The 57513-nt window shown below is 66.0% G+C and carries 46 protein-coding genes and 2 tRNA genes (1 of these 48 only partly in view); 26 read left to right on the top strand and 22 right to left on the bottom strand.

Annotation, left to right across the window (positions count from 1 at the left end; translation table 11 throughout):
• The 6 genes from clpX to ACWCIA_RS15670 form a co-directional block, all read left to right on the top strand.
• On the top strand, window positions 1-1219 hold the 3' portion of the coding sequence (gene clpX, locus ACWCIA_RS15695) for an ATP-dependent Clp protease ATP-binding subunit ClpX (RefSeq protein ID WP_454164762.1). Its footprint begins 50 nt before the window's first position; only the last 1219 of its 1269 coding nucleotides appear in the window; the start codon falls outside the window, past its left edge; the stop codon is at window positions 1217-1219.
• A gap of 269 nt (window positions 1220-1488) precedes the next feature.
• Complete coding sequence (gene lon / locus ACWCIA_RS15690; RefSeq protein ID WP_454164761.1) at window positions 1489-3894, top strand: endopeptidase La; 2406 nt, start codon at window positions 1489-1491, stop codon at window positions 3892-3894.
• Between the two features lie 363 nt (window positions 3895-4257).
• On the top strand, window positions 4258-4530 hold the full coding sequence (locus tag ACWCIA_RS15685) for an HU family DNA-binding protein (RefSeq protein WP_435756335.1): 273 nt from the start codon (window positions 4258-4260) through the stop codon (window positions 4528-4530).
• A 101-nt stretch (window positions 4531-4631) separates the two neighbouring features.
• A tRNA-Asp gene (locus tag ACWCIA_RS15680) sits at window positions 4632-4708 on the top strand.
• An 18-nt stretch (window positions 4709-4726) separates the two neighbouring features.
• Window positions 4727-4803, top strand: a tRNA-Asp gene (locus tag ACWCIA_RS15675).
• Window positions 4804-4918: 115 nt separating this feature from the next.
• Entirely contained in the window at window positions 4919-6832 is a 1914-nt protein-coding gene (locus tag ACWCIA_RS15670; protein WP_454164760.1) for a SurA N-terminal domain-containing protein, read from the top strand.
• Between the two features lie 122 nt (window positions 6833-6954).
• Here the strand turns inward: ACWCIA_RS15670 and mnmH are convergent, their stop codons facing one another.
• Together mnmH and ACWCIA_RS15660 are read right to left on the bottom strand one after the other, a co-directional pair.
• Window positions 6955-8010, bottom strand: a complete 1056-nt coding sequence (mnmH, locus tag ACWCIA_RS15665; RefSeq protein WP_454164759.1) for a tRNA 2-selenouridine(34) synthase MnmH — start codon at window positions 8008-8010, stop codon at window positions 6955-6957.
• Entirely contained in the window at window positions 8007-8633 is a 627-nt protein-coding gene (locus tag ACWCIA_RS15660) for an arylesterase (protein ID WP_454164758.1), read from the bottom strand. Before ACWCIA_RS15660 ends, mnmH begins: the two co-directional genes overlap by 4 nt.
• Here ACWCIA_RS15660 and ACWCIA_RS15655 point away from each other — a divergent pair.
• Window positions 8632-9348, top strand: coding sequence for an ABC transporter ATP-binding protein (locus tag ACWCIA_RS15655; RefSeq protein ID WP_454164757.1), 717 nt, complete (start codon window positions 8632-8634; stop codon window positions 9346-9348). The genes ACWCIA_RS15660 and ACWCIA_RS15655 overlap by 2 nt on opposite strands.
• Before the next feature lie 123 nt (window positions 9349-9471).
• On the opposite strand, the gene ACWCIA_RS15650 is transcribed toward ACWCIA_RS15655, so the two are convergent.
• The gene (locus ACWCIA_RS15650) at window positions 9472-11007 is read right to left on the bottom strand and encodes an NAD(P)H-hydrate dehydratase (protein WP_454164756.1); all 1536 of its coding nucleotides are present in this window, start codon (window positions 11005-11007) and stop codon (window positions 9472-9474) included.
• A gap of 113 nt (window positions 11008-11120) precedes the next feature.
• Between ACWCIA_RS15650 and ACWCIA_RS15645 the strand changes: the two genes are divergently transcribed.
• Entirely contained in the window at window positions 11121-14720 is a 3600-nt protein-coding gene (locus tag ACWCIA_RS15645) for a hydantoinase B/oxoprolinase family protein (protein WP_454164755.1), read from the top strand.
• Between the two features lie 91 nt (window positions 14721-14811).
• On the opposite strand, the gene ACWCIA_RS15640 is transcribed toward ACWCIA_RS15645, so the two are convergent.
• Complete coding sequence (locus ACWCIA_RS15640; RefSeq protein WP_454164754.1) at window positions 14812-16452, bottom strand: tetratricopeptide repeat protein; 1641 nt, start codon at window positions 16450-16452, stop codon at window positions 14812-14814.
• A 194-nt stretch (window positions 16453-16646) separates the two neighbouring features.
• On the opposite strand from ACWCIA_RS15640, the gene purL reads away from it, so the two are divergent.
• Both purL and ACWCIA_RS15630 read left to right on the top strand, forming a co-directional pair.
• Window positions 16647-20672, top strand: coding sequence for a phosphoribosylformylglycinamidine synthase (gene purL, locus ACWCIA_RS15635; RefSeq protein ID WP_454164753.1), 4026 nt, complete (start codon window positions 16647-16649; stop codon window positions 20670-20672).
• Between the two features lie 184 nt (window positions 20673-20856).
• Complete coding sequence (locus ACWCIA_RS15630) at window positions 20857-21717, top strand: hypothetical protein (protein ID WP_454164752.1); 861 nt, start codon at window positions 20857-20859, stop codon at window positions 21715-21717.
• Between the two features lie 506 nt (window positions 21718-22223).
• On the opposite strand, the gene ACWCIA_RS15625 is transcribed toward ACWCIA_RS15630, so the two are convergent.
• The 6 genes from ACWCIA_RS15625 to ACWCIA_RS15600 all read right to left on the bottom strand — a co-directional run bounded on the left by ACWCIA_RS15625 (window position 22224) and on the right by ACWCIA_RS15600 (window position 26880).
• On the bottom strand, window positions 22224-23003 hold the full coding sequence (locus ACWCIA_RS15625) for a peptidylprolyl isomerase (RefSeq protein ID WP_454164751.1): 780 nt from the start codon (window positions 23001-23003) through the stop codon (window positions 22224-22226).
• A gap of 81 nt (window positions 23004-23084) precedes the next feature.
• On the bottom strand, window positions 23085-23867 hold the full coding sequence (locus ACWCIA_RS15620) for a peptidylprolyl isomerase (RefSeq protein WP_454164750.1): 783 nt from the start codon (window positions 23865-23867) through the stop codon (window positions 23085-23087).
• A 151-nt stretch (window positions 23868-24018) separates the two neighbouring features.
• On the bottom strand, window positions 24019-24321 hold the full coding sequence (locus ACWCIA_RS15615; RefSeq protein ID WP_454164749.1) for a BolA family protein: 303 nt from the start codon (window positions 24319-24321) through the stop codon (window positions 24019-24021).
• A complete protein-coding gene (locus ACWCIA_RS15610) occupies window positions 24318-24950 on the bottom strand; it encodes a septation protein A (protein WP_454164748.1) in 633 nt (210 codons plus the stop codon). The genes ACWCIA_RS15615 and ACWCIA_RS15610 overlap by 4 nt, the downstream gene beginning before the upstream one ends.
• A gap of 21 nt (window positions 24951-24971) precedes the next feature.
• Complete coding sequence (gene msrB / locus ACWCIA_RS15605) at window positions 24972-25367, bottom strand: peptide-methionine (R)-S-oxide reductase MsrB (RefSeq protein WP_454164747.1); 396 nt, start codon at window positions 25365-25367, stop codon at window positions 24972-24974.
• 22 nt (window positions 25368-25389) lie between these two features.
• Window positions 25390-26880: a protein adenylyltransferase SelO gene (locus ACWCIA_RS15600; protein ID WP_454164870.1), complete on the bottom strand. Its 1491-nt coding sequence runs from the start codon at window positions 26878-26880 to the stop codon at window positions 25390-25392.
• 223 nt (window positions 26881-27103) lie between these two features.
• Between ACWCIA_RS15600 and ACWCIA_RS15595 the strand changes: the two genes are divergently transcribed.
• The gene (locus ACWCIA_RS15595; protein WP_454164746.1) at window positions 27104-28756 is read left to right on the top strand and encodes a 3-(methylthio)propionyl-CoA ligase; all 1653 of its coding nucleotides are present in this window, start codon (window positions 27104-27106) and stop codon (window positions 28754-28756) included.
• Window positions 28757-28786: 30 nt separating this feature from the next.
• Here the strand turns inward: ACWCIA_RS15595 and ACWCIA_RS15590 are convergent, their stop codons facing one another.
• From ACWCIA_RS15590 to ACWCIA_RS15575, 4 genes are all read right to left on the bottom strand, one after another.
• Complete coding sequence (locus ACWCIA_RS15590; RefSeq protein ID WP_454164745.1) at window positions 28787-30622, bottom strand: putative bifunctional diguanylate cyclase/phosphodiesterase; 1836 nt, start codon at window positions 30620-30622, stop codon at window positions 28787-28789.
• Window positions 30623-30627: 5 nt separating this feature from the next.
• Window positions 30628-31227 (bottom strand): MEDS domain-containing protein, encoded by a 600-nt coding sequence (locus ACWCIA_RS15585; protein ID WP_454164744.1) that lies wholly within the window; start codon window positions 31225-31227, stop codon window positions 30628-30630.
• A gap of 229 nt (window positions 31228-31456) precedes the next feature.
• Window positions 31457-32197 carry a hypothetical protein gene (locus ACWCIA_RS15580; RefSeq protein ID WP_454164743.1) on the bottom strand — a complete coding sequence of 247 codons (741 nt, stop codon included), beginning with the start codon at window positions 32195-32197 and terminating at the stop codon, window positions 31457-31459.
• A gap of 112 nt (window positions 32198-32309) precedes the next feature.
• The gene (locus ACWCIA_RS15575; RefSeq protein ID WP_454164742.1) at window positions 32310-33536 is read right to left on the bottom strand and encodes a hypothetical protein; all 1227 of its coding nucleotides are present in this window, start codon (window positions 33534-33536) and stop codon (window positions 32310-32312) included.
• A gap of 304 nt (window positions 33537-33840) precedes the next feature.
• On the opposite strand from ACWCIA_RS15575, the gene ACWCIA_RS15570 reads away from it, so the two are divergent.
• A complete protein-coding gene (locus tag ACWCIA_RS15570; RefSeq protein WP_454164741.1) occupies window positions 33841-35928 on the top strand; it encodes a 3-hydroxyacyl-CoA dehydrogenase NAD-binding domain-containing protein in 2088 nt (695 codons plus the stop codon).
• Between the two features lies 1 nt (window position 35929).
• Here the strand turns inward: ACWCIA_RS15570 and ACWCIA_RS15565 are convergent, their stop codons facing one another.
• From ACWCIA_RS15565 to ACWCIA_RS15555, 3 genes are all read right to left on the bottom strand, one after another.
• A complete protein-coding gene (locus ACWCIA_RS15565) occupies window positions 35930-37582 on the bottom strand; it encodes an ATP-binding response regulator (RefSeq protein ID WP_454164740.1) in 1653 nt (550 codons plus the stop codon).
• On the bottom strand, window positions 37579-40035 hold the full coding sequence (locus ACWCIA_RS15560; RefSeq protein WP_454164739.1) for a PAS domain-containing protein: 2457 nt from the start codon (window positions 40033-40035) through the stop codon (window positions 37579-37581). The genes ACWCIA_RS15565 and ACWCIA_RS15560 overlap by 4 nt, the downstream gene beginning before the upstream one ends.
• Before the next feature lie 90 nt (window positions 40036-40125).
• Window positions 40126-40506 (bottom strand): response regulator, encoded by a 381-nt coding sequence (locus ACWCIA_RS15555; protein WP_454164738.1) that lies wholly within the window; start codon window positions 40504-40506, stop codon window positions 40126-40128.
• Window positions 40507-40965: 459 nt separating this feature from the next.
• Here ACWCIA_RS15555 and ACWCIA_RS15550 point away from each other — a divergent pair, with 459 nt between their 5' ends.
• From ACWCIA_RS15550 to ACWCIA_RS15535, 4 genes are all read left to right on the top strand, one after another.
• The gene (locus tag ACWCIA_RS15550; RefSeq protein ID WP_454164737.1) at window positions 40966-41598 is read left to right on the top strand and encodes a response regulator; all 633 of its coding nucleotides are present in this window, start codon (window positions 40966-40968) and stop codon (window positions 41596-41598) included.
• A gap of 163 nt (window positions 41599-41761) precedes the next feature.
• Window positions 41762-43378, top strand: a complete 1617-nt coding sequence (locus ACWCIA_RS15545) for a response regulator (protein WP_454164736.1) — start codon at window positions 41762-41764, stop codon at window positions 43376-43378.
• Between the two features lie 111 nt (window positions 43379-43489).
• Complete coding sequence (locus ACWCIA_RS15540) at window positions 43490-44716, top strand: MFS transporter (protein WP_454164734.1); 1227 nt, start codon at window positions 43490-43492, stop codon at window positions 44714-44716.
• On the top strand, window positions 44713-45336 hold the full coding sequence (locus ACWCIA_RS15535) for a helix-turn-helix transcriptional regulator (RefSeq protein ID WP_454164733.1): 624 nt from the start codon (window positions 44713-44715) through the stop codon (window positions 45334-45336). Before ACWCIA_RS15540 ends, ACWCIA_RS15535 begins: the two co-directional genes overlap by 4 nt.
• Window positions 45337-45438: 102 nt before the next feature.
• Here the strand turns inward: ACWCIA_RS15535 and ACWCIA_RS15530 are convergent, their stop codons facing one another.
• Window positions 45439-47139 (bottom strand): MFS transporter, encoded by a 1701-nt coding sequence (locus tag ACWCIA_RS15530; protein WP_454164731.1) that lies wholly within the window; start codon window positions 47137-47139, stop codon window positions 45439-45441.
• Between the two features lie 408 nt (window positions 47140-47547).
• On the opposite strand from ACWCIA_RS15530, the gene ACWCIA_RS15525 reads away from it, so the two are divergent.
• From ACWCIA_RS15525 to ACWCIA_RS15515, 3 genes are read left to right on the top strand one after another with little or no spacing between them, the layout of a single operon-like run.
• Window positions 47548-47850 (top strand): Dabb family protein, encoded by a 303-nt coding sequence (locus tag ACWCIA_RS15525; protein ID WP_454164729.1) that lies wholly within the window; start codon window positions 47548-47550, stop codon window positions 47848-47850.
• A gap of 27 nt (window positions 47851-47877) precedes the next feature.
• Window positions 47878-48660 (top strand): SDR family oxidoreductase, encoded by a 783-nt coding sequence (locus ACWCIA_RS15520; protein WP_454164727.1) that lies wholly within the window; start codon window positions 47878-47880, stop codon window positions 48658-48660.
• A gap of 12 nt (window positions 48661-48672) precedes the next feature.
• Window positions 48673-49569 (top strand): SDR family oxidoreductase, encoded by an 897-nt coding sequence (locus tag ACWCIA_RS15515; protein WP_454164725.1) that lies wholly within the window; start codon window positions 48673-48675, stop codon window positions 49567-49569.
• 25 nt (window positions 49570-49594) lie between these two features.
• Here ACWCIA_RS15515 and ACWCIA_RS15510 read toward each other — a convergent pair whose 3' ends face one another.
• The 4 genes from ACWCIA_RS15510 to ygfZ all read right to left on the bottom strand — a co-directional run bounded on the left by ACWCIA_RS15510 (window position 49595) and on the right by ygfZ (window position 51934).
• A complete protein-coding gene (locus tag ACWCIA_RS15510; protein WP_454164723.1) occupies window positions 49595-49753 on the bottom strand; it encodes a hypothetical protein in 159 nt (52 codons plus the stop codon).
• A 102-nt stretch (window positions 49754-49855) separates the two neighbouring features.
• Window positions 49856-50599 (bottom strand): NRDE family protein, encoded by a 744-nt coding sequence (locus tag ACWCIA_RS15505; protein ID WP_454164721.1) that lies wholly within the window; start codon window positions 50597-50599, stop codon window positions 49856-49858.
• The gene (locus ACWCIA_RS15500; protein WP_454164719.1) at window positions 50590-50871 is read right to left on the bottom strand and encodes a DUF4936 family protein; all 282 of its coding nucleotides are present in this window, start codon (window positions 50869-50871) and stop codon (window positions 50590-50592) included. The genes ACWCIA_RS15505 and ACWCIA_RS15500 overlap by 10 nt, the downstream gene beginning before the upstream one ends.
• Window position 50872: 1 nt before the next feature.
• Window positions 50873-51934 carry a CAF17-like 4Fe-4S cluster assembly/insertion protein YgfZ gene (gene ygfZ / locus ACWCIA_RS15495; protein ID WP_454164718.1) on the bottom strand — a complete coding sequence of 354 codons (1062 nt, stop codon included), beginning with the start codon at window positions 51932-51934 and terminating at the stop codon, window positions 50873-50875.
• A gap of 213 nt (window positions 51935-52147) precedes the next feature.
• Between ygfZ and mltG the strand changes: the two genes are divergently transcribed.
• The 7 genes from mltG to ACWCIA_RS15460 all read left to right on the top strand — a co-directional run bounded on the left by mltG (window position 52148) and on the right by ACWCIA_RS15460 (window position 57282).
• Window positions 52148-53164, top strand: a complete 1017-nt coding sequence (gene mltG / locus ACWCIA_RS15490; RefSeq protein WP_454164716.1) for an endolytic transglycosylase MltG — start codon at window positions 52148-52150, stop codon at window positions 53162-53164.
• Entirely contained in the window at window positions 53161-53787 is a 627-nt protein-coding gene (tmk, locus tag ACWCIA_RS15485; RefSeq protein WP_454164714.1) for a dTMP kinase, read from the top strand. Before mltG ends, tmk begins: the two co-directional genes overlap by 4 nt.
• Window positions 53784-54821, top strand: a complete 1038-nt coding sequence (locus tag ACWCIA_RS15480; RefSeq protein ID WP_454164712.1) for a DNA polymerase III subunit delta' — start codon at window positions 53784-53786, stop codon at window positions 54819-54821. Before tmk ends, ACWCIA_RS15480 begins: the two co-directional genes overlap by 4 nt.
• 10 nt (window positions 54822-54831) lie before the next feature.
• Window positions 54832-55209: a PilZ domain-containing protein gene (locus tag ACWCIA_RS15475; protein WP_454164710.1), complete on the top strand. Its 378-nt coding sequence runs from the start codon at window positions 54832-54834 to the stop codon at window positions 55207-55209.
• Window positions 55210-55227: 18 nt separating this feature from the next.
• Entirely contained in the window at window positions 55228-55746 is a 519-nt protein-coding gene (locus ACWCIA_RS15470) for an N-acetyltransferase family protein (protein WP_454164708.1), read from the top strand.
• Window positions 55747-55820: 74 nt separating this feature from the next.
• A complete protein-coding gene (locus ACWCIA_RS15465; protein WP_454164706.1) occupies window positions 55821-56603 on the top strand; it encodes a TatD family hydrolase in 783 nt (260 codons plus the stop codon).
• 1 nt (window position 56604) lies between these two features.
• Window positions 56605-57282, top strand: coding sequence for an ankyrin repeat domain-containing protein (locus ACWCIA_RS15460; RefSeq protein ID WP_454164704.1), 678 nt, complete (start codon window positions 56605-56607; stop codon window positions 57280-57282).
• Window positions 57283-57513: the final 231 nt, after the last annotated feature.

Here is a 57513-nt window from a genome sequence, read left to right as displayed (position 1 = left end):
CTGCGGCAAGAGCCAGCACGAGGTCAAAAAGCTCATCGCGGGACCATCGGTCTTCATCTGCGACGAGTGCATCGACCTGTGTAACGACATCATCCGCGACGAGACCTCGAACGTCGAATCGGTGGCGGGCGCCAAGTCCGACCTGCCGACGCCGCACGAGATCGCGGAACTGCTCGACCAGTACGTCATCGGCCAGCAAACAGCGAAGCGCATCCTGTCCGTCGCTGTTTACAATCATTACAAGCGCCTGAAGCACCTCGGCAAGAAGGACGACGTCGAGCTGGCCAAGAGCAACATCCTGCTCGTCGGCCCGACCGGCTCGGGCAAGACGCTGCTGGCCCAGACCCTGGCGCGCATGCTCAACGTTCCCTTCGTGATCGCCGACGCGACCACGCTGACCGAAGCCGGCTATGTCGGCGAGGACGTCGAGAACATCATCCAGAAGCTGCTGCAGAGCTGCAACTACGAAGTCGAGAAAGCCCAGCGCGGCATCGTCTACATCGACGAGATCGACAAGATTTCGCGCAAGTCCGACAATCCGTCGATCACGCGCGACGTTTCCGGCGAAGGCGTGCAGCAAGCCCTGCTGAAGCTGATCGAAGGCACGATGGCCTCGGTGCCGCCGCAAGGCGGGCGCAAGCACCCGAACCAGGACTTCGTCCAGATCGACACGACCAACATCATGTTCATCTGCGGCGGCGCCTTCGACGGCCTGGCCAAGATCGTCCAGAACCGCTCGGAAAAGGGCGGCATCGGCTTCGCGGCGAGCGTCAAGAGCAGCACCCAGCGCTCGAACAGCGAAATCATGATGGAAGCCGAGCCGGAAGACCTGATCAAATTCGGCCTCATCCCGGAACTTGTTGGCCGTTTGCCTGTCGTAGCTACGTTGAACGAGCTGACGGAAGAGGCGCTGATCCAGATCCTGATCGAGCCGAAGAATGCGCTGATCAAGCAGTATTCGAAACTGCTGGAAATGGAAGGCGCGGAACTGGAAATTCGTCCAGCCGCTTTGCACGCAATTGCCAGGAAAGCATTGGCACGCAAGACCGGTGCCCGTGGCCTGCGTTCGATCCTGGAACACGCGCTGCTCGACGTGATGTACGAATTGCCGAATCAGCAAAACGTGGTGAAAGTCGTTATTGATGAAAATACGATCACGAATGGCGCCAAACCTTTGCTGATTTACAGCGAAAGCGCAAAAGCGAGCGGGGAAAATTAAAAAATATCCGCCCGGAAACCACAAAAGCACTTGTGCGCTGGAGGCTTGGAGGTACAATTTACCTCAATAAAAGCATCCGGCTTCAATCGAAAAGCCACTCGCGACTGCGGTCGCGTGGTGGCTTTTTTATTTCAGACAGGGGTTTTATTGGAACGGCCAGATTGCAATAAGCGAATATCTTTTTTACTCGTAGAAAATATTCGTTGGCCGGTCTTGAGTTTTAACCGTGTTCGCCCAACATCGGTAACACGCTTTTTATAAGGTATACCATGACAACTTCGAAATTAACCGAGCAAACGACGCTGCCCCTCCTGCCGTTGCGCGACGTGGTCGTGTTTCCCCATATGGTGATACCACTGTTCGTCGGCCGCCCGAAATCGATCAAGGCCCTGGAAGCCGCGATGGAGCAGGGCAAGAGCATCATGCTCGCCGCCCAAAAGGCTGCCGCCAAAGACGAACCTTCCGCCGCAGACATCTACGAGATCGGCTGCGTCGCGAACATCCTGCAAATGCTGAAGCTGCCCGACGGTACCGTGAAGGTGCTGGTGGAAGGCGCCCAGCGCGCCCGCATCGATCACATCAGCGACGGCGCTACCCACTTCATCGCCGAGCTGACCCCGCTGCGTTCGGAAATCGGCGACGATTCCGAAGTGGAGGCGATGCGCCGCGCCATCGTCCAGCAGTTCGACCAGTACGTTAAACTCAACAAGAAAATCCCGCCGGAGATCCTCGCTTCGCTGGCAGGCATCGACGACGCCGGCCGCCTGGCCGACACCGTCGCCGCCCACCTGCCGCTGAAGCTCGAGCAGAAGCAAGTCATCCTGGAAATCTTCAACGTCGCCAAGCGCCTCGAGCACCTGCTCGGCCAGCTGGAAGGCGAACTCGACATCCTGCAGGTCGAAAAGCGCATTCGCGGCCGCGTGAAGCGCCAGATGGAAAAGTCGCAGCGCGAGTACTACCTGAACGAACAGGTCAAGGCCATTCAGAAGGAACTGGGCGAAGGCGAAGACGGCGCCGACATCGACGAGCTCGAGAAGAAGGTGATCGCCGCCAAGATGCCGAAGGAAGCCCTCGACAAGGCCACGGCCGAGATCAAGAAGCTCAAGCTGATGTCCCCGATGTCGGCCGAGGCCACCGTCGTGCGCAACTACATCGACACCCTGGTGTCGCTGCCGTGGAAGAAGAAGTCGAAGGTCACCAACGATCTCTCCAACGCCGAGAAGGTGCTGGAAGCCGAGCACTACGGCCTCGAAAAGATCAAGGAACGTATTCTCGAGTATCTTGCAGTCCAACAACGCGTCGACAAGCTGAAGGCCCCGATCCTGTGCTTCGTGGGTCCTCCGGGCGTGGGTAAGACCTCGCTGGGCCAGTCGATCGCCCGCGCCACGAACCGCAAGTTCGTGCGCATGGCGCTTGGCGGCGTGCGCGACGAAGCCGAGATCCGCGGCCACCGCCGTACCTATATCGGCTCGATGCCGGGCAAGGTGCTGCAGTCGCTGGCGAAAGTCGGCGTGCGCAACCCGCTGTTCCTGCTCGACGAGATCGACAAGATGGGCGCGGACTTCCGCGGCGACCCGTCGTCGGCCCTGCTCGAGGTGCTGGACCCGGAACAGAACCACACGTTCTCGGACCACTACCTGGAAGTGGACTTCGACCTGTCGGACGTGATGTTCGTGGCCACCTCGAACTCCTTCAACATCCCGCCGGCACTGCTGGACCGGATGGAAGTCATCCGCCTGTCGGGCTACACCGAAGACGAGAAGACCAACATCGCCCAGCGCTACCTGCTGCCGAAGCAGGTCAAGGCGAACGGTCTGAAGGACGGCGAGATCAAGGTCGAAGAGTCGGCGATCCGCGACATCATCCGTTACTACACCCGGGAAGCCGGCGTGCGTTCGCTCGAGCGCGAAATCTCGAAGATCTGCCGCAAGGTCGTCAAGATGCTGCTGCTGAAGAAGAGCGACAAGGTCGTCGTCGTCAACGGCAAGAACCTGGACAAGTTCCTGGGCGTGCGCCGCTATGACTTCGGCGTGGCCGAGAAGGAAAACCAGGTCGGCCAGGTGGTCGGCCTGGCCTGGACCGAAGTCGGCGGCGACCTGCTGACAATCGAAGCCGTGAACGTGCCGGGCAAGGGCGCCATCATCCGCACCGGTACCCTGGGCGACGTGATGAAGGAGTCGATCGAGGCCGCGCGTACGGTTGTCCGCAGCCGCGCGCAGCGACTGGGCATCAAGAACGAGGTGTTCGAGAAGAGCGACATCCACATCCACGTGCCGGAAGGCGCGACGCCGAAGGACGGTCCGTCCGCCGGTATCGCGATGACGACGGCCCTGGTGTCGATCTTCACCGGCATCCCGGTCCGTGCCGACGTGGCGATGACGGGCGAGATCACGCTGCGCGGCGAAGTGCTGCCGATCGGCGGCCTGAAGGAGAAGCTGCTGGCGGCGCATCGCGGTGGCATCAAGACGGTGCTGATCCCCGAGCAGAACGTGAAGGACCTGGCCGAGATTCCGGACAACGTCAAGAACAAGCTCGAGATCGTGCCGGTGCGCTGGATCGAGAAAGTGCTCGAGATCGCGCTGGAACGCCAGCCGGAAGCCCTGGTGGAGGTGCCGGCGGTGTCGGTGACGCCGGCGCCGAGTGCCGAAGGGCAGGGCGACGTGGTCAAGCACTGATCGCTGAAGCGGTAAGTTAAAAGAGGCGCCCGCGGGCGCCTCTTTTTTTGTTTGGCGTAGGGTGGACACTTGTGTCCACGCGGTCACGGCCGCGGCGAGTCGAGACGAGTCCAAGAGCGCGGCGGCCGCGTCAGTGGCATGTATTGCCGTGTGCAAGCGTTCCAAACGCGTGGACACAGGGGGCCACCCTACAATCGCGGCTGTTCACCCGATAACATGCTTCGCAAGCCAATAAATCACCACACCGAGCGCTTCCTCGACGAATGTTGCTTGACAGAAGCAAATCACCCCGGTTTAATACGCGCTTGCACTTTTGCAGGAAGGCGCAGCGCCGCCGCGTCATGAACGACCAAGAGGATACGAGTGAACAAGACTGAACTGATCGAAGAAATCGCGAAATCCGCGGACATTACCAAGGCCTCGGCCACCCGTGCGCTGGATGCGATGATCGAAGCGGTGACGAACACCCTGAAGAAGAACGACAGCGTGACCCTGGTCGGCTTCGGCACCTTCACCGTCGGCGACCGCGCTGCCCGTACCGGACGCGATCCGCGCACCAAGGAGCCTATCAAGATCAAAGCTGCAAAGGTTCCGAAATTTAAGGCTGGTAAAGCGCTAAAAGATGCTGTAAACTAATGCCTTCTCTGCAGTGACATGCAGAGAAAACATCCTTCAAGCAGTAGGGGCCCACGCCTCAGCTTCTACAGTAAGGATGACGCAGTACCCAGTATTTATGTGGAGCGGTAGTTCAGTTGGTTAGAATACCGGCCTGTCACGCCGGGGGTCGCGGGTTCGAGCCCCGTCCGCTCCGCCACTTAAATACAACGAATTTGGAGCGGTAGTTCAGTTGGTTAGAATACCGGCCTGTCACGCCGGGGGTCGCGGGTTCGAGCCCCGTCCGCTCCGCCAGATTTCAGCAGTATCTGAGGTGTTGGTAACCCAGCATTTCAATGAGAAGAGGCGAACGCGAGTTCGCCTTTTTTTTTAACTCGAGCTTTGTAGCCTCACTAGCGATTGGTGGACCATGTTTGATTTTGTACGTAATAACAAACGCGTCATGTACGGCATCCTGGGCCTGTTGATTGTGCCTTCGTTCGTGCTGGTCGGCGTCGAAAGCTACCAGGACCGCGGCGACAGCGCTGTCGGCGTGGCCGAAGTGGACGGCCGCAACATCACGCAACAAGAATGGGAAGAAGCCCAGCGTCGCCAGATCGACCAGGCCCGCCAGCAGATGGGCCCGCAATTCGACCAGAAGCTCTTCGAGACCCCCGAGGCGAAGCGCGAAGTGCTCGAGAACCTGGTTGCCGAGCGCGCCGTGAATGCGGAAATCGCCCGCAGCAAGCTGACCGTCAGCGACCAGAGCATCTACAAAGCCATCAACGCGATCGAAGCATTCAAGAAGCCGGACGGCAGCTTCGACATGGACGCCTACCGCGCCGCGCTGTCGGCCCAGGGCCTGACCCCGGAAGGCTTCGATGCCCGCATGCGCCGCGACATGGCCATCCAGCAGCTGGCCGGCTCGGTCGGCGCCACCGCCTTCGTGCCGCGTTCGGTCGCCGAGCGCATCTCGAGCATCAACGACCAGCAGCGCGAAGTCCAGGAACTGGTGTTCCCGGTCGCGAACTACCTGCCGCAAGTCAAAGTCACCGACGAGATGGTCAAGGCCTTCTACGACAAGAACGCCGACCTGTTCCTGATTCCCGAGCAGGTGAAGGCCGAGTACGTCGTGCTCGACAGCGCCGCCGTCGAAAGCCAGGTCACCGTGAGCGACGCCGAAGTGGCCCAGTTCTACAATGCCAACCAGAAGCGCTTCACGACGCCTGAACAGCGCACTGCCAGCCACATCCTGATCACCAGCCCGGCCAGCGCCAAGCCGGCCGAAGCGGCCGCCGCCAAGGCGAAAGCCGAAGCCGTGCTGGCCGAGGTGCGCAAGAACCCGGCCGGCTTCGCGGCCATCGCCAAGACCCAGTCGCAAGACCCGGCTTCGGCAGCCAACGGCGGCGACCTCGGTCCGATCGAGCGCGGCAGCCTGGGCAAGGCGCTGGAAGACGCCATCTATGGCCTCAAAGAGGGCGAAGTCAGCGGCATCGTCCAGTCCGAGTTCGGCTTCCACATCGTCAAGGTCACCGGCGTGACCCCGAGCACGCAGAAGCCGCTCGAGGCGGCGAAGGCCGAGATCGCGGCCGAACTGGCCAAGGCCAAGCAGTCGAAAAAGTATTCGGAGATGGCCGAGCAGTTCAATGACATCGTTTACGAGCAAGCCGACAGCCTCAAGCCTGCCGCCGACAAGCTGGGCCTGAAGATCCAGACCGCCGATGGCCTGACCCGCAAGCCGAATCCGGCCTTGGGCGACGCGCCATTCAACAACGCGAAGTTCCTGACCGCGCTGTACTCGACCGACTCGATCAAGAACAAGCGCAACACCGAAGCCGTCGAAGTCGCGCCTGCCGTCCTGATCGCCGGCCGCGTGCTGGAATTCAAGCCGGCCACCAAGCGTCCGCTGGCCGAAGTCGAAACCCAGATCCGCGCCCGCGTCACCCAGGAAGAAGCCATGCGCCTGGCGCGCCAGGCCGGCGAAGCCAAGCTGGCCGCCGCCAAGGCCTCGGGCGACGCCAGCGGTTTCGGCGACGTCAAGATCGTCTCGCGTACCCAGGAACCGACCATCAACCCGGCCGGCGCATTGGCCGCGCTGAAGGCGGATGCGACCAAGCTGCCAGCCTACGTCGGCGTCGAGCTGCCGGGCGTCGGCTACGGCGTCTACCGCATCGACAAGGTCTCGCAGCCGGCCCAGGTGGACCAGGCGCGCCGTGCGCAGGAAGCCCAGCAGATCTCGAACCTGGTCGGCCAGTCCGAGCTCTACAACTTCGTGGAAGCGATCAAGGCCAAGGCGAAGGTGAAAATCAACGCCAAGGCGGCGGCGCCGGCGGCGTCGGAATAAACGCTTCGCGTTCGTCAGTAAAGAAAAACCCGGCTGTTTGCGCAGCCGGGTTTTTTTACGTCATGAATTTGGGAACGCGGAGCGCAGGGATGTAGTCGCCGTTCTAGAGGCTTGCGGCCGTCTCAGGCTGCGTGCAGCGCCCGCGCCGCACTTGCGAAATCATCCGGGCCGATGTCCGCCAGCTCCAGCACCTGCGCCTGGCCATACTGGACGAAGTTGCGGTCGATCGAGCGCAGGTAGGCCGGGTCGTAGTGCTCGACCAGCAGCTGGTCGACCAGCTCCGGCATCGCGCCGCTGTTGGCCAAGGCGTGCCAGGCGTCGATCTTCTCGCGGCCGTGCAGTTGCACCAGGTGTTCGAGCTGGCCGTTGAGCGCCTGCGGATCGCCGGCGAAATGGCTGTAGTCCTCCATCAGCAGGCGCACGCGGTTGGCGCGCGACAGGCCGAGGGCGATGCAGGGCGAGGCGCGCATGCGCTCCATCACGGCGTCGGGCACGCGCAGGTTGCCGACCTTCTTGCTTTCCGATTCGACGAACACCGGTCGGCTGGCATCGAAGTGGCGCAGCTTGTCCCAGATGCGCGACTCGAACATCTTTTGCGTGGGCTGGGGCTCGTTCGGCAGGTGGCCGAGTACCGAGCCGCGGTGAGCCGCCAGGCGTTCCAGGTCGAGCACCTGTGCGCCGATCGCATCGAGGGTTTCCAGCAGCCGGCTCTTGCCGCTGCCCGTGGTGCCGCAAATGACGCGGAACTCCACTTCAGGCGGCTGCTCCAGCGCGCCGCTGACGTGGGCGCGATACGCCTTGTAGCCGCCATCGAGCTGGACCACCGGCCAGCCGATCTTGGCCAGGATGTGGGCCAGCGAGCCGCTGCGGTTGCCGCCGCGCCAGCAGTAGACCAGGGGCTTCCAGTCGCGCGGCTTGTCGGCGAAATGGGTGTCGATGTGGGTCGCGATATTGCGCGCGACCAGCGCGGCGCCGAGCTTCTTCGCCTCGAAGGCGCCGACCTGCTTGTAGAGCGTGCCGACGCGCACCCGCTCCTCGTCGTTCAGCACCGGGCAGTTGATGGCGCCCGGCAGGTGGTCGAGGGCAAATTCGCCCTCGCTGCGGGCGTCGATGATGGTGTCAACACTGTCCAGTTCGGGAAGGATGTCGGCGAAGCTCAGTACGGCAGGGTATTTCATCGGGAGGTGATCAGGTTGGAGAAAGTCGGCCAGATATTATTCAGGATGATCGGATGCGCCTGGGCGTTCGGATGCAGGCGGTCGGCCTGGAACAGTGCCGGCTTGTCGGCCACGCCTTCGAGCATGAAGGGCACCAGCGGCGCCTTGTGTTCTTTCGACAGGGTATTGAACATGCCGAAGAATTTTTCAGTGTATGCGCGGCCATAGTTCGGCGGCATGCGCATGCCGACCAGCATGACCTTCGCGCCCTGTTGCTGCGACATCGTGATCATCTGGCGCAGGTTGCTTTCGGCAGCGGGCACCGGCAGGCCGCGCAGGCCGTCGTTGGCGCCCAGTTCGATCACGACCACCTGGGGTTTGTGCTGCTTCAACAAGGCCGGCAGGCGCGCGCGGCCGCCGCTCGTGGTTTCGCCGCTGATGCTGGCGTTGACGATGTTGGCGTCGATCTTGTTCGCCTTGAGCTTTTGTTCGAGCAGGGCGACCCAACCTGCGCCGCGCGTCAAGCCGTATTCGGCGGAGAGGCTGTCACCCACCACGAGCACGGTTTTTGGTGCAGAATAGGCGCTCGCCGACGCCGCCACCATGGCCGCACCGACAGTTAATTTCTTGAGAAAAGCAAGCATGCGTGATAACCCCGAGGGTGTAAAAAGAGAGCTGGATGCCATGTTGGAGCGGCCGGCCGCGATTCAAGTCGCAGGCCTGTCGAAACGCGTGGCGGACGCCAGCGGCGAACTCACCATCCTGCACAGCATCGATTTTACCGTGCAACCGGCCGAGACGCTTGCCATCGTCGGGGCATCCGGCTCGGGCAAGTCCACCTTGCTGGGCCTCCTCGCCGGTCTCGATAGCCCGAGCAGCGGCAAAGTGCTGCTCGACGGCACCGACATCTTCGCCCTCGACGAAGACGGACGCGCGGCTTTCCGCATGGCCAAGCTGGGTTTCGTGTTCCAGTCCTTCCAGTTGCTGGCGCACCTGAACGCAGTCGAAAACGTGATGCTGCCGCTTGAATTGCGCGGCGACGGCGCGGCGCGCGAGAAGGCCGAGGCGATGCTGGGACGGGTCGGGCTGTCGAGCCGCCTGAAGCATTATCCGAAATACCTGTCCGGCGGCGAGCAGCAGCGCGTGGCCCTGGCGCGCGCCTTCGTCACCGAACCGCCGCTGCTGTTCGCGGACGAACCGACCGGCAGCCTGGATGCGGCGACCGGCGAATCGATCATCCAGTTGATGTTCGAGTTGAACCGCGAGCGCGGATCGACGCTGGTGCTCGTGACGCACGATCCGGCGATGGCGGCGCGGTGCGGGCGGACGATTACGATTGCGGCGGGGAAGCTGGTTTAATTGCTACGGTTCGCATGGGCCGGTTGAACGCGTGGACGGGGAACCCGTCCACCCTACGCTGGCTTGCGGACCGTTATCGGAACTCGGAGGGACGTAGGGTGGACGGGTCTCCCGTCCACGCGTTCAAGCGGCCGATGATCTTCCGCCGGCGTCCCTCACCAAGCCATTCAACACCGCCCGCACCGCCTTCGGTAATTCTCCCGCCGTCATCCCGATCGGCCCTACGCCTCCCTCGACTAGGCGGTCCGCCGCCGCCCCGTGCATCCACACCGCGCCGACGGCCGCCTCCCAAGCCGGCCAGCCTTGCCCGAGCAGGGCGCCGCACACGCCCGCCAGCACGTCGCCGCTGCCGCCGCTGGCCAGCCCCGGATTCCCGGTCGGGTTGATCGCCACTTCGCCATCCGGCTGGGCGACCACGCTACCGCACCCCTTCAGCACCACGACCGCCTGCAGACGCCGCGCCAGCTCGCGGCAGGAGCCAAGCCGGTCGGCCTGCACCTCGGCCGCCGAGACGCCCAGCAGGCGCGCCGCTTCCAGCGGATGCGGGGTGAGGATGGTCGCGCCCTGGCGCCTGGCCACGCGCTCCTGCAGCGCGGTGCTGGCCGACACCAGGTTCAGCCCGTCGGCGTCGATCACGATCGCACCGGGCGCGTCGATGCCGTGCCCCAGTACGCGCATCGCCTCGCTCGAATCACCCATGCCGGGCCCGAGCACCAGCACCCGGTCGCCGACCTCGAAGCCGCCTGAGGTGCGCAGCATCAGTTCCGGCTGCACGGGATCGAATTCCGGCCCGGCGTCGACGGTGACGGCGAACACGCGCCCGGCGCCCGCATGCAGGGCCGCGCGCGCGGCCAGCAGGGCGGCGCCCAGCATGCCGTGCGCGCCCCCGACCACCGCGACGTCGCCGAACTGCCCCTTGTGCGAATTCTGGCGGCGCGGCGCCAGCATGGCCGCGAACAGGGCAGGGCTGGCCAAGCGGGCACGGGCCGGCTCGTAGGCGTCGGCGGCGATACCGAGGCCGGCGACGTGGACGATGCCCGCATGGTCGCGCCCTTCGGCCGTATGCAGCCCGGGCTTGTCGCCGATGAAGGTGATGGTGTGGGTCGCGCGCACCGCAAGGCCGTTGCCCACCACGGCGCCGGTATCCGCATCGAGCCCGCTCGGCACGTCGAGTGCGAGCACCGGGCAGCGCAGGCCGTCCATGGCGGCGACCAGGTCGCGGTAGCGTCCTTCGAGCGGGCGCGCCAGGCCGATGCCGAACAGGCCGTCGACCACCATCGCCCATTCGCGCACGTCGAGGGCGACGTCGGCGAAGTTGGCGCCGCTGGCACGGGCGCGCGCCAGCGCCTGGGCCGCCTCGGGCGAGGGCTGGCCGCTGCCGGCCAGGTGCAGCACCACCACGTCCACCTTGGCCTCGGCCAGGTTGGCGGCCACTTCCAGCGCGTCGCCGCCATTGTTGCCCGGTCCGGCCAGCACCAGCACCGGCTGCACGCGCCGGCCGCCGTCGGGCGGCTTGACCAGCTCCAGTGCGAGATCCGCGGCCGCGCGGCCGGCGCGCCGCATCAGCGCCTGGCCTCCCGGCCCGTCGGCGTCCAATGCCGCCGCCGCAGCCGTTTCGGTCGCGCGGATTTGCGCCACGCTGTAGAGACCCTTGTCCATTCCCGCTCCAATTTGGTTCGTCATGCATGCATTTTCGCCAATTTCGGGCGCGGGGGCGAATACAATAGACGCCACACTAGACGTTCAACTGATATCTGCACGAGGAAACGCACATGGATTGGCAGTTCTGGATCGACCGCGGCGGCACGTTTACCGACATCGTGGCGCGCACGCCCGGTGGGCAGCTGGTGACGCACAAGCTGCTTTCCGAGAACCCCGAACAGTACCGCGACGCGGCGGTGGCCGGCATCCGCCACCTGCTGGGCGTGGCGCCCGGCGATCCCTTGCCGGTGAACGCGATCGAGGCCGTCAAGATGGGCACGACGGTCGCCACCAACGCGCTCCTCGAGCGCAAGGGCGAACGCACCGTGCTGGCCATCACCCGGGGCTTCCGCGACGCGCTGCGCATCGCCTACCAGAACCGGCCGCGCCTGTTCGACCGCCACATCGTCCTGCCGGAGCTGCTGTACGGCGAAGTCATCGAGATCGACGAGCGCATCGGCGCCCATGGCGAAATCGTCCGCCCGCTCGACGAGGAGGCCGCGCGCCGGGGCCTGCAGGCCGCTTTCGACGCCGGCCTGCGCACCCTCGCCATCGTCTTCATGCACGGCTACCGTTTCACGCAGCACGAAGCGGCGGTGGCGCGCATCGCCCGCGAGATCGGCTTCGCGCAGGTGTCCATGTCGCACGCGGTAAGCCCGATGATGAAGCTGGTCGCCCGCGGCGACACCACCGTGGTCGACGCCTACCTGTCGCCCATCCTGCGCCGCTACGTCGACCAGGTGGCCTGCGACCTGCCGGGCGTGAACCTGCAGTTCATGCAGTCCAACGGCGGCCTGACCGACGCCCGGACCTTCCAGGGCAAGGACAGCATCCTGTCCGGCCCCGCCGGCGGCATCGTCGGCATGGTGCGCGCGAGCCGCCTGGCCGGCTTCGAACGCATCATCGGCTTCGACATGGGCGGCACCTCGACCGACGTCTCGCACTTCGCAGGCGAGTTTGAACGCGTGTTCGAGACCCAGGTGGCCGGGGTGCGCATGCGCGCGCCGATGATGAGCATCCACACGGTGGCCGCCGGCGGCGGCTCCATCCTGCATTTCGACGGCACCCGCTACCGGGTCGGCCCGGACAGCGCCGGCGCCAATCCCGGCCCGGCCTGCTATCGGCGCGGCGGCCCGCTCACCGTCACCGACTGCAACGTCATGCTCGGCAAGATCCAGCCGGCTTACTTCCCGCAGCTGTTCGGCGCGGACGGCGACGAGCCGCTCGACGTCGAGGCGGTGCGTGCGCGCTTCACCGGCCTGGCGCGCCAGATCAGGGAGGCTACCGGCGACGTGCGCAGCGAGGAAGAGGTGGCCGAAGGCTTCATCCAGATCGCCGTCGGCAACATGGCCAATGCGATCAAGCAGATCTCGGTGCAGCGCGGGCACGACGTGACCGAATACGCGCTCACCAGTTTCGGCGGCGCCGGCGGCCAGCATGCCTGCCTGGTGGCCGACGCGCTCGGCATGAAGACGGTCTTCATCCACAGCCTGGCCGGGGTGCTGTCGGCCTACGGCATGGGGCTGGCCGACCAGAGCGCGATGCGCGAGCAGGCGGTCGAGGAGAAGCTCGACGGCGTTGCGGGCGAGCTGCTGGCGCGCCGCCTCGATGCGCTGGCCGATGCGGCGCGCGGCGAACTCCTGGCCCAGGGCGTGGGCGTGGAGCGCATCGACGTCCTCAAGCGCGTCCACCTGCGCTACGAGGGCACCGACTCGGCGCTGGTGGTCGCGTTCGGCGAAGCGCCGGCGATGCGCCACGCCTTCGAACAGGCCTACAAACGCCGCTTCTCCTTCCTGATGCCGTCGCGCGCGCTGGTGGTGGAGGCGGTGTCGGTCGAAGCACTCGGCCGCTCGGAAGCGCCGCCGGAGCAACCCGCCGTCCGCACGGAGCGGCGCGCCGGCCCGGCATCGGCGGAGACCATCCGCATGTTCGCCGGCGGGCAATGGCGCGAGACCAGCGTCTACCGCCGCGACGACATCGCGCCGGGCGACCGCATCCAGGGCCCGGCCATCGTCGCCGAGAACAACGCCACCACGGTCGTGGAAGCGGGCTGGCAGGCCGAGGTCACGCCCTACAACCACCTCGTGCTCACGCGCGTGGAAGCGCTGCCCGAGCGGCGCGCGATCGGCACCACGGCCGACCCGGTCATGCTCGAGATCTTCAACAACCTGTTCATGTCGATCGCCGAGCAGATGGGCCTGCGCCTGCAGAACACCGCCTATTCCGTCAACATCAAGGAACGGCTCGACTTCAGCTGCGCCATCTTCGACGCCGCCGGCAACCTGGTGGCGAACGCGCCGCACATGCCGGTGCACCTGGGCTCGATGGGCGAGAGCATCAAGACCGTCATGCGGGGGAACGCGGGCCGCATGCGGGCCGGCGACGTCTACGTGCTGAACGATCCCTACAACGGCGGCACCCACCTGCCGGACGTGACGGTGATCTCGCCGGTGTTCGACGAGGCGGGTACGGAAATCCTGTTCTACGTCGGCTCGCGCGGCCACCATGCCGACATCGGCGGCAGCACGCCCGGCTCGATGCCGCCGGACTCGGTGCACATCGAGCAGGAGGGCGTCCTGATCGACAACTTCAAGCTGGTCGACGGCGGGGACGGCGTGCTGCGCGAGGACGAGGTGCGCGCCCTGTTGGCCAACGCGCGCTATCCGGCACGCAACCCGGACCAGAACCTGGCGGATTTGCGCGCCCAGGTGGCGGCCAACCAGAAGGGCGTCGAGGAGCTGCGGCGCATGGTCGCGCACTTCGGCCTCGACGTGGTGCGCGCCTACATGGGCCACGTGCAGGACAACGCCGAGGAAGCGGTGCGGCGCGTGATCGGGGCGCTGAAGGACGGTTCGTTCACGGTGGACCTCGACAACGGCGCGAAGATCGTCGTCGCCGTGCGCGTGGACCGCGCGGCGCGCAGTGCGCGGATCGACTTCACCGGCACCTCAGGCCAGCTGCAGAACAACTTCAACGCGCCCTCGAGCGTGTGCATGGCGGCGGTGCTCTACGTGTTTCGCACCCTGGTCAACGACGAGATCCCGCTCAACGGCGGCTGCCTCAAGCCGCTCGAGGTGATCATCCCGCCCGGCTCCATGCTCAATCCGCATTACCCGGCCTCTGTCGTGTCGGGCAACGTCGAGACCTCGACCTGCATCACCAACGCGCTCTACGGTGCGCTGGGCGTGATGGCGGCCTCGCAGGGGACGATGAACAACTTCACCTTCGGGAACGCGCGCTACCAGTACTACGAGACCATCTCCGGCGGCAGCGGCGCGGGGGAGGGCTTCGACGGCACCGACGTGGTCCAGACCAACATGACCAACTCGCGCCTGACCGATCCCGAGATCCTGGAATTCCGCTTCCCGGTGCGGCTGGAGAGCTACGCGATCCGGGCGGATTCCGGCGGCGCCGGGCGCTGGCATGGCGGCAACGGCGGCGTGCGCAAAGTGCGCTTCCTGGAGCCGATGACGGCGGCCATCCTGTCCAATAACCGGATCTACGCACCCTTCGGCATGGCCGGCGGCGAGCCGGGGGCGCGCGGCGTCAACACCGTGCTGCGTGCCGACGGACGCGAGGAGCGGGTCGGGCACATCGGCAAGGTCGAGATGGCGGCGGGAGACGTGTTCGTCATCGAGACGCCGGGCGGGGGAGGGTACGGCAAGGCGTAGGGTGGGCGCCCCGGGCCCACGCGGAACGATGATCATCGTTGGCGATGCACATTGCACCGCGTTGGCTCCTTTTTTGGTAAGCGGCGTACGGTCAGGTCGAAATACCGTACTTCCTGCGCATCGCCGCATACTCCTGCCCCAGCGGCTCCAGCCGCGGATGCTGCGCATCGATCGCCCGGATCTTCTCCAGCTGCGCCAGGCACAACTCCCCCAGCGGGTGATCCCACCCCAGCTCGTTGATCTGCCGGAGGATGCCGCCGGCCACCGCGATCATCACCTGCAGGTTCTGCGGCGCCATGTGCAGCGCTTCGAGCAGGGTCTGCACCGCGCCGCGCACGTCGCCCATGTTGCGCTTTTCGTCGGCAATGCCGAGCAGGATCTGGGCTTGCACCTTGAGCTGCTGGCTGATGCCGTCGGCCAGGTCGCGCCGGCCGGCTTCGGTGAAGATGCGCAGCGCGTCCTGCGAGCCGACGCCGCTGCCGCTGTCGTTCACCACGGCCATCATCACCTCCTGGGCCGGCGCGTCGAGGCGGTGCTCGAGGCAGGAGCGCACCAGGCCCACCTTCAACCCGGTCGACAGCGAACTGCCCGCGCGCACCGCGGCGACCGCGTTCTGCAGGCCGTGGACGGCCGCCTCGCGGTTGCCGGCTGCGTCGTGCAGGGCCGCGTTGGCCACCCCGATGCAGGCGTCGAGTTCCGCGCTGGCGCGCATCGAGCGTTCCAGGTCGCGCACCACGCCGCTCGCGCCCAGCATGTCGCCGCGCTTGACCAGCGCCTTCACCAGCCGCACGTGGTCTTCGGGATCGCGGAATTCCGAGTAGCGCGCCTTGGCCACCACCTGCTTGAACGACTTTTCCGCGGATTGAAAGTCGCCCGCCTCGAGCGCGACCTCGCCCAGCTTGCGCAGGCGCCGCACCAGGTGGGGCGAAATGCCGACCGCTTCCTCGAGGATCTTCTGTGCCTGGGCGTGGTTCCCGGCCGACTCGTGGCAGCGCGCGAGCAGGTCGTAGGCGGCCATCAGGCGTGGATTCGCGGCGACCAGGGCCTGCAGGGTTTCGCGCGCCCCGTCGATGCGGCCCTGCGCGAACTCGGCGCGCGCCAGCCCGAGGCCGGCCCAGCCCAGCGGCTTGTGGGCCAGCACCTTGCGGTACAGCTGTTCGGCTTCCTGATGCTCGCCCAGGCTGGCGTGCAATTCGGCGCGCAGGCGGGCAAAGTCGAGCGCATGGCGCGGATGGGCCAGTTCGGCGGCGGCGGCCGTGCGGATCGCTTCCCGGGTCTTGCCCTGGGCAACCAGCTGGTAGGCCGGCAGGAAGACCGCGCGCCGCTCGACCGCGCGGGCGATGCGGGCACCCAGGGTGTCGCTGGTGAAGGGTTTCAGGACGTAATCGGTGGGCGCCAGTTCGGCCGCGCCGATGACTTTGCCGTAGACCGCTTCCGAGGTCAGCATGATGAAGATCGCCCAGGGGCTGAGCAGGCGGTGGTGGCGCAGGTCTTCCAGCAGCTGCTGGCCGTCCTGGCCGTCGCCGGGGCCGCTGCCGCCGCTGTTGCCGAGGTCGTACTCGCACAGCACGATGTCATAGCTGCGCCGCGCCAGCTGGCGGATGGCGGTGCCGGCATTCACGGCATAGTCGATCTTGCTGATGCTCGATTGGTTGAGCATGTTCTGCAGGTTGCTGCGCATGCCCGGGTTCGGGTCGATGATCAGGACCGACAGGTTGTTGTTCTCTTGCATTATTTCTTTCGTCTGCAGGACGCTTTGCGGGTCTTTACGGCTGTCTCCATGCGCAACAATACCGACAAGCGGAGCGCCGGGCAACTGCCCCGTGGCGGGTGCGTCAGTCCCCTGTGTGGGGCAATGTTGTCAACCCTGTATAATAGCGGGCTATCTTCCACCCGCAGCCACGCTGCATCAACCGACTTTCAGCCATGTTGATTCTGCCGGGTTCCAACGCCCTCTCCGTATTTCGTAGCCAACGCCTCCTGAGCCAACTGCAAGCCGTCGCCCCCGCGATCGCCCAGGTCCAGGCACGCTTCTACCATTTCATCGACGCCAGCGCGCCGCTGACCACCAGCGACACCGAGCGCCTGACGGCGATGCTGACCTACGGCGAGCCGGTCCCGGAAACGCTGTACGAGGGCGTCACCGAAGCCTTCTTCGTGATCCCGCGCCTGGGCACCATCTCGCCCTGGGCCTCGAAGGCGACCGACATCGCCCACAACTGCGGCATGGCGCACGTGCACCGGATCGAGCGCGGCGTGGCCTATACCGTCGTGCTGAAAAGCGGCATCCTCGGCAGCAGCTTCGGCGCGCCGAAGAAGCTGAACGAAGAGGAAATCGCGGCGGTCTCGAACCTGCTGCACGACCGCATGACGGAAACCGTGCTGCGCAGCGCCGACGACGCCTCCCAGCTGTTCCGCGAACTCGAAGGCAAGCCGCTCGAAGCCATCGATGTCATGGGCGAGGGACGCGAGGCCCTGGTGCGCGCCAACACCGAGCTCGGCCTGGCGATGTCGATCGACGAGATCGATTACCTGTTCGACGCCTTCACCAAGGCCAAGCGCAACCCGACCGACGTCGAGCTGATGATGTTCGCCCAGGCCAACAGCGAACACTGCCGCCACAAGATCTTCAACGCCGACTGGATCATCGACGGCGTGAAACAGGACCGGTCCCTGTTCCAGATGATCAAGAACACGCACCAGCTGCAGCCGAAGGGCACGATCGTCGCCTACAGCGACAACTCCTCGATCATGGCCGGCACGACCGTGACGCGCTTCTTCCCGCGCGGGGCAGGGCAGGAGTATGCGCCGGCCAGCGAGCTGACCCACACCCTGATGAAGGTGGAAACCCACAACCACCCGACCGCGATCTCGCCTTTCCCGGGCGCCTCGACCGGCGCCGGCGGCGAAATCCGCGACGAAGGCGCAACCGGCCGCGGCGCCAAGCCGAAGGCGGGCCTGACCGGATTCACGGTGTCGAACCTGCTGCTGCCGGACGCCCAGCGTCCTTGGGAAAACGCCGCCGATGTGACCGGCGCCGAGCGCGGTGAAGCGCCAATCTACGGCAAGCCGGAGCGTATCGCTTCCCCGCTGCAGATCATGATCGACGGCCCGCTGGGCGGCGCCGCGTTCAGCAACGAATTCGGCCGTCCTGTGCTGGGCGGCTATTTCCGCACCTATGAGCAGAACGCCCAGGCCGCGGGCGGCGTCTACGGTTACCACAAGCCGATCATGATCGCGGGCGGCATCGGCAACATCGCCGACCAGCACACCCACAAGAACGATATCCCGGTCGGCAGCCTGCTGATCCAGCTGGGCGGCCCGGGCATGCGCATCGGCATGGGCGGCTCGGCCGCATCCTCGATGGCGACCGGCACCAATACCGCCGACTTGGACTTCGATTCCGTCCAGCGCGGCAATCCGGAAATGGAACGCCGAGCCCAGGAAGTCATCAACGGCTGCTGGCAGATGGGCGCGGATAACCCGATCATCTCGATCCACGACGTCGGCGCCGGCGGCCTGTCGAACGCCTTCCCGGAAATCGTGAACGACGCCAAGCGCGGCGCGACCTTCGACCTGCGCAAGATCCAGCTGGAAGAGTCGGGCATGGCGCCGAAGGAAATTTGGTCGAACGAGTCGCAAGAGCGCTATGTGCTGGCGATTGCGCCCGAAAGCCTCCCAACGTTTGCAGCGCTGTGCGAGCGCGAGCGGTCGCCCTTCGCCGTCGTCGGCGTCGCCACCGAAGAGCGCCAGCTGCGCGTCATCGATCCGCTGGCGGACAATTCGCCCGTCGACATGCCGATGGACGTCCTGCTCGGCAAGCCGCCGAAGATGCTGCGCGACGTCGAGCACGTCGCCCGCACGCTGCCGCCGGTCGACCTGACCGGCATCGAACTCGAAGAAGCCGCGCGCCGCGTGCTGCTGCTGCCGACCGTGGCCGACAAGTCCTTCCTGATCACCATCGGCGACCGTTCGGTCGGCGCCATGACCGTGCGCGACCAGATGGTCGGCCCGTGGCAGGTGCCGGTGGCCGACTGCGCCGTCACCGCCATGAGCTACGAAGGCCATGCCGGCGAAGCGATGGCGATGGGCGAGCGCACCCCGCTGGCCGTGATCGACGCCGCTGCCTCGGGCCGCATGGCCGTCGGCGAGGCGATCACCAACATCGCCGCCGCGCCGATCGCGTCGATCGAAGACATCAAGCTGTCGGCCAACTGGATGGCCGCCTGCGGCCAGCCGGGCCAGGACGCAGCCCTGTTCGACACCGTACGCGCCGTCGGCATGGAGCTGTGCCCGGCCCTGGGCATCAGCATCCCGGTCGGCAAGGATTCGCTGTCGATGCGCACGACGTGGAGCGACGACGGCGAGAACAAGTCGGTCATTTCGCCGGTGTCGCTGATCGTCTCCAGCTTCGCGCCGGTGCCGGACGTGCGCCGCTCGCTCACCCCGCAACTGCGCACGGACCTGGGCGAGACCGCCCTCGTGCTGATCGACCTCGGCCGCGGCAAGAACCGCCTCGGTGCCTCGGCGCTGGCGCAGGTGACCCAGCAGCTGGGCGACTCGGTCCCGGACGTCGACTCCGCCGACGACCTGAAGGCCTTCTTCGCCGCCATCCAGCGCCTCAACAACGAGGGCAAGCTGCTGGCCTACCACGACCGTTCCGACGGCGGCCTGTTCGCCACCCTGTGCGAGATGGCCTTCGCCGGCCGCGCCGGCGTCTCGGTCAACCTCGACATCCTGGCGATGGAAGGCGAGCACTCCTCGGACTGGGGCGACGCCAAGAACTGGGCCAGCCAGGTCGGCGAGCGCCGCAACGAGATGACGCTGCGCGCGCTGTTCTCGGAAGAACTGGGCGCCGTGGTGCAGGTGCGCGCCGAAGACAAATCCCTGGTGATGAACGTGCTGCGCGAGCTCGGCCTGGGCGCCTGCAGCCACATCATCGGCAAGGTGAACGACCGCGGCGCGATCGAATTCACGCGCGACGCAAAAGTCATCTACAACCAGCGCCGCAGCGATCTGCACCGCCTGTGGTCGGAAACGAGCTGGCGCATCGCGCGCCTGCGCGACAACCCGGACTGCGCGGACCAGGAATACGACCGTCTCCTCGACGAGCAGGATCCGGGCATGAGCCCGAAGCTTACCTTCGACCCGAGCCTGGACGTGGCGGCGCCCTTCATCGCCAGCGGCGTGCGTCCGCGCGTGGCCATCCTGCGCGAGCAGGGCGTCAACTCGCACATCGAAACCGCCTGGGCGATGCACCAGGCCGGCTTCGCGGCGGTCGACGTCCACATGAGCGACCTGATCGCGGGCCGCGCCAAACTGGCGGACTTCCACGGCGTGATCGCGGTGGGCGGCTTCTCCTACGGCGACGTGCTGGGGGCGGGCGAAGGCTGGGCCAAGACCATCCTCTTCAACAATGCGCTGTCCGACCAGTTCGCCGCCTTCTTCGCGCGCCAGGATACCTTCGGCCTGGGCGTGTGCAACGGCTGCCAGATGCTGTCGAACCTGAAGTCGATCATCCCGGGCGCGCATGCCTGGCCGAAGTTCACCCGCAACAAATCGGAACAGTTCGAGGCGCGTTTCGGCATGGTCGAGGTGCTCGACTCGCCGTCGATCTTCTTCGAAGGCATGGCCGGTACTCACGCGCCGCTGGCGATTGCCCACGGCGAAGGCTTTGCCGACTTCTCGCTGACCGGCAAGCTCGATGAAGTCGTGCAGTCGCTGCGCTACGTCGACAACCGTGGACAGGCAACCGAGCAGTATCCGTTCAACCCGAACGGCTCGCCGGGCGGCCTGACCGCCGTGACGACGCCGGACGGCCGCTTCACCGCGATGATGCCGCACGCCGAGCGCGTGTTCCGCACCGTGGTCCACTCGTGGGCGCCGGAGTCCTGGGGCGAGGACGCGCCGTGGATGCGCATGTTCCGCAACGCGCGCAAGTGGGTCGGTTGATGGTTTGAGAGCCGCGGAAACACCGTTCGAAAAAAGCGCCTCTTCGGGGGCGCTTTTTTATTTTCAACATTTCCTCCTTTAAATTCAAAGGCTTGCGTTGCTGAGGCCGCTCAAGCCGGTATGCATGGCGGGCGACATGATGGAGCTGGACGACTGTCGCGTCCGCCAACCAAAGGAGATGTCCATGAAGCCCAGCACCTTGCTCACCCGTGCCCTTGCCCATGCACCGGCCCGGGCCACACTCGCCCTCGGCCTCGCACTCGGCTTGTTCGCTACGGCGGCGCCGGCCCAGGAGGCCCGCACCGCGGCGCCGGCCGCCACCTCCACGCTCGACGTCTGCATCAACGAAGCCAACGGCAAGTGGCGCTACTCGGGCGTGGTGACGGTGCACGGGGCAGGCGAGGGCAAGGCGGCAGCCAGCAACCAGGTCCAGAACCAGACCTCGCTCGCGGGCTTCCGCAACGCCTTGCCGGCGCAAGCGGCGACCATCGCCACCCGCGCCGGGGAAACGCTGGTGCTGCCCTACATGCTCGAGGCGACGCCGCTCTCGCTGGGCGTCCTGCGCAGCGTGTCCAGCGTGCAGCTCTACGGGCAGACCGGCAGCCCGATCGGCGGCCTGCTGGCCGTGCAGAGTGCGACGGTCGCGCCCGACACCGTCTGCGGCTGCGCCCCGAAGGGTTGCGTACGCACCCAGGGCTACTGGGGCAACAAGCCGAACGTGGTCTGGCCGGCGCCCTACAACCGCAAGGCGTTGTTCTTTTCCTCAAGCCTGACCTGGCAGCAGGTGCTCGACACGCCGCCGCGCGGCAGCGCCTACGTGATCCTCGCGCACCAGTACATTGCCGCCGTCCTGAACCGCGCCGCCGGCGCCTCGGCGCCGTCCGGCGTCCAGTCGACCATCGACGCCGCCACCGCCTGGTTCCGCAGCGGCACCACGCCTGCCACCTGCGGGCAGGGGCAGTGCGCCTTGCAGAAGACCTGGGCGGGGACGCTGGACGTGTACAACAACGGCTTGTATCCCGGGGCGCCGAAGCATTGCCAGTAAGGGCGATGCGGCGAAGTCTTGCGTAGGGGTGGGCGTGGCCAATGGCCACGCCCACGGATGCACCGGGCGCTCTGTGACCACGCGGTGCGCAGATCGGCCGCCGGCCGCGTGCGTGGAGGTGTCGCTCGCAACACGATTGCGTCCGGTGGCGTGACGCATGCATCCGCGTGGGCACGGGGCGCCCACCCTACGGGACTCGGCAGGCCAAGCGGAGGGACGTAGGGGTGGGCGTGGCCAATGGCCACGCCCACGGATTCACCGAGCGGCTCTACCCTACAGTTTGATCGTCACGAGGCATATGGGACGCCCACGCGTTCAACCAGCGTAAGAACCGTCGCGAGGTTTCATGGGCCGCTTGAACGCGTGGGCGGCGCCACGGTCGCGTGACTTCATGCACCCGGGTGTAGCCGCACACCCTACGGGTACGCCAGAGACGTTCCAGGCAGTACAGGCGTAAAAAAAGCGCTTCCGGGGAAGCGCTTTCTTGGAACCGAACCGGCCAGGAATTACTGAACCTTGGCCTTCTTCATCAGCGAGTCGCGGTATTCCGCGAGCTTGCGCTGCTGGATCTGTTCCGACACCTGCTGCTTGACCTGGTCCAGCGCCGGGATCTGGACTGGGCGGACGTCTTCCAGCTTGATCACGTGGAAGCCGAACTGGGTCTTCACCGGCGTATCGGTGATGCCGCCTTTTTGCAGGGCGACCATGGCCTTCGAGAACTCAGGCACGAAACGGGTCGGGTCGGTCCAGCCGAGGTCGCCGCCGTTGGCTGCCGAACCCGGGTCCTTGCTCTGCTTGGCCAGTTCGTCGAACTTGGCGCCGCCCTTGAGCTTGGTGATGATCGCCTTCGCGTCTTCCTCTTTCTCGACGAGGATGTGGCGTGCGTGGTATTCCTTGTCCGGTGCACCGGCCTTGGCCTTGTCGTACTCGGCCTTGATCTCGGCGTCCTTGACCGGGTTCTTCTTGACGTAATCGGCCAGCATCGCGTTGATGATGATGCTCTGGCGGGCGTTGTCGATCGCGGCCTTGACGTCGGCGCGATTGCCCAGGCCTTGCTTGTCGGCTTCCTGGATCAGGACTTCACGGCCGACGAGTTCCTTCTTGATCATTTCACGCAGCTGCGGCGTGTCGGTCGCACGGCCCTGGGCCACGACTTGCTTGACCATCTGGTCGACGCGCGACGCCGGGATTGCCTTACCGTTCACGGTCGCGACATTCTGGGCGAGAGCCGGCAGGGCGACCATCGCGGCCATGGCGAGCAACAGGCGGGTTGGCTTCAAAATCATTGTTCAGATCCTATAAAAACGCGAAATATCGCCCGCTGGCGACGGAAGCCGGTGCCGTTGCCGGCACCGGAGCACAACATCTTACTGCACCTTTGCCTTTTTGACCATTTCGGCCTGGAAGGCGGCAAGCTTGCTCTGGGTCAGGCTCTCGGCGATCTGGCTCTTGATCTCGTCCATGGCCGGTACCTTGACGGCGCGGACGTCGTCGACCTTGATCACGTGGAAGCCGGCCTGGGTCTTGACCGGGGTGTCGGTCACGCCGCCTTTTTGCAGCTTGGTGAAGCCGGCTGCGAACTCGGGAGGGAAGGCCGACGGGCTGGCCCAGTCGAGGTCGCCGCCGGTGTTGGCGGTGCCGGTGTCCTTGCTCTGCTTGGCCAGTTCTTCGAACTTGGCGCCGCCCTTGATCTTGGCGATCACGGCCTTCGCGTCGGCTTCGTTTTCCAGCAGGATGTGACGCAGGTGGTATTCCTTCTCGCCGGACTGGGTCTTGGCGAAACGGTCGTACTCGGCCTTGATCTCAGCGTCGGTCACCGGGTTCTTCTGGATGTAGTCGCGGGCCAGCTGGTTGACGACGATGGCCTGGCGGGCGCTGTCGAGCGCCTGGCGCACTTCCGGCTTCTTGTCGTAGCCCTGGCGGATCGCTTCCTGCATCAGCACTTCGCGCTCGATCAGGCTCTGCTTGATCTGCATGCGCAGTTGCGGGGAGTCCTTGCCTTGACCGGCGGCTTCGACCTGCTTCACGACCGCGTCGAGGCGCGAGGTCGGGATGGCCTTGCCGTTGACGACGGCGAGGTTCTGGGCGAATGCGGGCGCCGAAATAACGGCGATCAGGGCTAACAGCAGCCGTGCTGGCTTAAAAGTCATTATTGGATTTCCTGTGGAGGGAGTTGCTTGGACGTGATTAGCTATTTTATTTTGCAGAGCAGTTCAACACATTGTGCGACAGATTTGCAGCCGGGTGCTTAAGCGAACCTGAACCGGCCTCAGTCCGGTGTCGGCCCGCCGCCCCCGGCCTTCAGTTCAGTTCCGAGGGAGCCAGCGCCGTGATTGCAAGGGCATGGATCTCGGCCCGCATCATATCGTGCACGGCATCATACACCAGTCGATGTCGCATGACGAGTCTTAGCCCCTCGAAGCGCCGGGAGACGATTTTCACGCTGTAATGGCCCCCGCCGGAGGCCGCGCCGGCGTGTCCGGCGTGCAGCGCGGAGTCGTCGCCGACCTCGAGTTGCAGGGGTTCCAGCGCCGCCTCCAGCGCCGCGCGGATGCGCTCGACGCGGGTGTCGGCGGGCTTGTCGATTCCGATGCCGCCGCTCATGCTTCCTCCTGCGGAACATGCTTCACCAGCATCAGGGCCTGGCCCATGCTGAAGACGAAGAAGATGGCGGTCATGCCGAACACCTTGAAGTTGACCCAGGCGCCCGTGTTGTCGCGGAAGACGACGAAGGCCATCAGGAGGTTCAGGGCGCCCAGCAGGAACAGGAAGATCATCCAGCTGTAGCCGACCTTCGGCCAGACGGCGTCCGGCAGCGGCAGCGCTTCCTTCATGACGCTGCGCATCAGGTTCTTGCCGAAGAAGACCTGGCTGACGAAGAGCGCGGCGGCGAAGATCCAGTAGAGCATGGTCGGCTTCCACTTGATGAAGGTCTCGTCGTGGAAATAGATGGTGGCGCCGCCGAAGATGACGATGACGAAGAAGGACACCCACAGCATCGTGTCGACCTTGCGCCGGCGGACCATCAGGTAGCCGACCTGAAGCACCGTCGCCAGGATCGCGACCACGGTGGCCAGCATGATCGGCGCCTGCTCGGCGATGATCTTGCCGCCCGAGACCATGCCGCCGAGGTACTGGTCGGCCAGGGCGCTTGCCGCCGCCGGATCGTTGTTTCCGAGCTTATAGACCGCGAAGAACAGGATCAGCGGGAAGAAGTCGAACAGGAATTTCATGGTGCTCCACAAATGGTTTGCTTAAATGTCTTCGAAACGCAGGGCGGCCGAGTTGATGCAGTAACGCAGGCCGGTCGGCGGCGGGCCGTCCGGGAACACGTGGCCGAGGTGGGCGTCACACACGGCGCAAATGATTTCGGTGCGCACCATACCATGAGTGCGGTCGACTTTCTCGATGACGTTCTCGGGATCGAGGGCCTTGAAATAGCTGGGCCAGCCGCAGCCGCTCTCGAACTTGGCGTCGGACTCGAACAGCGGGGTGTCGCAGCAGACGCAATGGTAGATGCCGTGCTCGTGGTGGTCCCAGAACTTGCCGGTGAAGGCGCGTTCGGTGGCGGCGTGGCGCGTGACCTGGTATTCCATCGGGTCGAGCTGGGCACGCCATTCGGCGTCGGTCTTGGTGACTTTATCGGTCATGGTGGTCTCTCTCAACAATATCTTATGAAGAACAGCTGACTTCGAGGTGGGCGGCCCAGTCCGGCGGCAGCGCGGCGTAGGCTTCGCGCCCGGGCTGCTCGTCGAAAGGCTGCTCGAGCACCGCCAGCAGCTCGCGCACGCCGGCATAATCGCCGTTCTGCGCCTGTTCGATCGCCTGCTGGGCCAGATAGTTTCGCAGGACGTACTTGGGATTGACGCCGTTCATGGCGCTGCGGCGGGCCTCGTCGCCGCGCTCTTCCTGCTGCAGGCGCGCGCGGTAGCGCACGGCCCAGTCGTCGAAGGCGGCGCGGTCGATGAAGAGGTCGCGCAGCGGAGCATCGGCGGCCGCGGCATCAAGGCCGGAGACATCGCGTTTCAGGTCGCCCAGGCGGCGGAACAGCAGCGTGAAGTCGACGTGGCTGGCCTGCATGATGGAGAACAGGCTGTCGAAGAGGGCGCGGTCGCCCTCCTGGCTGGTCGCCAGGCCGAGCTTGGCGTGCAGCAGCTCGTCGAGCTTGCGCTCGAATTCGGGCATGTAGACGTCGAGCGCTTCCTGGGCCGCTTCCACCGAGCCGATCAGGTCCAGCAGGGCGTTGCCGAGCGCATAGCAGTTCCAGTGGCCGACGGCGACCTGGTTCGCGTACGAATAGCGGCCGCCCTGGTCGGTGTGGTTGCAGATGTGGTTGACGTCGAAGGCTTCCATGAAGCCGAAGGGGCCGTAGTCGAGCGTCAGGCCGAGGATCGACATGTTGTCGGTGTTCATGACGCCATGCATGAAGCCGACCGACTGCCAACCCGCGATCATGCGCGCAGTGCGGCGCGTGACTTCCGCCAGCAGTTCCTTGTAGAGGTTCTCGGCCGAACGCAGTTCAGGATAGAAGCCGTCGATGACATAGTCGGCCAGCTGGCGCAGTTCTTCCTGGCGGTCGCGGTAGTGCCAGTGCTCGAAGGAGCCGAAGCGCACGAAGGAGGGCGCCATGCGGGTGACGACCGACGCCGTCTCGATGCTCTCGCGCATGACGCGCTGGTTGGAGCCGGTGATGACGAGGGCGCGCGTGGTCGGGATGCCGAGCGCGGCCATGGCTTCCGAGCACAGGAATTCGCGGATCGAGGAGCGCAGCACGGCGCGGCCGTCGCCCATGCGCGAATACGGGGTCTTGCCGGCGCCTTTCAACTGCAGTTCCATGCGGCCTTCGGGGCCGTCCAGGTCGCCGAGCAGGATGGCGCGGCCGTCGCCGAGCTGGCCGGCCCAGACGCCGAACTGGTGCCCGGAGTAGACGGCCGACAGCGGCTGGGCGCCATCCGGCACGCGGTTGCCGGTGAAGGTGGCCACGAAATTGTCCTGGGCCAGCGATTCCGGGGCGATGCCGACCAGTGCCGCGGCGCGGCTGCTGGCGGCCACGAAATAGGGCGCGGGCAGGGGCGTCGGCATCAGCCGCGTGTAGAACACGGGCGGCAGCCCGGCAAAGCCGTTACCGAAGGTGAGTTCGTCGGGTGTAATGGCAGCTCCAATGTAAAAGGTCCTGGGGACCGAATCAGGTTGACAGCGGGATTCTACCGTACGGGGCTGATTCTATTCGCGCACGCCTCGTTGGCAACGCCCGTTACAACCGGTAACCAGCCTGCATGGATGGGCGAGGCCGGCTGCTGCGTCGCAGCATCGAAACCTGTTGACGGGCTCCGCCGCGCCGAATCACACTCGACTGGAGTTGACAAACCTGCCACAGGAGACCCCGATGACGCCGTATCCGAAGAGCCCGGTCATGGGCCAGATGATGGACCAGCCCCTGCTCATCTCGAGCATTATCGAATTCGCCGCCCGCCACTACGGCAACAACGAGATCGTCTCGCGCCGGGTAGAAGGCGACATGCACCGCACCACCTACCGGGAACTGGAACAGCGCGCCCGCCGCATGGCGCGTGCGCTCACCGGCCTCGGCGTGCAAATGGGCGAGCGGGTCGCCACCCTGGCCTGGAACGGCTACCGCCACATGGAGCTGTACTACGCGGTCTCGGGTTCGGGTGCCGTGCTGCACACGATCAACCCGCGCCTGCACCCCGAGCAGATCGCCTACATCGTCAACCACGCCGAAGACCAGTACCTGTTCTTCGACCTGACTTTCCTGCCGCTGATCGAGGCGGTCGCGCCGCACTGCAAGACGGTGAAGTCCTTCGTCCTGATGAGCGACCGCGCCCACATGCCCCAGGAAACGAAGATCGCCAGCCTGCTGTGCTACGAAGACCTGATCGCCTCCAGCAGCGACGAGTACGCCTGGCCGCAGTTCGACGAGAATTCGGCCGCCTCGCTCTGCTATACCTCGGGCACGACCGGCAATCCGAAAGGCGCGCTGTATTCGCACCGCTCGACGCTGCTGCATGCCTACGCCTCGGCGATGCCGGGCGCGCTCAACGTGTCCTCGATGGATTCGGTGGTGCCGGTCGTGCCGATGTTCCATGTGAACGCCTGGGGCCTGCCGTATTCGGTACCGCTGTCGGGCGCGAAGATGGTGTTCCCGGGCGCGGCGCTCGACGGCAAGTCGCTCTACGAATTGTTCGAGGCCGAAAAGGTCACGTTCTCGGCCGGGGTGCCGACGGTCTGGCTGGGCCTGATCAACCACGCGCTGCAGAACGACCTGAAGTTCTCGACCTTCCGCCGTACCGTGATCGGCGGCTCGGCTTGTCCGCCGGCCATGATGGACACCCTGATCGACAAGCTCGACGTGCACGTAATCCACGGCTGGGGCATGACGGAAATGTCGCCGCTCGGCACCACGGGCGGGCTGCAGGCGAAGCACATGGCGCTTCCGAAAGAAGAGCAGCGCAAAATTTTGCAGAAGCAGGGCCACGCCATCTTCGGCGTCGACATGAAGATCGTGAACGACGAGGGCGAGGAGCTGCCCTGGGACGGCCAGACCTACGGCCACCTGTACGTGAAAGGGCCGTGGATCGTCTCCGGCTACTTCCGCAGCGAGGGCGGCGACGTGCTCAAGGACGGCTGGTTCCCGACCGGCGACGTGGCCACCATCGACCCGGACGGCTACATGCAGATCACCGACCGCAGCAAGGACGTGATCAAGTCGGGCGGCGAGTGGATCGGCAGCATCGACATCGAAAACATCGCGATGGCCCACCCGGCGGTGCTGCAGGCGGCCTGCATCGGCGTGTCTCATCCGAAATGGGATGAGCGGCCGATGCTGGTGGTGGTCAAGCGGCCGGGCCAGGAAGTGTCGCGCGAGGAACTGCTGGGCTTCTTCGAGGGCAAGATCGCGAAATGGTGGTTGCCGGACGACGTGGTGTTTGCCGACGCGCTGCCGATGGGGGCGACCGGCAAGGTCCAGAAGAACCGGCTGCGCGAGCAATACCGCGAGCACCGGCTGCCGACGGCCTGAGTGTCGAAGCCGCCCCGAACCTGCGTCGGCTCAGCCCGGCGGGTGGCATAGCGGGCAGGGACAGGGGTTCCTGAGCAGGGCCTGGATCGCGTCCGCCGGCACCGGGCGCGAGATCATGTAGCCCTGCAGCTCGTCGCAGCCGTGTTCGATCAGGAAGCGGCCCTGGCCCATCGTTTCCACGCCCTCCGCGTTGACGCGCATGCCCAGCGTCTTGCCGAAGGAGATCACGGCCAGCGCGACGGCCGCCGCGCTGGGCACGGTCTCGATTTCGTGCACGAAGCTGCGGTCGATCTTCAGTTTGTCTGCCGGGAAGTTGCGCAGCGCGCTGAGGCTGGAGTAGCCGGTGCCGAAGTCGTCGATCGAGATCGTCACGCCCAGGTCCTTGAGTTCGTGCAGCAGGCCGGCCGCGTGGTCGATGTCGTGCATGATCGAGCTCTCCGTGATTTCCAGCTCGAGGCAGCCCGGGGGCAGCCCGGTGTCGCGCAGCACTTGTTTCACGGTATCGACGATGCGGCGGTCGCGCAGCTGGCGCGCGGCCAGGTTGACGGCCACCGTCTTGCCGCCCAGTCCCGCGTCCTGCCAGATGCGTGCCTGCAGGCAGGCTTCGAGCAGCACGCGCTCGCCGAGGGCGACGATCAGGGCCGAATCTTCCGCCAGCGGCACGAACTGGGCGGGCGGCAGCAGGCCCCGTTTCGGGTGGGCCCAGCGCACCAGCGCTTCCGCGCCGCCGTAGTGGTGCGACACCACGTCGAGCTTGGGCTGGTAGTGCAGGACCAGCTGCCCGGCCGGGATGGCTTGCCGCAGCTCCGTCTCCAGCTCCATTCGCTCGCCCACGGCGGCGTCGCGGGTGCTGGCATAGAGCTGGATATTGTCCTTGCCGGTGGCCTTGGCGCGGTGCATGGCCGAGTTCGCACGGCGCAGCAGCAGTTCGGCCTGTTCGCCGTCGAGTGGATAGACGCAGGCGCCGATGCTGCAGGTAACGACCACGTCCTTGCCGGCCAGGCGCACCGGCTCGCGCACCGCGGCCAGCATGGCCGACAGGCGCGCACTGCTGCGCTCCACGTGCTCCAGGCCGCCCAGCAGGATCACGAATTCGTCGGAGCCGATGCGCGCCACGGTATCGCTGTCGCGCACCAGGCGCGAGAGGCGGCGTGCGGTTTCGCACAGGAACTCGTCGCCGCAGGCATTGCCCAGCCCGGTGTTCATGAAGGTGAAGCTGTCGAGGTCGAGGTAGACCACGGCCACCATGCGCTCGTCGCGCTGGGCGGCGCAGATCGCGCCGTGCAGGCGGTCGATCAGCAGTGCCCGGTTCGCCAGCCCGGTCAGGGGGTCGTGGGTGGCGCGGTATTCGAGCTCGCGGGTGCGTTCGGCAACCCGCATTTCCAGGTTGTCGCGCGCCTGGCGCAATTCCTCGTTGAGCTGGGCCAGCCGCGCTTGGTAGCTGCGGGTGGCGACGATGCGGCTGATGGAGCTGGAGATGTTGCTCAGGAATGCGAGGTAGGGCCGCAGGGCCTGCTCGTCCGAGACGTCGATCACCAGGCGGCCGAAGCGCTGGTCGGGCGTTTCGATCAGGAAGCACTGGGCGCCGGTGGCCGAGCTGCCCATGTAATTCTGCGCCGGGGCGTCCGGCAGTTCGCGGTCGCAACTGGCCAGCAGCTGGGCCATGCGCGGGTTCGGCGCCATGGTGTGGCCCTCGAGGTGGACGTAGACGTCGGCGATGCCGGGCACGGCCGCCAGGGCGCGGCGCACGAAATCGGCGATGCGCGCTTCGTCCGGCAGGGCGTCGATGGCCTGCTGGATCACCAGCAGCCGCCCGAGCACGGCCGGGTCGAGTTCGCTTGGGTCGCCGCTAAAGGCCAGCGTCATGGTCGTCAGCCGAACTGCTGGTAGAAGGGATTGCGCAGCACATGTCCGCCGACGATCATGACCGGATGCACGTTCATGACGTCGAACATCATGGCGCCGTCGAATTTGCGGAGGTCGTACTGGCACATGATCGTGACCGGCGCTTCCTTGACCAGCTCGTTGATGCGCGATTCGCACTCGATGATCCGGTCGGTGCCCGGGACGCCGCGCAGGGCCCAGTCCATTTCCCCGGCGAAGCGGGCGCCGGCCAGGCCCTGGGCGAGGCACTGCTCGTATTTGGCGCGCAGGCGGGCCAGCATCGCGTCCGGATCGAAGCAGCCGTCTGGGTAATACCCCTGCTCGGTCGTACACATGTGTACGTGGCCGTCCAGGCCCTTGGTGGCGCGCACCAGGTCGAGTTCGAACATGGCGCGCGGCAAGTCTTCCTTACTAGACACGTCGGCGACGTAGTCGAAGGATTCGTGCTCGAGCAGGGCCTGGCGCGCGAACAGGGGCAGGATGCGGCGCCGCTCTTCCTCGCTGTTGTACAGGTAGCAGATATGGGTTCCCTCCGGATACAGTTCATCCGTGAACCCGAGGCAGATGTGGCGTCGTTCGTCCGTCATGCAGCGCTCCTTGTCCTGTTGTCGGAGGACATGCGGGAACCTGTGCTTGTCGCCCTTGGGGCTAGGATACACCCGGATGGGGCGGTATGCCAGCAGGGTAGGCGGCCGCGTTGCGCCCTATGCGCAAACGAGGCGCATTCGCCAGGCGCTGTCGATTGATCAGCCGCCGTACCGCGTGGACTCGGGACTCCGGTGAAGCCGTGGAGGAGGCCACTGGCCTCCTCCACCCCTACGATCGCGAAGGGAGCAGGTGGCGGAAGGTGGGTTCGATGCCCCTGGCGTGCAGGTGGCGCACGATGTCTTCGAGGGTGGCGTCGCGCAGCAGCAGGCCGTCAGCCGCGGGCAGGGCCGTCGGACGGACGGGCTCGGCCAGGGACGGCGCCGGCTCGGCAGGCGTCGAGAGATCCTGCAGGGCCTGGCGGAACTGCGCCAGGCCGACGCTCTCCAGGTCTTCCAGGAAGGCGGCCTGGGCGGCCAGGGGCGGGGGCAGCTCGAGGCCCGGTTCCTCGGCGAAGGAGGCGCCCATGCCCGGATTGATGAACGCCGCCCACTTGCCGCCGGCGGCGTGCAGGCAGGGCGGCAGGGGAACCGGGGCGGCCGCGTTCGCCCTGCAAGCGGGCGCGTGGACGCGCACCAGTGCCTCGATGAAGCGCTGGGCTTCGGCGACCGGCACCGGCTCCGCGAGCGACAGCCAGAGGCGATAGCCCTCGGCGCCCGAAATGCTCACGGCCGGGGCCGGAAAGCCGTATTCCACCTGCAGCACGCTGGCCAGGCGGCACAGGGCGGTCCAGTGCGCATCGTCCTCGCCGTGGCTCATCCTGTCGAAGGGCAGCACGATGGCCCGGGTCGTGCCCCCGGCCGGTTCGACGGCGAGCGTTTCCTGCCCGAGCAGGTGGCGCGCCAGGCGTTCGGGCGAGGCCAGGCCGGGCGCCAGGTAAAGGCGCAGCAGTTGCGCAATCAGTTTTTCCATTTCCAGGTCTCCAAGCCCGGGCGCGGCAGCCCGGGCAAGCCGGCATTCTGACACAGCCGGGCGGGAGAGAGGAAAGCGCCGCCGCCTCGTCCCGCAGGCGGCGGCGGGACGCCTAGCAGGAAACCGGGTCGCCGGCGCCGCCCGGGTCGGCATCGAACAGCAGGCCGAACACGGTGCGCATCTTTTGCCGCTGCAGGTAGTCTTCCCAGTCGTGCGATTCCCAGCGCCAGGCCCGCACAACCGGCGGGGAGCCCTGGAAGTCGACCAGGGCCGGCGCCGGCGCTGCCTGGCCCGGCGCGCGCGCGGCAAACGACGCCTTGAGCTGGCAGAAAGCCCTGGCGTCCTGGCCGAGCGCCGTCGAGCCGAACAGGGACCAGTTTCCGCCTACCGGTCCTTTCGACACGCCGACATCCTTCGCGTTCAGGCCGACGATCAGCCTGGCGGGCGCGAGCATGCCGGGATGCTGCTGCCTGTCCTCGTCGATGCCGCCGGCGTAGGACCACGGCGGCGTGGCCGGCACGATCAGCGCGGCACGCAAGTCCTTCGAGCGCGGCAAGGGATAGCGCGCCGTCCCGGCGGCGTTCGCGTGGAAGCGGGCGAATTCGGCCGAGTCGGACACATGCTTCTGGAAGACGGCGGCGGGGTCGCCCAGCGTGGCCGACAGCACGAAGGCGCCCGAGCTGTGCGTCATGACGCGTAGCGGCGTCTCGGGCGCGACCTCGGCCAGTACGCGGCGCAGCGCCAGGCCGACCAGGTAGCCGTTGACCTGGGCTTCCCCCCAGACGCCGATCGGGGTCGGCGAGTGCAGGCCGTCCCAGTGCACCTGGAGATAGACCGGCCTGGCGTCCTCGCCCAGGTAGTCGTTCATCCGGCGCTGGATATCGGAGTAGACATAGTCGGCGTCATCGACGCGAAAGCCGTGCACCAGCACCACCAGGGGACCCCGGGTCTCCCGCAGTTTCGCGCCCAGCGCCTTGGCCAGGGCGTCGAACTGCCGGTCCTGGAGCGCGTCCCAGCGTGTGGACCTGGCCGGCTCGTCCAGTGCGCCGGCCGCGCACAGCTCGCGCGAGGCTTGCGTGTGGTTGTAGCGCGCGCAGGTGGGATTGCCACCGTGCGAGAAGTACTCCTTGAGCGTCAAGGCCTTTTTCATGTCGCGGTCGACGATCTTGACGCTCCAGTCGGGATAGAGGTCGCCGACACGGTCGAAGTAGACGTCGACAACGTTCTGGGACGGCGGCCGCGAATGCTGGATCCGCTTTCCGAAGGCGACATGCTCGCCACCGAAATTGCATCCGGCCAGGCTCGCGGCGCCCAATAATGCGATGACATGCTTCAGCATCCTGATCTCCCTTCGTGTTGAACTCGTTATGGGACGATGACACGCCGTGCATACTGCGGGTAAATTGCGCTTTATCAAAGTCAGTATCGAGCGGTCTGCCAGGCGCAGTCAACAGGAGATTCACCCTGGGTAAAGCGTGCTCGCCCGGGGCGCTGCCGGGCCCGGAAAGCCGAAAATAAGACGATCGTTCTATTCTCGGTTATAGTGTCCGGTGTCGTCTGACGGTCGCGATTACCGTTGGTTAATCAACTTCGCGCATCACCTTCGCGCATCACATTCGCAATCACTATTACAAGGAAGAGACATGAGTGCAGACTACGTCGTGCATGGCAGCGTTGCCGTCATCACCCTGAACAACCCGCCGGTCAACGGCCTGGGCCTGGCCACGCGCACGGCCGCCGTCGAGGCACTGCAGCGCGCGCAAGCCGACGAGGCCATCAAGGCCGTCGTGATCACGGGCGGCGGCAAGGTGTTTTCGGGCGGTGCGGACATCCGCGAATTCAATTCGCCCAAAGCGCTGACCGAGCCGACCCTGCACACCCTGATCGCCACCGCCGAGAACCTGGCCAAGCCGGTGGTCGCCGCCATCCATGGCGTCTGCATGGGCGGCGGCCTCGAGCTCTCGCTCGGCTGCCATTACCGCGTCGCCCTGCCGGGCGCCCAGATCGGCCTGCCCGAAGTGAAGATCGGCCTGGTGCCGGGCGCGGGCGGCACCCAGCGCCTGCCGCGCGTGGTCGGGCTGGAGCAGGGCATGAACATGATCGTCTCCGGCAACCCGGTGCTGTCGGAAAAGCTGGCCGGCACCAGACTCTTCGATCGCGTGTTCGAAGCCGGTGCCGACCTGGTTGCGGCCGCCGTCGAGTTCGCCGGCAGCATCGCGGACGTCCGCCCGCTGCCGAAAGTGCGCGAGCTGGCGGTCGAGCACCCGGACCACGACGCCTTCCTGGCCGCGACCCGCGAGCAGGTCAAGAAGGTCGCCGGCGCCTTCCCGGCGCCGCTGGCCTGCGTCGAGTGCGTCGGCGCCACCATCACGATGCCGATCGCGGAAGGCCTGAAGTTCGAACGCGAGCGCTTCCTGGCCCTGGCCCAGACCACGGAATCGAAAGCCCTGCGCCACGCTTTCTTCGCCGAGCGCGCCGCCGGGAAGATTCCCGACGTGCCGGCCGACACGCCGACCCGCAGCATCGAACGCGCCGCCGTGGTCGGCGCCGGCACCATGGGCGGCGGCATCGCGATGAACTTCGCCAACGCCGGCATCCCGGTCACGATCCTGGAAACCAAGCAGGAAGCCCTCGACAAGGGCCTGGCCACGATCCGCAAGAACTACGAGAACACGGTCAAGAAGGGCAAGCTGGCCCCGGAAAAGGCCGAGCAGCGCATTGCCCTGATCCAGGGCACCCTGTCCTATGAGGACATCGCCCAGGCCGACATCGTGATCGAGGCCGTGTTCGAGGACATCAACGTGAAGGAAGCCGTGTTCCGCCAACTGGACGCGGTGATGAAACCGGGCGCCATCCTGGCCTCGAATACCTCGACCCTGGACCTGAACCGTATCGCCGGCTTCACCAGCCGTCCGCAGGACGTGATAGGCCTGCATTTCTTCAGCCCGGCCAACGTCATGAAGCTGCTCGAAATCGTGCGCGGCGTTCGGACCGGGAAGGACGTGCTGGCGACCGCCCTGGCGCTGTCGAAGAAAATTAAAAAGACCGGCGTGGTCTCGGGCGTGTGCGACGGCTTCATCGGCAACCGCATGCTCGAGCAGTACCTGCGCCAGGCCTTCTTCCTGCTCGAGGAAGGCGCGCTGCCGGAGCAGGTGGACAAGGCGATCGAGCATTTCGGCTTCGCGATGGGCCCGTTCCGCATGAGCGACCTGGCCGGCAACGACATCGGCTGGTACGTGCGCAAGCGCCGCCAGGTCGAGTCGCCGGAACTGGTCTATTCGAAGGTCCCGGACCTGCTGTGCGAACAGGGCCGCTTCGGCCAGAAGACGGGCGCCGGCTGGTACGACTACCAGGCGGGCGACCGCACCGCGCATCCGTCGCAGGCGGTGAACGACATGATCGTGGCGCAGTCGGCGACAGAAGGCGTCGAGCGCCGCACGATCGGCGACGAGGAGATCGTGCAGCGCCTGGTGTACGCGCTGGTGAACGAGGGCGCGCGCATCCTGGAAGAGGGCATCGCCCTGCGCGCCTCCGACATCGACATGGTCTACCTGACCGGCTACGGCTTCCCGCTGCACCGCGGCGGCCCGATGCTGTACGCGGACACGGTCGGCCTGCCGCAGGTGCTCGATGCCATCCGCGGCTTCGCGCGTGGCCGCCATGGCGAAGCCTGGACGCCGGCGCCGCTGCTCGAGCGCCTGGCGGCCGAGGGCAAGGGGTTTAACGGCTGATTCAGCGGTAAGCCAGCCGGCGCCGGATCGCCACCATGGTGCCGCGGCCGCGCCGGCCGTAGATGTGGATGCTCGCGCGGATGCTGGCTGCCCGCTCGCGCATGCCTTTCAGGCCGAGGGACGCCGCATCGTGCAGGCGTCCTCGCGCGATACCCTTGCCGTCGTCGCAGATCCTGACGAGCAGCGCGGCGTTACGCATCGCGACCTGGATGAGGATATGCGTCGCGCCGGCGTGGCGCAGCACGTTGGTCAGGGCTTCCTGGCACATCCGCAAGAGTTCCCCCGCCACGAACGGGTGCTGCTCCACATAATCCGTCGGATCGTAGAGCACGCTGCAAACGATGCCGGTGCGCCGCTGCAGGTCCTGCGCCTGCCAGCCGAGCGCTGCCACGAGTCCTCCCTCCTCGAGCTCGGGAGGGCGCAGCAGCGCCGAAATATCCTGTACCGCGGCGATCGCCAGGTCGACGCTCGACAGCACCGCTTTCAGTTCCCGCGAGAGCTCGTCCGCAGGCGGCTGCCTGGCGGGCGCCGCCACCCGGTCCTGCAAGAGGCGCAGGTCGATCTTGGCTGCCGTCAGGATCTGGCCCAGCTGGTCGTGCACTTCGCGCGCCAGCATGCGCCGCTCGTCGCCGCGCACCCGCTGGACCGTGTCGAGCAGGGTCCGCAACTCCTGCTGCGACTGCCGCAGGCGCAGCAACTCGCCCTGGCGCCATACCGCGTCGCGCCGCAGGCGCACCAGGCGGACGTTGGCCTCGATCCGCGCCACCAGGTCTTTCGTACTGAAGGGCTTGACCACGAAATCGTCGGCGCCCTCGCCGAGGGCCGCAACCTGCGCTCCTTCGTCGGCCTGGCCCGACAGCATGATGACGGGGACGGTGGAGAGCGATTCGTCCCTGCGCATCATCCTCAGCAGCTGTATGCCGTCCATGTCCGGCATGACCTTGTCGATCAGGATCACGTCCGGCTGGATCGACAATGCCAGGTCGAAGCCGGCGCCTGCGGTCTGCGCCGCATGGAAGGCGAAGCCGGCCCGCTCCAGGATGCGTTTGACATGGGCCACCAGGAGCGCTTCATCGTCGATGAGGAGCACCCGGATCTGCCCGGCCGTCAAGCCGTCCTGTCCCAGGGATGGCGCGGCATCGCGCTGGAGCGCCTGGGCCAGCGTGTGGACAGCCAGTTCCAGCAGGGCGGCAAGCGACGGGCCGTGGTCGGCCTGCCGGAGCGCGACCAGGGCCACGCCGCGCACCTCCTGCGCGCTGCGCCCTCCAAATGGAACGGCGGCCAGGGCGGCGGCGGCGTCGCCAATCCAGGCGCTGCGCGCCTGGCCGATATCGACGATACGCGCTTCGCCTGCATAAGCGAAAGCAGAAGCGTAAGCGTCGTCCAGCGCCACGCAGCATGCCTGTTCCAGGTTGCCGGCCCGTGCCGGCGGCGGCTGCGTGCAGCCGGCGTCCAGCAGCAGGGTCAGGGTCCCGTCTTCCATATAGCGATAGACGGCCAGCGACAGGGCATCGTCGCGCAGGCCGGCAAGCACCTGGGTTCCCAGCGAGGCAAGGTCGATCGGGACGGCGAGGTGCTCGACCAGGCTGGCGAAGGCAAGCATCCGGCGCCGTACGGCGTCGCGCTCGCGTTTGCCGTCGACCGGCGAGTTCACTGCAGCCTCCCGGCGGCGCCCAGGGCCTCGTACAGGGCCTGCGCCAGCACGGTCTTCCCGTAGGGTTTGTTCAGGAAGCGGACTTCCGGGCCCAGCTCATCCTGGTGCCGCATGGCTTCGAAGGTATAGCCTGAGCTTAGCAGCACGGGCAGGCCGGGCCGCATGGCGCGCGCCTGCCTGGCGAGCTCGATGCCGGAAACGCCGGCCATGACGACATCCGTGAACAGCAGGTCGAAGTGCTCGCCGCCGGCCAGCCGTGCGAGCGCTTCCTCGGCCCTCGATGCTTCCGTGACCACGCAGCCGAGCTCGCGCAACTGGCCGAGAATATGGGCACGCACGATCGGGTCGTCCTCGACGAGGAGGACCGAGCTGCCGGCCGGCGGCCGCATGCCGGCCCCGGCCGCCGGCGCGGGCCGGGCGTCCGGTTCGGCGTGGGCGCGCGGCAGATACAGCTTCACCTGGGTTCCGCGGCCGCGCTCCGAATAGATCGTGACGTCGCCGTTCGACTGCTTGACGAACCCGTACACCATGCTCAGGCCCAGCCCGCTGCCGGACGCTTCGTCCTTGGTCGTGAAAAAGGGTTCGAATACGTGGTCCATGACATCCTGGGGGATGCCATGGCCGTTGTCCGCGAGCGCGATCACCACATACTCGCCCGGGGGCAGGGGTTTGTTCAGCGCGCTCACCTGCGCTTCCAGTTCGACGAGCAGCAGCTCGACCGTCAGCTTTCCGCCATCGGGCATGGCATCGCGCGCATTGATGCACAGGTTGACGATGGCTGCCTCGAGTTGCGCGCGGTCGGCGTACACGCACCACTTGTGTTCCATTCCCAGCAGTTGAAGATCGATCGTCTCGGGCAGGCTGCGGGCGATGAAGGGGCGGATCGATTCGAGGGCGTCGCGGACGGCGAAGATTTGCTGTGTCAGCGGCTGCCTGCGCCCGAACGCCAGCAGGCGGCGCGTCAGTTCGGCGCCGCGTTCGCCGGCCATCTGGATCATGTGGGCGATCTCGCGCAACTCCGGCTGGTCGTCGAGCGCGTCGACCAGTTCTTCGGCATTCCCCAGAATGACCGTCAGCCAGTTGTTGAAATCGTGGGCCAGGCCGCCGGTCAGCCGGCCGAGCGATTCGAGCTTCTCGATCTGCAGCAGGCGCTGTTCCAGCGCGATCTGCTCGCTCAGGTCGGTGACGACCGACAGGATGGCCCGCGGTGTGCCGTCCTCGCGGCGAACGAGAATCCAGTGCACGTGGACGACGAGCTTGCGGCCGTCCGCCGCAGAGTGCACCATCCGGCCGGAATAGTCTCCGTGCCGCATCAGCACCTGCATCGCATGCTGGAAGTCGGACGGCGCACATTCGGCATACAGGGTCTCGGCGACGGGCCGGCCGATGATCTCTTCGCTGCTCCAGCCGTAGCGCGCGGCCGCGGCCTGGTTCCAGTACACCACGCGGTTGTCGAGGTCGCGCACCAGGATGGCGTCGGTCGCGTAATCGAGCATTTCGGCCTGCATGCGCAGGCGCGCTTCCTGGCGTTTCTGCCCGGTCAGGTCGGCGATGCTGCCGACCATCCGCTGCGGTCCGCCGTGCTCGTCGATGACGATGAAGCAGCGGTGCAGCACATGGCACTCGATCTCGCCGGGCAGGAGCAGCCGGTATTCTTCCGCCCAGTTTTCGCGCCGCGCCGCCACGGCCGCGCGCAGGCTGGCGCCGATCCGCCCGCGGTCCTCGGGATGGATGCAGGCTTGCCAGTCCGCCAGGCGGGTCGAGCCCGAGAGTACGCTGCCGAGCGGCTCCAGGGCGCTGCGGCTGCACCACAGGGCATCGTCCGCCATGTTCCAGTCCCAGACGACGTCGTTGGTGGCGCGGGTCACGTAGCGCAGCCGCTGCTCGCTCAGCGCCAGCGAGTCGGCCATGCGCTTGAGTTCGTGCGAGCGCAGCACGATTTCCGCTTCGAGCCGCGTGGTCTTGGCCTGGGATGCATCGGTAGCGGCAGGCCTGTTGGCCAGGACGTAATCGGTCACGTCCTCCACGCGGTGGATGATGAAGGACACCCGTCCTTCCGTATCGAGGACAGGCGAGTTGACCGGGCTCCAGTAACGCAATTCGAATCCGCCGCCGGGCCGGCGAATCGGATACCGCTGCACCGCCATCACATCGAGGACACGCGTTTGCCGGACGCGCCGCAGCGACGCGCCCAGGGCTGCGACGCCGCTGCCGTCCGTGTCTTCCGGATCGTCGGGAAAAACGTCGAAGATGGCGCGGCCCATCACTTGTGCGCGCGTGACCATGGTCGCGTCGAGGTAGGCGTTGCTTGCCGCTACAATTTCTAGCGTGTCGGGCATCAGTACGAGGAACAGCCCTGGAGCGGACTCGAACAGCAGGCGAAACTGGTCCGGCGAGAAGCGCGACTCGTTGCGCGGCCCGCCATTCCCGATCGGTGCTTCGTCATCTACCATGCGTACCAGCGTCCTCGTGGTGTTGCGGCCATTTCAACCAGTCATTCCAAGATAGCACAATGCGTGTTGCATGGCGTGGCGGGCGCGGGCTCATGCGTGGCCGCTCTTGAGCGCGCCGAGCAGCAGCTGGGCGCTGACGGGCTTCATCAGGTGAATATCGATGCCTGCCTCGGCCGTGCGACGCCGGGTGTCGTCGTCGCCCCACGCCGTCAGCGCGACGATGCAGGCATGCCGCCCCCAGGCGCGTTCGCGCATGCGCCGTGCAAGCTCGCAGCCGTTCATGCCAGGCATCATGATGTCGAGGACGACGCATTCCGGGTGCAGCCTATCCCCCAGCAACAGAGCCTCGGCGCCGGAATAGGCGACCTGCACCGTACAGTCGAGGATCGTCAGCAAGGATGCCAGCGTTTCGGCTGCATCGCTGTTGTCGTCTACCACCAGCACGCGGCGCTTCGGCTCTTGCAGAATCATGTTCGTCCAAAATGAAGGGCTGCCGGGTGCAGCGAAACCGTCGAGCTTACCCGGATACGGACGAGCGGCGAAGTCGGATGGATTGCGACAGCCTGTCGCGCGGCACGGGCGCGAGGCCCGCTGCATCGCCGCATCGCCGGCGATGGGGCATAGTCCTACATCGTGTCGCAGAAATGACGGCAAGCCGTCGCGACTTTGCCCATCGCGCCGGGCGCCGGATCTCCCTATCATCGCGCACTGGCGGGCAGGCCGGCGCCTTCGCGCAGTCCACCATGCGCCCGAGCGTGGACAAGCCACAGCCGGCTGCCGCTGCGTCTCCACTTCTTCTTCGCCTCGTACCGAGCGCACCAGATTTCATTTCCGAATCACAATGAGCACGAATCACAATGAGCACGAATCACAGCGAGCATTCTTGCTAACATTCTTCAGTACGTCACTTTTACGGGGCGCCATTCCGACATGATCCGCGTTGTCATCGCCGACGATCACCAGCTGGTGCGGGAGGGCGTCAAGAAGGTCTTGTCCGTCGATCCGGATATCATGCTCGTGGGAGAGGCTGCGGACCTGCCATCGACGCTTGCCGTCCTCGACAGCGTGGAGATCGACGTCCTGCTGCTCGACCTCACGCTCAGCCCCATCCACGAGCTCGATGCACTGCGCACGGTGGTCGAGCGCTTTCCCGGCATCCGGGTGCTGGTGCTCAGTTCGCACAGCGAAGAGCGTTTTGGCATTCCCACCCTTAAACTCGGCGCCGCCGGCTATATCCCGAAGTCGCTGACGGTGGATGTCGTGCTGACGGCCATCCATAAAGTGCATGCCGGAGGACGCTACCTGAGCGAGCGCCTGGCGGACATCCTCGCCCACGAAGTATCGTCGCCCCATCCCCGCCACGCACACGAGCGCCTCACCGACCGTGAATTGCAGGTGCTGAGGCTGCTGGCACTGGGGCACCCCGTCAAGCAGGTGGCGGCCAGGCTCGACATCAGCATCAGCTCCGTCAATACCTACCGCAGCCGCATTTTCTTGAAGCTCAAGCTCAGGAGCAACGCGGAACTCATACGCTACGCCATCCATCACGGACTCGATGCATGAGGGTGGCTGCACTCGCCGAATGCATCGCTTGAGCGCCTGCATGTCGCACCGCATGCGACCTGGAGGTAGCGTTTTTCGCGATGATCGTGCAAGCCCCGAAACGCTAGAATGGATGCCCACCATTCCTGCAGAGCCTTATGTTTGCCAATCTCCGGCTGTTGCAATGACCGAACGACTACTTCAACCACCCTCCGTCCTGCTCATCGACGACGAGTCGTTTGCCAACGACATCGTCTCCCATGCATTGAAAGCGAGTGGGCCCCATACCTTTCGTTTCACCGGGGAAGCCGAAGCAGCCGTCGATCTGGCAAAGGAAATGGCCGCAACCGTCGTCCTGGTCGACATGCGCATGCCGGGGGCCGATGGCTTCGATGTGATACGGCGGCTGCGCGCCGACCCGGCTACGGAACATGTCGCCGTGATCGTATTGTCGTCGGACATCAATCCGGACCGAAAAGCGGAGGCCTTCGACGTCGGCGCCAGCGATTACCTTGTCAAGTGGCCTGACCCGCGCGAACTCGTGGCGCGCGTGCGCTACCACAGCAATTCCAGCATCGCCCGCCGCCAGCTCGATGCCGCATTTACTTCCTTGTGCCGCAGCCAGGAAGACCTCGCCGCCAGCCAGTCGGCCCTGCTTCATTCGCAAAAAATGGAAGCGATCGGCCAGCTGACCGGCGGCGTGGCCCATGACTTCAATAATGTCTTGCAAATCATCGGCGGCAATTTGCAACTGCTGAAACTGAGCGGCAGCATCAAGGAAGGCGGCAACGTGCGCGTGGACGCGGCGCTGACCGGGGTCAGGCGGGGAGCCGAGCTGGCTTCGCACCTGCTGGCGTTCGCACGCCAGCAACCGCTCCAGGCGGTCCCCACCAATCCCGGACATCTTCTGCGTGAGATGGACGACATGGCGTGCAGGACCTTCGGGCCCGGACTGAACGTCGTGACGGACGTCGCGCATGACCTGGCCAGTATCCTGGTCGATCCGAACCAGCTGCATAATGTCTTGCTGAACCTGGCCCTTAACGCGCGTGACGCGATGGGCGGGAGGGGTACCCTGACATTACGCGCGGCCAATGTCGGGGCCGGCGCAGCATTGCCCGAGGACCTGCCGCCGGGCCGCTGGCTGGTGCTTGAAGTGGCCGACAACGGCAAAGGGATGACGCCGGATATCATGGCGCGCGTGTTCGAACCGTTTTTCACGACCAAGCCGAAAGGACAGGGTACCGGCCTCGGTTTGTCGATGGCTTACGGTTTCGTCAAGCAGTCGGGCGGGGAAATCGTCCTTTCCAGCGCCGCCGGCGAAGGAACGAGCGTGAAGATTTACTTGCCCGTCTGCGATGCCGAGCCAGTCCCTCAGGAGACCGTGTCCATGTCCCGGCTGGAGGGAGGCCCGGAAACCATCCTGGTGGTGGACGACGAGGAGAATGTGCGCCGGGCCACTTGCGCAAGCCTGTCCCTGCTCGGTTACCATGTGCTGGACGCCGCCAGCGCGCTGGCGGCGATCGACATCGTACGGAGCGGGCAGGCGATCGACCTGGTGTTCACCGACGTCATCATGCCGGGCCCGGTCACCTGTTTACAGCTGGCCGAGGAAGTACGCCTGCATCTGCCGCAGGCGCAGATCCTGTACACGTCCGGTTATGCCGAGGGCGTGCTGAGCCAGGAAGGCAGGCTGGAAGCCGGCGTGCATTTGCTGCGCAAGCCTTACGACGTCGGTACGCTGAGCGCGCGCATACGCCACCTGCTCAGGCGCACGAAGGAACAGGCGGCGACCGCGTAAGCGCCCGCAAGCGTCCGGTCACGGACTGGCAAATCAATAAGTCAACAATTCCGTTTACTTATTCTCCAGGCAGCGCTAGCATGGCAAACACGACAACGCCATGGAGAGCCGATGAAGACCGCCGTGCTGATCGGAAGCGCCTGCCTGCTGGGCTTGCTCTCCACGACCGGGGCATCCCTGCCGTATCCGATCCTGGCGCCGCTCTTCGCCGGCGAGCCGACGCCGCTGACGACTTTCCTCGGGCTGCCGCCGACCCTGCTGCTCGGCATTGCGCTGATGGTGAACCCGGTCGGGCTGCTGATCGGCAGCGCGGTGCTGGGGCCGGTGTCGGACCGCCTGGGACGCCGCCGCGTGCTCCTGATCACGGCCGTGGGGGCTGCGGTCGGCCATGCGCTGACAGGCTTGGCCCTGGTCGCCGGCTCCTATCCGCTGTTCCTGCTTGCGCGCTTCGTCACCGGCCTGCTCGAGGGTAACGGCTCGATCATGCGCGCCATGCTGGCCGAGCGCCTCACCGGCAGCCTGCGCAACCATGCCCTGTCCTGGCTGAACGGCGCCTTCCACCTGGGCTGGCTGTTCGGTCCCCTGTTGGCCGGCTTCACGGTGTCGGCCGGGATCACGCTGCCGTTCTATATCGCCGCCGGCGCCCTGCTGGTGGGCGCGGCGCTGGCCGCGATCTCGCTCGAACGCGGGGCGGACGAGGGCACGGCGCCTAAGGAGGGCAGCTGGTGGGCCGTCGCACGCGACCGCCATGCGCTGACCCTGCTGCGGCACGCGCCGCTACGCACCCTGTTCACGGTGCATTTCGCGTATGCCTGCGGTGTGGCGGCCTTTTACGAATTCTTCCCGCTGTGGCTGGTCGACGTCGGCGACTACGATGCGCGCCGCATTGCGGTGGTGAACATGGGCATGTGCGCCCTGATGACTTTCGCGGCGCTGTTCGCGGGGCGGGCCAGCACGCGCGAACCGCGGCGCCGTGCCAGCGGACAGGCCGGTTTCGCCGCGCTGGCCATCCTCGCGGTCGCTTTCGGCAGCCTCGAAGTCGGCCTGGGCGCCATTGTCCTGTTCGGCCTGCCGCATGCCTATTACAACGCCACCCTGCAGGGCTGGGCGGCCGACCAGTTCGCGGGCTACGGCCAGGGCGCGGTGATGGGCCTGCTGTCGACGACCTTCTGCCTCGCGAACATCGTGATGGCGCTGCTCGGGGGCATCCTGACGCTGTTCGACACCCGCCTGGTGCTGGTCGTGGGCGGGCTGATGTCGGCCTGGGCGGCGCTGGCGATGCGCAACTGGAGCACGCGCGCGGTGGCCGCGGGCGCAACGGCCGTGGAGGCGAAATGAATACCTACGACCAGGTCCTCATGCTGCTCAAGACGCGCGGCGCGCAGACGGCCCAGGCGCTGGCCGGCCTGATCGGGCTGACTGCGATGGGCGTGCGCCGCCACCTCGAAGCGGCCGAGGCCGAAGGGCTGGTCGTTCACGCCGACACGCCCGGCAAGGTCGGGCGCCCGGTGCGGCGCTGGGCCTTGAGCGAGCGCGGCAATGCGCGTTTTCCGGACCGGCATGCGGAGCTGACGCTCGACCTGATCCAGGGCGTGCGCACCCTGTTCGGGGAAAGCGGACTGGAGCGCCTGATCGCGGCGCGCGAAGAAGCCAGCGAGCGCGCCTACCGGGAGCGCGTCGACCCGCGCACCACGCTCGACGACCAGGTGGCGGCGCTGGCCGAGGCGCGCTCGCTGGAAGGCTACATGGCCGAGACCCAGCCGCGGGTCGACGGCAGCATCCTGCTGGTCGAGAACCATTGCCCGATCTGCACCGCGGCCCAGGCCTGCCAGCAGTTCTGCCGCTCGGAGCTGGAGGTCTTCCGGCGCGTGCTGGGGCCGGGGGTGACGGTGGTGCGCATCGAGCACCAGCTGGAGGGAGCGCGGCGCTGCGCCTACCTGGTGAGCCAGCGCGAGTGAGCTTGCGGGTTGGGGCCAGCGGAACTGGGCCGATTGGTCTGATAAACGAAAAAAATGCCGCTGTTTCCAGCGGCATTTCCATTTTCCGAAAGACGGGTCGCGTCAGTCGTTGGCGTAGATGTTGTTGTCCTTCGTCTCGCGGACGAAGAGGGCGCCAATCACCAGGCTGATCAGGGCGATGATGATCGGATACCACAGGCCGTAGTAGATGTTGCCGTTGGCCGCAACCAGGGCGAACGAAATGGTCGGCAGCAGGCCGCCGAACCAGCCGTTACCGATGTGGTAGGGCAGGGACATCGAGGTGTAGCGGATACGGGTCGGGAACATTTCGACCAGCATCGCCGCGATCGGGCCGTAGACCATGGTCACGTACAGCATCAGGATGAAGAGCAGCAGCACCAGCATCGGCTTGTTGATGGTTGCCGGGTCGGCTTTCTCCGGATAGCCGGCGGTCTTCAGCGTGGCGACCACTTCCTTGTTCAGTGCCGTCTGGCGAGCCTTGCTGTCGGCGTCGAAGTCGATGCCGTCGGCGGTCATGGTGGCGTTGAAGGACTGGATCGCCTTGTCGCCGACCATGATTTGCGCCACCGAACCGGCCGGGGCGGGAACGATGTCGTAGTTGACCGATGCGTTGGTCAGCATGCGGCTGGCGATGTCGCAGGAGGCCGGGAATTTACGCGTACCGCTTGGGTCGACCTGGAAGTTGCAGGACTCGGGATCGGCCACGACCTTGACCGGCGAGGTCGCGATGGCCTGTGCCAGCGCCGGGTTGCCATAGGCCGTGATGGCCTTGAAGATCGGGAAGTAGGTCGCCGCGGCGAGGAGCATGCCGCCGAGGATGATCCACTTGCGGCCGATGCGGTCGGACAGCCAGCCGAAGACCAGGAAGAACGGGGTGCCCAGCACCAGCGCGATGGCGATCAGGATGTTGGCGGTCGGGCCGTCGATCTTCAGGGTCTGGGTCAGGAAGAACAGGGCGTAGAACTGGCCGGTGTACCAGACGACTGCCTGGCCCATCGTCAGGCCGAACAGGGCCAGCAGCGCGATCTTGGCGTTCTTCCAGTTCAGGAAGGCTTCCGACAGCGGGGCTTTCGAGGTCTTGCCTTCGGACTTCATCTTGACGAAGGCCGGCGACTCGGCCATGGCCAGTCGGATCCAGACCGAGATGCCGAGCAGGATCACCGAGACCAGGAAGGGAATGCGCCAGCCCCAGGCCGTGAACTCGGCTTCGCCGACGGCGGTGCGGGTACCGAGGATGACCAGCAGCGACAGGAACAGGCCGGCCGTGGCGGTGCACTGGATCCAGGCGGTGAAGAAGCCGCGCTTGCCTTCCGGCGCGTGCTCGGCGACATAGGTCGCGGCGCCGCCGTATTCGCCGCCGAGGGCCAGGCCCTGCAGGACACGCAGGGTCACCAGCAGGATCGGGGCTGCGATGCCGATGGTGGCATAGCCGGGCAGCAGGCCGACCAGGAAGGTCGAGGCGCCCATGATCAGGATGGTGACGAGGAAGGTGTACTTGCGGCCGATCATGTCGCCGAGGCGGCCGAACACGAGCGCGCCGAACGGACGGACGATAAAGCCGGCCGCGAAGGTGAGGAGGGCGAAGATGAAGGAGGTGGTCGGGTCACCGAGGAAGAACTGTTTGCCGATGATGGCGGCCAGGGCGCCGTAGAGGTAGAAGTCGTACCATTCAAAAACCGTCCCAAGCGAGGACGCAAAGATCACCTTGCGTTCTTCCTTGGTCATCGCCCCGGAGGAAGGCGCTGCCTTGCCTCCTGCGGTCATGCCGGGTGTGATAGCCATATTGTTTGTCTCCGTTTAGTAATGTAAAGCTTCGGATATAAGTCAGCGGATAGCCGATCAGTCAGCCGATACTTGTGTCAGCTGTGACGGAGTGTGGACCGTTAAACTTACGTCATGCTTGCTTCAAACTTACTCCAAACTTACGCAAAACTTCGGCGAGCCCGGCTGGAAACCTCGCTTCAATTGATGCGCTCGCTTGTGCCCGGACGGAAACACGGGCAATGCCGCCCTCACTCAGCTGTTCGACAGCGTCCCCGGCGGGAAGATCCCGAACAGCCGGTTTTTTTTACAGCCACTATTTTGCGAACGACCGTACTGAAGTGCTATTCTGACCATCGGCACGCCGCAACGAAGCGGCGCCGTGATATGCAAATCCTTTCGTATTAACTGCTGAGATTCGAAAAAGATATGATCAAACACATCGTGATGTGGAAGTTGAAGGAAGAGGCCGAAGGCGCCGACCGCCTGTCCAATGCCCGCGAAATGAAGCGCCGCCTCGACGAATGCGCGCACATCGTGCCCGGCATCCTGGCCTTCGAAGTGACGCTGGCCCAGCCGGGCCTGGAAGCGACCTACGACGTCGTGCTGTATTCGGAATTCGAGGACCGCCAGGCCCTCGACGCCTACATCCAGCATCCGACGCACAAGGCGCTGGTGCCCTTCATCGGCGCGGTGCGCGAGGCGCGCCAGTGCATGGATTACGAAGTCTGAACCCAAGAAGACAATCACGGAGACGGCATGCGCACCACCCAGGAACTCTTTAATTTGCAAGGCAAAACCGCGCTGGTGACGGGCGGCTCGCGCGGCCTCGGGCTGCAGATGGCCGAGGCGCTCGGCGAGCAGGGCGCGCGCATCGTGATTTCCTCGCGCAAGCAGGACGAACTCGACACGGCCGTCGCCCACCTGGCCGCGCGCGGCATCGAGGCGTCCAGCATCGCCGTCGACCTGGCGCAGGAGGCGAACGTGCTGCCTTTCGTCGAGGAAGCGCTGCGCCGCCTCGGCCACATCGACATCCTGGTCAACAATGCGGGCGCCAGCTGGGGCGCGCCGGCCGAGGAGCATCCGCTCGAGGCCTGGGACAAGGTGATGAACCTGAACGTGCGCAGCATCTTCCTGGTCTCGCAGGCGGTCGGCAAGCTGTCGATGATCCCGCGCCGCTACGGGCGCATCGTCAACATTTCCTCGATCGCCGGGCTGGCCGGCAACCCGCCGGGCACCATGAGCACGCTGGCCTACAACACCTCGAAGGGCGCGCTGGTCAATTTCACCCGCGCGCTGGCCGGCGAGTGGGGCCGCCACGGGATCACCGTCAACTCGATCGCGCCCGGCTTCTTCCCGTCCAAGATGACCAAGGGCGTGCTGGCCACGATCGGCGCCGACGCGCTGGCCAAGGACGCGCCGCTGGGCCGCCTCGGCGACGACGAGGACCTGAAGGGCGCGGTGGTGCTGTTCGCCTCCGACGCCGGCAAGCACATCACCGGCCAGATCCTGGCCGTCGACGGCGGCGTGTCGGCCGTCTGAAGGGAGAAGCGCATGCAAGATTTCAATGGCAAGGTGGCCGTCATCACGGGCGCCGGCAGCGGCCTCGGCCGTGAGTTCGCGGATCTCGCGGCAAGCCTGGGCATGAAGCTGGTGATCGCCGACATCCAGGTCGACGCGCTGGAGCGGGCCACCGACGAATTGCTGGAAGGCGGCGCCGAGGTGCTGGCCATGGTCTGCGACGTCAGCAAGGGCGCGCACGTGCAGGAACTGGCGGACGCGGCCATCGCGCGCTTTCACGGCATCCACCTGGTGTTCAACAACGCCGGGGTCGGCTCGGGGGGGCTGGTCTGGGAAAACACCGAGGCCGACTGGGAATGGGTGCTGGGCGTGAACCTCTGGGGCGTGATCCACGGCGTGCGCGTCTTCACCCGCGCCATGCTCGAGTGCGCGGAGCGCGATCCCGGCTACGAGGGCCACATCGTCAACACCGCCTCGATGGCGGGCCTGCTGAACGCGCCGGCGATGGGCGTCTACAACGTCTCCAAGCACGCCGTGGTGTCGCTCTCGGAAACCCTCTATCACGACCTGCAGTTGGTCGGCGCTCCGATCGGCGCCTCGGTGCTGTGCCCGTATTTCGTGCCGACCGGGATCAGCCATTCGCACCGCAACCGCCCCGAGGAACTCAAGCCGGACGCGCCGCCGACGGCCAGCCAGCTGGCGGCGCAGGCGCTGACCGTGAAAGCGGTCGAGTCGGGCAAGGTGTCGGCCGGCGACGTGGCGCACATGACCTTCGAGGCGATCCGCACGGGCCGGTTCTACGTCTTCTCGCATCCGCAGGCGCTCGAGGGCGTGCGCGAGCACGCCGAGGCGATCGTGCAGGGGAAGAATCCGCCGGATCCGTACGCGGCCACGCCGCATGTGCGCGACATGCTGCGCTCGCGCCTGTAGGGCAGGCGCGTCGGGCCGGCCCGGGCTACTCGCGCGCCGCGGCGCCGGTGGCCAGGTCAGTGCTGGTTGCGGTCGGGTTCGTGTTCGGCAGCTCGTTGATGTTGCCGCTTTGCTTGCCGGGCATCTGGCAGGCTGCCAGCAGGGCGGCGGCGCCGAGGGCGATCAGGAAAGAAGGTGTGCGCATGGCATCCTCCGTGGGTGAAAACCCAGACGGTAACGCGCACGAAGTCGCGACGTTTGATCTAGCTCAAACCCGTCGGGGACGGCTGTACCGCAATGCAACCGATCAGGGCCGAAGTATCCGCTCGTGCAACTCTGCCGGCGCATTCTCGTACAGCTTCACCACCGTCGAGGTCCGCGTCCCGTAGCCCGCCGTTTCGATGCACACCGCCGACAGCACGCGCTCCAGGTCGATCGGCACGCCGGTTTCCGGCAGGCGCATGTCCGGCGCGCGGGTGGTGTCGGCCAGCATCTCGAAATAGGCGTCTTCCGGCGCGCCCTGGCACAGCAGGCTGGCGAACTGGGCCTTGGTGCGGGTAACTTTCGGCCAGGCTTCGTCGAGCAGGCCGTTCGAGATGCCGTAGATGCGGCCAGCTTCCAGCGGCTTGCCGTTGCGCTCGTCGTTGCCGGCGCGGTTCGAGTACCAGTAGAGGTCGCTCGCGTCGCCCAGCACGAGGTTGAAGCCGTTGTAGACGTCGCCGCGGGCGGCGATTACGTCCAGGTATTCGGCAGCCGTCAGCGAACCCTTTAGGAAGTCGGCCACCAGTTCCCCGCGCGAGGGGGCGTTGGCGCGGCCTTCGCCGGGAGCGCGGATGTTGGTCAGCGCGGCGAATTTCGGCCCGTTTAGGCCTTCGCGGGTGATGCCCATCCAGCTGCCGCCGTGCTCCAGGTCGCGCCCGGCGATCACGTTCGGGTTTTCCGGCCAGGGTGCGGCGGGCAGGGCCGGGCGGTCGTAGAATTCGTCGCGGTTGGCGGCGGCGATCACCGGCACGCCCGGAAAGACGCGCCAGGCAAAGACGATCAGGCACATGGTGTCAGCTCCACAAACACTTCGGCACGGCGTGGGCCGACGATCAGGCCGTCGACGCCGGCTTCGCTTGCGGCGCTGTCCAGCGCGGCGGCAAAGGCCTCGTCAACGCCCGGATAGACTTCCATCCAGGTCTGGACTCCGTCGCTGCTGCCCGGGCGGCGCTTGAGCTGGCAGGGGGCCGGGGCCAGCCCGGCCTGCAGGCGGCGCACGAGCGGCTCGAGGCGCGCGGCGTCCTCCTCCCGCACCTTGTAGTACACGTAAAGGTCGATCATGCTAGAGGTCGAGCGCGTCCAGCGCGTACGGCATGGGCAGGAAGCGCAGCTGCGGACCGGCGACCGAGCCCAGGTGCACCTCTTCCTGGAGGGCGCCCAGCTTCAGCTCGACCAGCAGGTCGGCCCCGCCCACGCCGTTCGGCGCGGCATTCACGACCATGCCGCAGGGCTGGTCGGGGTCGGCTGCTGAAAACACTTCTTCGCCGGCGCGCGCGGCCGCATTGTCGCTCGACGCCAGCGCAGTGCGGCGCTTGAGCTTGCCGAGATACTGGCTGCGGGCGACGATTTCCTGGCCCGGGTAGCAACCCTTCTTGAAGTTGACGCCGCCCAGCAGCTCGAGGTTGACCATCTGCGGCACGAACTGTTCCTGGGTGGCGAGCGTCACCTGCGGCACGCCGGCGTGGATCGCGGACAAGCGCCAGGCGGCGTTCCCGCCCAGGTGCAATTGCCCGCGCAGGGCGGCGATTGCTCCTTGCCCGGCTTCAGGCGAGGTCAGCCATAGATAGCGCGGCGCGCCGAAGGCGTCCGCCAGGCGGATCACGGTACCAAGGCTGGACTCGACCTTGCCGTAGGGCGCGGCCGGCAGCTCCGCCACCAGGGCGCGCAGGGCCGCTTCGCCGGCGGCGCCGCCGATGCCGAGCACGGCCGCGACCGCGTCCTCGTCGGTGGCGTCGCGCAGCTTGGCCTTCGCGCGCAGCACGAACATGGTCAGGCGCTTTTGCAGCGGCGCCTGGATCGCGCGCGGCAGTTGCAGCCAGACGGTGCCGTCAAGCGAGCGCCACATCAGGAAGGTGGCCTGCAGGCGGCCCTTCGGCGTGCAATACCCGGCCAGGCGCGCTTCATCCGTGCCCAGGTGCTCGACGTCGTTGGTCAGCTGGTTGTGCAGGAAGGAAGCGGCATCTTCGCCGGCGACGGCGATCAGGCCCAGGTCGGTCACCGGGGCGACGAAGCCGTCCGCGAGCTCGGCGGCGGTCAAGGTGCGGCCGAAGTCTTCGACCGCGGTCGCTTCGTCGATATGGAAGCGGGCGCCCAATGACGCCAGGTGTTCTGTCCAGTTGCTCATAAATCCAGAAATGTTTTCCGATTAGGCTATCATTACGGCCTCATTATAGAGTTGTCGAGCATTTCGCGCCGAAGAGCGCCTAAGAAACGCTCCATGTCTGCGTTGCAGCGCCTTGCCGTACAAGCGTACTGCCTTCGGCGCTACGCCTTGCCCTGCAGGGTTTCTTAGGCGCTCTTAGGCCGCATCAACCCTGCGTCAAACCTGAAAAACAGAATGGCACTAATAAAAAAACTTATCGTCACCGGCGTGATCGTGTCAGTCGCGGCCGTAGGGGGCTTTTCCTGGTGGTCCAAGCAGCCCCTGACCACGGCTGAGCCGCCAATCGAATTTGCCATCGCACCCGGCAGCGGCGTCGGCGCGGCCGCCCAGCAGATGGCCAGGGCCGGCGTGCCCATCAATCCGACCCTGTTCCAGATCCTGGCCCGCGTCACCGGCGAGAGCGCCCGCATCAAGGCCGGGAGCTACGAGCTGAAACCGAATACCTCGCCGCGCGGCCTGCTCACCCAGCTGGTGCGCGGCCAGTTCGCGCAGGAAGCCGTCACCATCATCGAAGGCTGGACCTTCCGTCAGATGCGCGATGCCATCCGTTCGAGTAAGGCCTTGCGCCAGGAAACGGCCAAGCTGAGCGACGCCGAACTGATGGCGAAGGTGACCCAGGACTACAAGCAGCCGGAAGGCCTGTTCTTCCCCGATACTTACCTGTTCGCCAAGGGAGCGAGCGACTTGCAGATCTACAAGCAGGCGCACCAGATGATGCTCAACCGCCTGAACGCGGCCTGGGAAAAGCGCGATCCGAACCTGCCGTACAAGACGCCCTACGAGGCGCTGATCATGGCCTCGATCGTGGAAAAGGAAACCGGCCAGAAGAGCGAGCGGGGGATGATTGCCGGCGTGTTCGTGAACCGCCTGCGCGTGGGCATGATGCTGCAGACCGATCCGAGCGTAATTTACGGCATGGGCGAGCGCTACGAGGGCAAGATCGCGAAGAAGGACTTGCAGACCGATACCGCGTACAACACCTATACCCGCTACGGCCTGCCGCCGACCCCGATCGCGCTGCCGGGCGTGGAGTCGCTGGCCGCGGCCCTGGCGCCGGCCAAGACCGAAGCGCTGTACTTTGTTTCGCGTAACGACGGCACCAGCCAGTTCTCGGAAAACCTGAACGACCACAACCGCGCGGTCAACCAGTTCCAGCGCGGCATCGGCGTGAATGGTGCAGCAAAACCATGACGCAGTTGACCCATACTCGCGGTAAGTTCATCACCTTCGAAGGCATCGACGGGGCCGGCAAGTCGACCCACATCGGCTTCGTCAACACCTTCTTGAGCGAGCGCGGCCTGACGGTGGTCTCCTCGCGCGAACCGGGCGGCACGCCGCTCGGCGAAAAGCTGCGCGACCTGCTGCTGCATGAAAAGATGCACCTGGAAACCGAAGCCTTGCTGATGTTCGCCAGCCGCCGCGAGCACCTGGCCCAGGTCATCGAGCCGGCCCTGGCCGGCGGCAGCTGGGTGCTGTCGGACCGCTTCAGCGACGCCAGCTTCGCCTACCAGAGCGGCGGGCGCGGCTTGGACCGGGCCAGGATGGAAGCGCTGGAGGCCTGGGTGCACCCGCACCTGCAGCCCGACCTGACGCTGCTGTTCGACGTGCCGCTCGAGGTGGCGCGCGAGCGCCTGGACGCGACCCGCACCCTCGACAAGTTCGAGCGCGAGCAGGAAGCCTTTTTTGCCCGCTGCCGCGCCGAATACCTGCGCCGGGCGGCCCAATTCCCGCAGCGTTTCGCCGTGATCGACTCCACCCGGAGCATCGGGGAGACGCAGCAGAAGATCAGCGAGGCGCTGGAGAAGCTGTTGTGACGATCTACCCCTGGCAAGAAAGCGCATGGGACGCGCTGCAAACGATGCGCGGGCGCATGCCGCACGCCATCCTGTTCCACGGCCCGGCCGGCATCGGCAAGGCCGACTTCATCGAAACCTTCGCACAGGCCCTGCTGTGCGAGAACGTGCGCCCTGACGGCCGCGCCTGCGAGGCCTGCGCCTCCTGCGGCTGGTTTGCCCAGCACAACCATCCCGACTACCGCCGCGTGCGGCCGGAAGCGCTCGAAGACGAGCCCGGAGGCGAGGGCGAGGAAGCGGGCGAGGGCGACAAAAAGTCGAAAACGGCCAAGGCGCCCTCAAAGGAGATCAAGATCGAGCAGATCCGATCGCTGGCCGACTTCATGAACATCTCGACCCACCGGCAAGGCCTGCGCGTGGTCGTGCTGTACCCGGCCGAGGCGCTCAACATGCCGGCCTCGAACGCGCTCCTGAAGACGCTGGAAGAGCCGCCGCCGGGCACCGTTTTTTTGCTCGCCTCGAACGGGCTCGACCGGCTGCTGCCGACGATCCTGTCGCGCTGCCGCAAGTTCGCGCTGCCCATGCCCGACCACGCCGCGGCACTGGCCTGGCTGCAGGGCCAGGGCGTGCAGGACGCCGACAGCTGGCTGCGCGAGGAGGGCGGTGCGCCGCTCGCCGCGCTGGACAAGGCGTCAAGCGGCAGCCGCGAGGAGCTCGACACGCTGCTCGGCTTCCTGGCCCGTCCGAACGTGGAAGGCGCGCTGCGCCAGGCCGACAAGCTGAGCAAGACGCCGCTGGCGGCGCTCGTGTCCTGGCAGCAGCGCTGGCTGTACGACCTGCTGGCCTGCAAGCTCTCCGGCACGGTGCGCTACTATCCGCGCTATCAGAAGGAACTTGCAGCCTTGGCCGGCAACGTGCACACTGCAAACCTGTTACGTGCAATCAAGTCCGCCAACGAACGGCGTGCGACGGCCGACCACCCGCTGTCGGCCAAGCTCTTCGTCGAGGACATGTTGCTGGACTATACGGCTTGCTGCAGCCCTGTTTCACGATAAGAGGATCCCGATGAGCGGCAATACAACCGACCCCAACGCCTCGCTGCTACCGCGGCCGTCGGTGCTGTCGCTGGCCATCAAGGAAAAGGCGGCGCTGTACGCGGCCTACATGCCTTTCCTGAAGAACGGCGGCATATTCGTGCCCACCAACAAGGCCTACAAGATCGGCGAGGAGGTCTACCTGATCCTCTCCTTCATGGAAGACCCGGGCAAGTACCCGATCGCGGGCAAGGTCGCCTGGGTCACCCCGGCCGGCGCTAACAACAGCAAGGCGCAGGGCATCGGCGTGCATTTCCCCGCCGACGAAACCGGCCAGCGCGCCAAGGCCCGCATCGAAGAAATCCTCGGCGCCGCGCTGCGCTCCTCGCGCGCCACCCACACCCTGTAACTTTCGTTTCTTTTTTCAATGCCGTCCTACGTCCACCGTCTTGCCACCCGCGACGACCTGCCCGTCATCGTCGACATCTACAATTCGACCATCGCCTCGCGCGAAGTCACGGCCGATACCGAACCGGTCAGCGTCGCCTCGCGCGAAGCCTGGTTCGCCGAGCACACGCCCGAGCGCCGCCCGCTGTGGACGATCCACGATGTGGACGATCCCTCGGACGATGCGGCCGTCATCGGCTGGATGTCCTACTCAAATTTCTACGGCCGCCCGGCCTACTCCGGCACGGCGGAACTGTCGATCTATATCGCCGAGGAATGGCGCGGCAAGGGCATCGGCAAGTATTGCCTGGAGCAGGCGATCGCGTTTGCCCCGCAGATCCAGGTGCACACGCTGCTGGGCTTTATCTTCGGGCATAACCAGCCGAGCCTGGGGCTGTTCCGCAAGTTCGGGTTCGATACCTGGGCGCATTTCCCGCGTGTGGCCAATCTCGACGGTGTCGAGCGGGATCTGATTATTCTGGGCAAACGCGTCGCATAAGGCTCCGTCCGGCCGTGTTTGCGTGCGAATGCGCCCGCGTGACGCGACCGGCGGCCTGCCCGTACAATATCGGCATGTACATCGATTCCCACTGCCACATCAATTTCCCCGAGCTGGCCGCCCGGATGCCCGAGATCCTCGCCAAAATGGAGGAAAACAAGGTCACGCACGCGCTGTGCGTGTCGGTCGACCTGCCGGATTTCCCGTCGGTGCTGGCCCTGGCCGAGCAATATCCGAACATCTATGCCTCGGTCGGCGTCCATCCCGACTATGAAGACACGCCCGAGCCGAGCGTCGCCCAGCTGGTCGAGCTGGCCCGGCATCCGAAGATCATCGCCATCGGCGAGACCGGGCTGGATTACTACCGCCTCGAGGGCGACCTCGAATGGCAGCGCGAGCGCTTCCGCACCCACATCCGCGCCTCGCGCGAATCGCGCAAGGCCCTGATCATCCATACCCGCTCGGCCAGCGCCGACACCATCCGCATCATGAAGGAAGAGGGCGCCGGCGTGGACGACGGCGGCGTGGCGGGCGTCATGCACTGCTTCACCGAGTCGCTCGAGGTGGCCGAGGCGGCGATCGAGATGGGCTTTTATATTTCCTTTTCCGGCATCGTCACCTTCAAGAGCGCCAAGGACCTGCAGGCCGTGGCGCGTGCGGTGCCGATGGACCGCATCCTGGTCGAAACCGATTCGCCCTACCTGGCCCCGGTGCCTTACCGCGGCAAGATGAACGAGCCCGGCTATGTGCCGCACGTGGCCGAGTTCATCGCCAACCTGAAGGACCTGCCGCTGCGCGAAGTGGCGCAGCGCACGACCGACAATTTCTTCGAGCTGTTCCAGCACGCGAGGGGATGAGATGAACACCATGCGCCGCACGGCACTCGGCAGTATTGTCCTGGCACTGGGCATCGGGCCGGCACTGGCCCAGCCCACGCCGGCAGCGCCCAACGCGTCCCAGCTCACCGCCTTCTTCCGCGCCGTCCAGCTCGACGACGTCAAGACCGTCGAGCGCATGCTGGGCGCGCAGGTGAACGCCAACCAGCTCAACCAGCTCGGCGCCGAGCCCGGCCTGGTGCAGGCGATCCGCGAAGACGCGATGCGCGTGTTCAAGGCTTTCCTGGCCCATCCGGGCACCGACCTGGAAGCGCAGGCGGCCAACGGCAACACCGCCCTGATGATGGCGGCCTACAAGCGCAACCGTCCCGCGGTCGAGGCCCTGCTGGCCAAGGGAGCGAAGGTCGACCGCCCCGGCTGGACCGCGCTGCACTACGCCGCGGCGGCCGGCGACGACGCCATCGCGCGCCTCCTGCTCGAGCGCGGCGCGAAGGTCGACGCCGTCTCGCCCCTGAAGAGCGGCGCCTACACGCCGATGATGGTGGCGGCGCGCGAGGGGCACGATGGGACGGCGCTGCTGCTCATTGCGCATGGGGCGGACCGCAAGCGGACCAATAGCGAGGGGCTCACCGCCGTGCAGATCGCGGAGCGGGCGGGGAAGCCAATGGTGGCGGCGACGATTGCACGCGGAGTGCGTTGAAAGCAGGCTTGTTCGGCTGAGCGCAACATTTCGCTTGTTCAATGGTTTCAGGACGCGTGGAGTCGGGACTCCACCCTACATTGTAATTCGTAGGGTGGGGTCCTTGTTTAGCACAGAGACATAGGTAACACCTGTCTAGAGACATAGGTAACACTTTTATGATCATTGCACAGCCAACAAATGGAGTGTGCGATGCCCTGGAAAGAGAGTTCCCAAATGTCCTCCAGACTC

This window comes from Massilia sp. SYSU DXS3249 (genome assembly GCF_053668055.1).
Note: the sequence above shows the minus strand (reverse complement) of the source record. Positions and strands in the feature narration are given on the sequence as shown.

Excerpts from the sequence above, each read along its gene's own strand:
- lon (WP_454164761.1), top strand. The coding sequence starts at position 1,489 with ATGACAACTTCGAAATTAACCGAGCAAACGACGCTGCCCCTCCTGCCG.
- ACWCIA_RS15670 (WP_454164760.1), top strand. The coding sequence starts at position 4,919 with ATGTTTGATTTTGTACGTAATAACAAACGCGTCATGTACGGCATCCTG.
- mnmH (WP_454164759.1), bottom strand. The coding sequence starts at position 8,010 with ATGAAATACCCTGCCGTACTGAGCTTCGCCGACATCCTTCCCGAACTG.
- ACWCIA_RS15655 (WP_454164757.1), top strand. The coding sequence starts at position 8,632 with ATGCGTGATAACCCCGAGGGTGTAAAAAGAGAGCTGGATGCCATGTTG.
- ACWCIA_RS15660 (WP_454164758.1), bottom strand. The coding sequence starts at position 8,633 with ATGCTTGCTTTTCTCAAGAAATTAACTGTCGGTGCGGCCATGGTGGCG.
- ACWCIA_RS15650 (WP_454164756.1), bottom strand. The coding sequence starts at position 11,007 with ATGGACAAGGGTCTCTACAGCGTGGCGCAAATCCGCGCGACCGAAACG.
- ACWCIA_RS15645 (WP_454164755.1), top strand. The coding sequence starts at position 11,121 with ATGGATTGGCAGTTCTGGATCGACCGCGGCGGCACGTTTACCGACATC.
- ACWCIA_RS15640 (WP_454164754.1), bottom strand. The coding sequence starts at position 16,452 with ATGCAAGAGAACAACAACCTGTCGGTCCTGATCATCGACCCGAACCCG.
- purL (WP_454164753.1), top strand. The coding sequence starts at position 16,647 with ATGTTGATTCTGCCGGGTTCCAACGCCCTCTCCGTATTTCGTAGCCAA.
- ACWCIA_RS15630 (WP_454164752.1), top strand. The coding sequence starts at position 20,857 with ATGAAGCCCAGCACCTTGCTCACCCGTGCCCTTGCCCATGCACCGGCC.
- ACWCIA_RS15625 (WP_454164751.1), bottom strand. The coding sequence starts at position 23,003 with ATGATTTTGAAGCCAACCCGCCTGTTGCTCGCCATGGCCGCGATGGTC.
- ACWCIA_RS15620 (WP_454164750.1), bottom strand. The coding sequence starts at position 23,867 with ATGACTTTTAAGCCAGCACGGCTGCTGTTAGCCCTGATCGCCGTTATT.
- ACWCIA_RS15615 (WP_454164749.1), bottom strand. The coding sequence starts at position 24,321 with ATGAGCGGCGGCATCGGAATCGACAAGCCCGCCGACACCCGCGTCGAG.
- ACWCIA_RS15610 (WP_454164748.1), bottom strand. The coding sequence starts at position 24,950 with ATGAAATTCCTGTTCGACTTCTTCCCGCTGATCCTGTTCTTCGCGGTC.
- msrB (WP_454164747.1), bottom strand. The coding sequence starts at position 25,367 with ATGACCGATAAAGTCACCAAGACCGACGCCGAATGGCGTGCCCAGCTC.
- ACWCIA_RS15595 (WP_454164746.1), top strand. The coding sequence starts at position 27,104 with ATGACGCCGTATCCGAAGAGCCCGGTCATGGGCCAGATGATGGACCAG.
- ACWCIA_RS15590 (WP_454164745.1), bottom strand. The coding sequence starts at position 30,622 with ATGACGCTGGCCTTTAGCGGCGACCCAAGCGAACTCGACCCGGCCGTG.
- ACWCIA_RS15585 (WP_454164744.1), bottom strand. The coding sequence starts at position 31,227 with ATGACGGACGAACGACGCCACATCTGCCTCGGGTTCACGGATGAACTG.
- ACWCIA_RS15580 (WP_454164743.1), bottom strand. The coding sequence starts at position 32,197 with ATGGAAAAACTGATTGCGCAACTGCTGCGCCTTTACCTGGCGCCCGGC.
- ACWCIA_RS15575 (WP_454164742.1), bottom strand. The coding sequence starts at position 33,536 with ATGCTGAAGCATGTCATCGCATTATTGGGCGCCGCGAGCCTGGCCGGA.
- ACWCIA_RS15570 (WP_454164741.1), top strand. The coding sequence starts at position 33,841 with ATGAGTGCAGACTACGTCGTGCATGGCAGCGTTGCCGTCATCACCCTG.
- ACWCIA_RS15560 (WP_454164739.1), bottom strand. The coding sequence starts at position 40,035 with ATGGTAGATGACGAAGCACCGATCGGGAATGGCGGGCCGCGCAACGAG.
- ACWCIA_RS15555 (WP_454164738.1), bottom strand. The coding sequence starts at position 40,506 with ATGATTCTGCAAGAGCCGAAGCGCCGCGTGCTGGTGGTAGACGACAAC.
- ACWCIA_RS15550 (WP_454164737.1), top strand. The coding sequence starts at position 40,966 with ATGATCCGCGTTGTCATCGCCGACGATCACCAGCTGGTGCGGGAGGGC.
- ACWCIA_RS15545 (WP_454164736.1), top strand. The coding sequence starts at position 41,762 with ATGACCGAACGACTACTTCAACCACCCTCCGTCCTGCTCATCGACGAC.
- ACWCIA_RS15540 (WP_454164734.1), top strand. The coding sequence starts at position 43,490 with ATGAAGACCGCCGTGCTGATCGGAAGCGCCTGCCTGCTGGGCTTGCTC.
- ACWCIA_RS15535 (WP_454164733.1), top strand. The coding sequence starts at position 44,713 with ATGAATACCTACGACCAGGTCCTCATGCTGCTCAAGACGCGCGGCGCG.
- ACWCIA_RS15530 (WP_454164731.1), bottom strand. The coding sequence starts at position 47,139 with ATGGCTATCACACCCGGCATGACCGCAGGAGGCAAGGCAGCGCCTTCC.
- ACWCIA_RS15525 (WP_454164729.1), top strand. The coding sequence starts at position 47,548 with ATGATCAAACACATCGTGATGTGGAAGTTGAAGGAAGAGGCCGAAGGC.
- ACWCIA_RS15520 (WP_454164727.1), top strand. The coding sequence starts at position 47,878 with ATGCGCACCACCCAGGAACTCTTTAATTTGCAAGGCAAAACCGCGCTG.
- ACWCIA_RS15515 (WP_454164725.1), top strand. The coding sequence starts at position 48,673 with ATGCAAGATTTCAATGGCAAGGTGGCCGTCATCACGGGCGCCGGCAGC.
- ACWCIA_RS15510 (WP_454164723.1), bottom strand. The coding sequence starts at position 49,753 with ATGCGCACACCTTCTTTCCTGATCGCCCTCGGCGCCGCCGCCCTGCTG.
- ACWCIA_RS15505 (WP_454164721.1), bottom strand. The coding sequence starts at position 50,599 with ATGTGCCTGATCGTCTTTGCCTGGCGCGTCTTTCCGGGCGTGCCGGTG.
- ACWCIA_RS15500 (WP_454164719.1), bottom strand. The coding sequence starts at position 50,871 with ATGATCGACCTTTACGTGTACTACAAGGTGCGGGAGGAGGACGCCGCG.
- ygfZ (WP_454164718.1), bottom strand. The coding sequence starts at position 51,934 with ATGAGCAACTGGACAGAACACCTGGCGTCATTGGGCGCCCGCTTCCAT.
- mltG (WP_454164716.1), top strand. The coding sequence starts at position 52,148 with ATGGCACTAATAAAAAAACTTATCGTCACCGGCGTGATCGTGTCAGTC.
- tmk (WP_454164714.1), top strand. The coding sequence starts at position 53,161 with ATGACGCAGTTGACCCATACTCGCGGTAAGTTCATCACCTTCGAAGGC.
- ACWCIA_RS15475 (WP_454164710.1), top strand. The coding sequence starts at position 54,832 with ATGAGCGGCAATACAACCGACCCCAACGCCTCGCTGCTACCGCGGCCG.
- ACWCIA_RS15470 (WP_454164708.1), top strand. The coding sequence starts at position 55,228 with ATGCCGTCCTACGTCCACCGTCTTGCCACCCGCGACGACCTGCCCGTC.
- ACWCIA_RS15465 (WP_454164706.1), top strand. The coding sequence starts at position 55,821 with ATGTACATCGATTCCCACTGCCACATCAATTTCCCCGAGCTGGCCGCC.
- ACWCIA_RS15460 (WP_454164704.1), top strand. The coding sequence starts at position 56,605 with ATGAACACCATGCGCCGCACGGCACTCGGCAGTATTGTCCTGGCACTG.